This window comes from Microvirga ossetica (assembly GCF_002741015.1).
In the GTDB taxonomy this organism is placed as follows: domain Bacteria; phylum Pseudomonadota; class Alphaproteobacteria; order Rhizobiales; family Beijerinckiaceae; genus Microvirga; species Microvirga ossetica.
This window is the reverse complement of the sequence record NZ_CP016619.1, coordinates 173015-230685: the sequence shown is the minus strand read 5'-3', so window position 1 is coordinate 230685 and position 57671 is coordinate 173015. Positions and strand designations below refer to the sequence as shown.

The 57671-nt window shown below is 61.1% G+C and carries 55 protein-coding genes and 2 pseudogenes (2 of these 57 running past the window's edge); 23 read left to right on the top strand and 34 right to left on the bottom strand.

Going from position 1 to position 57671, the window contains the following annotated elements; translation table 11 throughout:
• Positions 1–397 carry the 5' portion of an IS6 family transposase gene (locus BB934_RS38995; RefSeq protein ID WP_099515062.1) on the bottom strand. Its footprint begins 314 nt before the window's first position, so 397 of the gene's 711 nt are visible here — the first part of the coding sequence; the start codon lies at positions 395–397; the stop codon falls past the left edge of the window.
• A gap of 50 nt (positions 398–447) precedes the next feature.
• Between BB934_RS38995 and BB934_RS38990 the strand changes: the two are divergent.
• Positions 448–1496 (top strand): annotated as a pseudogene (locus BB934_RS38990) (ATP-binding protein); the annotation flags it as partial.
• A gap of 209 nt (positions 1497–1705) precedes the next feature.
• On the opposite strand, the gene BB934_RS38985 reads toward BB934_RS38990, so the two are convergent.
• Positions 1706–1897, bottom strand: coding sequence for a hypothetical protein (locus BB934_RS38985; protein ID WP_099515061.1), 192 nt, complete (start codon positions 1895–1897; stop codon positions 1706–1708).
• Positions 1898–2182: 285 nt separating this feature from the next.
• Positions 2183–2797, bottom strand: coding sequence for a glutathione S-transferase (locus tag BB934_RS38980; protein WP_099515633.1), 615 nt, complete (start codon positions 2795–2797; stop codon positions 2183–2185).
• Between the two features lie 190 nt (positions 2798–2987).
• Here BB934_RS38980 and BB934_RS38975 point away from each other — a divergent pair, with 190 nt between their 5' ends.
• On the top strand, positions 2988–4553 hold the full coding sequence (locus tag BB934_RS38975; protein ID WP_099515060.1) for a hypothetical protein: 1566 nt from the start codon (positions 2988–2990) through the stop codon (positions 4551–4553).
• 138 nt (positions 4554–4691) lie between these two features.
• Here BB934_RS38975 and BB934_RS38970 read toward each other — a convergent pair whose 3' ends face one another.
• The 6 genes from BB934_RS38970 to BB934_RS38945 form a co-directional block, all read right to left on the bottom strand.
• Positions 4692–4943: a hypothetical protein gene (locus BB934_RS38970; RefSeq protein WP_175608900.1), complete on the bottom strand. Its 252-nt coding sequence runs from the start codon at positions 4941–4943 to the stop codon at positions 4692–4694.
• Positions 4944–4953: 10 nt separating this feature from the next.
• On the bottom strand, positions 4954–5652 hold the full coding sequence (locus BB934_RS38965; protein ID WP_099515059.1) for an IS6 family transposase: 699 nt from the start codon (positions 5650–5652) through the stop codon (positions 4954–4956).
• On the bottom strand, positions 5639–6106 hold the full coding sequence (locus tag BB934_RS38960; protein WP_099515058.1) for a hypothetical protein: 468 nt from the start codon (positions 6104–6106) through the stop codon (positions 5639–5641). Before BB934_RS38960 ends, BB934_RS38965 begins: the two co-directional genes overlap by 14 nt.
• Positions 6107–6354: 248 nt before the next feature.
• Positions 6355–7758 (bottom strand): deoxyribodipyrimidine photo-lyase, encoded by a 1404-nt coding sequence (locus tag BB934_RS38955; protein ID WP_099515057.1) that lies wholly within the window; start codon positions 7756–7758, stop codon positions 6355–6357.
• Positions 7759–7798: 40 nt separating this feature from the next.
• Complete coding sequence (locus tag BB934_RS38950) at positions 7799–8182, bottom strand: DUF4174 domain-containing protein (protein WP_237050726.1); 384 nt, start codon at positions 8180–8182, stop codon at positions 7799–7801.
• Between the two features lie 118 nt (positions 8183–8300).
• Positions 8301–8510 (bottom strand): hypervirulence associated TUDOR domain-containing protein, encoded by a 210-nt coding sequence (locus BB934_RS38945; RefSeq protein WP_099515055.1) that lies wholly within the window; start codon positions 8508–8510, stop codon positions 8301–8303.
• Positions 8511–8655: 145 nt separating this feature from the next.
• On the opposite strand from BB934_RS38945, the gene BB934_RS38940 reads away from it, so the two are divergent.
• On the top strand, positions 8656–9135 hold the full coding sequence (locus BB934_RS38940) for a DUF427 domain-containing protein (protein ID WP_099515054.1): 480 nt from the start codon (positions 8656–8658) through the stop codon (positions 9133–9135).
• A gap of 132 nt (positions 9136–9267) precedes the next feature.
• The gene (locus tag BB934_RS38935; RefSeq protein WP_099515053.1) at positions 9268–9654 is read left to right on the top strand and encodes a restriction endonuclease; all 387 of its coding nucleotides are present in this window, start codon (positions 9268–9270) and stop codon (positions 9652–9654) included.
• A gap of 285 nt (positions 9655–9939) precedes the next feature.
• On the opposite strand, the gene BB934_RS38930 is transcribed toward BB934_RS38935, so the two are convergent.
• The 3 genes from BB934_RS38930 to BB934_RS38915 form a co-directional block, all read right to left on the bottom strand.
• Complete coding sequence (locus tag BB934_RS38930) at positions 9940–10452, bottom strand: hypothetical protein (RefSeq protein WP_157934597.1); 513 nt, start codon at positions 10450–10452, stop codon at positions 9940–9942.
• A 239-nt stretch (positions 10453–10691) separates the two neighbouring features.
• Complete coding sequence (locus tag BB934_RS38925) at positions 10692–11018, bottom strand: hypothetical protein (RefSeq protein ID WP_099515051.1); 327 nt, start codon at positions 11016–11018, stop codon at positions 10692–10694.
• A 241-nt stretch (positions 11019–11259) separates the two neighbouring features.
• Entirely contained in the window at positions 11260–11478 is a 219-nt protein-coding gene (locus tag BB934_RS38915; protein ID WP_099515049.1) for a hypothetical protein, read from the bottom strand.
• 90 nt (positions 11479–11568) lie between these two features.
• On the opposite strand from BB934_RS38915, the pseudogene BB934_RS38910 reads away from it, so the two are divergent.
• From BB934_RS38910 to BB934_RS38890, 5 genes and pseudogenes are all read left to right on the top strand, one after another.
• Positions 11569–12278: pseudogene (locus BB934_RS38910) on the top strand (IS6 family transposase); the annotation flags it as partial.
• Positions 12279–12394: 116 nt separating this feature from the next.
• Positions 12395–12709 (top strand): hypothetical protein, encoded by a 315-nt coding sequence (locus tag BB934_RS38905; protein ID WP_162299259.1) that lies wholly within the window; start codon positions 12395–12397, stop codon positions 12707–12709.
• 348 nt (positions 12710–13057) lie between these two features.
• A complete protein-coding gene (locus BB934_RS38900) occupies positions 13058–13471 on the top strand; it encodes a DUF2141 domain-containing protein (RefSeq protein WP_099515632.1) in 414 nt (137 codons plus the stop codon).
• Between the two features lie 2 nt (positions 13472–13473).
• Positions 13474–14463 carry an ABC transporter ATP-binding protein gene (locus BB934_RS38895; protein ID WP_099515047.1) on the top strand — a complete coding sequence of 330 codons (990 nt, stop codon included), beginning with the start codon at positions 13474–13476 and terminating at the stop codon, positions 14461–14463.
• Positions 14460–15665, top strand: coding sequence for an ABC transporter permease (locus tag BB934_RS38890; protein WP_099515046.1), 1206 nt, complete (start codon positions 14460–14462; stop codon positions 15663–15665). The genes BB934_RS38895 and BB934_RS38890 overlap by 4 nt, the downstream gene beginning before the upstream one ends.
• Positions 15666–15856: 191 nt before the next feature.
• Here the strand turns inward: BB934_RS38890 and ispH are convergent, their stop codons facing one another.
• The 8 genes from ispH to crtI all read right to left on the bottom strand — a co-directional run bounded on the left by ispH (position 15857) and on the right by crtI (position 26079).
• Positions 15857–16825, bottom strand: a complete 969-nt coding sequence (ispH, locus tag BB934_RS38885; RefSeq protein ID WP_099515045.1) for a 4-hydroxy-3-methylbut-2-enyl diphosphate reductase — start codon at positions 16823–16825, stop codon at positions 15857–15859.
• On the bottom strand, positions 16822–18108 hold the full coding sequence (locus tag BB934_RS38880) for a hydroxysqualene dehydroxylase (protein ID WP_099515044.1): 1287 nt from the start codon (positions 18106–18108) through the stop codon (positions 16822–16824). The genes ispH and BB934_RS38880 overlap by 4 nt, the downstream gene beginning before the upstream one ends.
• The gene (locus BB934_RS38875) at positions 18105–19763 is read right to left on the bottom strand and encodes a squalene/phytoene synthase family protein (RefSeq protein ID WP_162299269.1); all 1659 of its coding nucleotides are present in this window, start codon (positions 19761–19763) and stop codon (positions 18105–18107) included. The genes BB934_RS38880 and BB934_RS38875 overlap by 4 nt, the downstream gene beginning before the upstream one ends.
• The gene (locus BB934_RS38870) at positions 19760–20872 is read right to left on the bottom strand and encodes a glycosyltransferase family 2 protein (RefSeq protein WP_099515042.1); all 1113 of its coding nucleotides are present in this window, start codon (positions 20870–20872) and stop codon (positions 19760–19762) included. The genes BB934_RS38875 and BB934_RS38870 overlap by 4 nt, the downstream gene beginning before the upstream one ends.
• Positions 20869–21609, bottom strand: a complete 741-nt coding sequence (locus BB934_RS38865; protein ID WP_099515041.1) for a lysophospholipid acyltransferase family protein — start codon at positions 21607–21609, stop codon at positions 20869–20871. The genes BB934_RS38870 and BB934_RS38865 overlap by 4 nt, the downstream gene beginning before the upstream one ends.
• A gap of 95 nt (positions 21610–21704) precedes the next feature.
• A complete protein-coding gene (locus BB934_RS38860) occupies positions 21705–23240 on the bottom strand; it encodes a phytoene desaturase family protein (RefSeq protein ID WP_099515631.1) in 1536 nt (511 codons plus the stop codon).
• 82 nt (positions 23241–23322) lie between these two features.
• Positions 23323–24405 (bottom strand): SAM-dependent methyltransferase, encoded by a 1083-nt coding sequence (locus tag BB934_RS38855; protein ID WP_099515040.1) that lies wholly within the window; start codon positions 24403–24405, stop codon positions 23323–23325.
• Between the two features lie 123 nt (positions 24406–24528).
• Positions 24529–26079, bottom strand: a complete 1551-nt coding sequence (gene crtI, locus BB934_RS38850) for a phytoene desaturase family protein (protein WP_099515039.1) — start codon at positions 26077–26079, stop codon at positions 24529–24531.
• 393 nt (positions 26080–26472) lie between these two features.
• On the opposite strand from crtI, the gene BB934_RS38845 reads away from it, so the two are divergent.
• The gene (locus BB934_RS38845; protein ID WP_099515038.1) at positions 26473–27834 is read left to right on the top strand and encodes an aldehyde dehydrogenase family protein; all 1362 of its coding nucleotides are present in this window, start codon (positions 26473–26475) and stop codon (positions 27832–27834) included.
• A gap of 16 nt (positions 27835–27850) precedes the next feature.
• Here the strand turns inward: BB934_RS38845 and BB934_RS38840 are convergent, their stop codons facing one another.
• The 3 genes from BB934_RS38840 to BB934_RS38830 are packed head-to-tail and all read right to left on the bottom strand — an operon-like array spanning position 27851 to position 30533.
• Entirely contained in the window at positions 27851–28612 is a 762-nt protein-coding gene (locus tag BB934_RS38840; RefSeq protein ID WP_099515037.1) for an SDR family oxidoreductase, read from the bottom strand.
• Positions 28613–28641: 29 nt separating this feature from the next.
• Positions 28642–29289, bottom strand: a complete 648-nt coding sequence (locus BB934_RS38835; protein ID WP_099515036.1) for a response regulator — start codon at positions 29287–29289, stop codon at positions 28642–28644.
• A gap of 50 nt (positions 29290–29339) precedes the next feature.
• On the bottom strand, positions 29340–30533 hold the full coding sequence (locus BB934_RS38830; RefSeq protein ID WP_099515035.1) for a sensor histidine kinase: 1194 nt from the start codon (positions 30531–30533) through the stop codon (positions 29340–29342).
• Positions 30534–30748: 215 nt separating this feature from the next.
• Here BB934_RS38830 and BB934_RS38825 point away from each other — a divergent pair, with 215 nt between their 5' ends.
• Positions 30749–31228, top strand: coding sequence for a fasciclin domain-containing protein (locus BB934_RS38825; RefSeq protein WP_099515034.1), 480 nt, complete (start codon positions 30749–30751; stop codon positions 31226–31228).
• Positions 31229–31420: 192 nt separating this feature from the next.
• A complete protein-coding gene (locus BB934_RS38820; protein ID WP_099515033.1) occupies positions 31421–32191 on the top strand; it encodes a calcium-binding protein in 771 nt (256 codons plus the stop codon).
• Between the two features lie 574 nt (positions 32192–32765).
• Here the strand turns inward: BB934_RS38820 and BB934_RS38810 are convergent.
• Positions 32766–34031, bottom strand: a complete 1266-nt coding sequence (locus tag BB934_RS38810) for an IS256 family transposase (protein WP_099515032.1) — start codon at positions 34029–34031, stop codon at positions 32766–32768.
• 5 nt (positions 34032–34036) lie between these two features.
• Here BB934_RS38810 and BB934_RS38805 point away from each other — a divergent pair, with 5 nt between their 5' ends.
• A complete protein-coding gene (locus BB934_RS38805) occupies positions 34037–34750 on the top strand; it encodes an IS6 family transposase (protein ID WP_418294837.1) in 714 nt (237 codons plus the stop codon).
• Positions 34751–34957: 207 nt separating this feature from the next.
• On the opposite strand, the gene dgoD is transcribed toward BB934_RS38805, so the two are convergent.
• The 7 genes from dgoD to BB934_RS38770 form a co-directional block, all read right to left on the bottom strand.
• The gene (gene dgoD, locus BB934_RS38800) at positions 34958–36058 is read right to left on the bottom strand and encodes a galactonate dehydratase (protein WP_237050724.1); all 1101 of its coding nucleotides are present in this window, start codon (positions 36056–36058) and stop codon (positions 34958–34960) included.
• 65 nt (positions 36059–36123) lie between these two features.
• Entirely contained in the window at positions 36124–37140 is a 1017-nt protein-coding gene (locus BB934_RS38795; RefSeq protein ID WP_099515030.1) for an ADP-ribosylglycohydrolase family protein, read from the bottom strand.
• A 50-nt stretch (positions 37141–37190) separates the two neighbouring features.
• Positions 37191–38015, bottom strand: coding sequence for an NAD(P)-dependent oxidoreductase (locus BB934_RS38790; RefSeq protein ID WP_162299268.1), 825 nt, complete (start codon positions 38013–38015; stop codon positions 37191–37193).
• Between the two features lie 88 nt (positions 38016–38103).
• Positions 38104–39174, bottom strand: coding sequence for an ABC transporter ATP-binding protein (locus tag BB934_RS38785; protein ID WP_099515028.1), 1071 nt, complete (start codon positions 39172–39174; stop codon positions 38104–38106).
• Positions 39175–39215: 41 nt separating this feature from the next.
• Positions 39216–40049 carry a carbohydrate ABC transporter permease gene (locus BB934_RS38780; protein WP_099515027.1) on the bottom strand — a complete coding sequence of 278 codons (834 nt, stop codon included), beginning with the start codon at positions 40047–40049 and terminating at the stop codon, positions 39216–39218.
• Position 40050: 1 nt separating this feature from the next.
• Entirely contained in the window at positions 40051–41004 is a 954-nt protein-coding gene (locus BB934_RS38775; RefSeq protein WP_237050723.1) for a carbohydrate ABC transporter permease, read from the bottom strand.
• An 11-nt stretch (positions 41005–41015) separates the two neighbouring features.
• Entirely contained in the window at positions 41016–42359 is a 1344-nt protein-coding gene (locus tag BB934_RS38770) for an ABC transporter substrate-binding protein (protein WP_099515026.1), read from the bottom strand.
• Between the two features lie 152 nt (positions 42360–42511).
• On the opposite strand from BB934_RS38770, the gene BB934_RS38765 reads away from it, so the two are divergent.
• From BB934_RS38765 to BB934_RS38725, 9 genes are all read left to right on the top strand, one after another.
• Positions 42512–43375: a helix-turn-helix transcriptional regulator gene (locus BB934_RS38765; RefSeq protein ID WP_099515025.1), complete on the top strand. Its 864-nt coding sequence runs from the start codon at positions 42512–42514 to the stop codon at positions 43373–43375.
• Between the two features lie 400 nt (positions 43376–43775).
• The gene (locus BB934_RS38760) at positions 43776–45113 is read left to right on the top strand and encodes an ISNCY family transposase (protein WP_099515024.1); all 1338 of its coding nucleotides are present in this window, start codon (positions 43776–43778) and stop codon (positions 45111–45113) included.
• Positions 45114–45515: 402 nt separating this feature from the next.
• Positions 45516–46895, top strand: coding sequence for an extracellular solute-binding protein (locus tag BB934_RS38755; protein WP_099515023.1), 1380 nt, complete (start codon positions 45516–45518; stop codon positions 46893–46895).
• Positions 46892–47887, top strand: a complete 996-nt coding sequence (locus tag BB934_RS38750; RefSeq protein ID WP_099515022.1) for a carbohydrate ABC transporter permease — start codon at positions 46892–46894, stop codon at positions 47885–47887. The genes BB934_RS38755 and BB934_RS38750 overlap by 4 nt, the downstream gene beginning before the upstream one ends.
• Positions 47888–47913: 26 nt before the next feature.
• Positions 47914–48753 (top strand): carbohydrate ABC transporter permease, encoded by an 840-nt coding sequence (locus tag BB934_RS38745; RefSeq protein ID WP_157934595.1) that lies wholly within the window; start codon positions 47914–47916, stop codon positions 48751–48753.
• A gap of 93 nt (positions 48754–48846) precedes the next feature.
• The gene (locus tag BB934_RS38740; RefSeq protein ID WP_418294829.1) at positions 48847–50058 is read left to right on the top strand and encodes a mandelate racemase/muconate lactonizing enzyme family protein; all 1212 of its coding nucleotides are present in this window, start codon (positions 48847–48849) and stop codon (positions 50056–50058) included.
• A 28-nt stretch (positions 50059–50086) separates the two neighbouring features.
• A complete protein-coding gene (locus BB934_RS38735; RefSeq protein WP_099515019.1) occupies positions 50087–51139 on the top strand; it encodes an ABC transporter ATP-binding protein in 1053 nt (350 codons plus the stop codon).
• 159 nt (positions 51140–51298) lie between these two features.
• Complete coding sequence (locus tag BB934_RS38730) at positions 51299–51958, top strand: ribonuclease activity regulator RraA (RefSeq protein ID WP_237050790.1); 660 nt, start codon at positions 51299–51301, stop codon at positions 51956–51958.
• A 21-nt stretch (positions 51959–51979) separates the two neighbouring features.
• A complete protein-coding gene (locus BB934_RS38725; RefSeq protein ID WP_099515018.1) occupies positions 51980–53455 on the top strand; it encodes an aldehyde dehydrogenase family protein in 1476 nt (491 codons plus the stop codon).
• A 607-nt stretch (positions 53456–54062) separates the two neighbouring features.
• On the opposite strand, the gene uxaC is transcribed toward BB934_RS38725, so the two are convergent.
• The 3 genes from uxaC to BB934_RS38710 are packed head-to-tail and all read right to left on the bottom strand — an operon-like array spanning position 54063 to position 57142.
• A complete protein-coding gene (gene uxaC / locus BB934_RS38720; protein ID WP_418294828.1) occupies positions 54063–55514 on the bottom strand; it encodes a glucuronate isomerase in 1452 nt (483 codons plus the stop codon).
• A complete protein-coding gene (locus tag BB934_RS38715) occupies positions 55511–56224 on the bottom strand; it encodes a ribonuclease activity regulator RraA (RefSeq protein WP_099515016.1) in 714 nt (237 codons plus the stop codon). The genes uxaC and BB934_RS38715 overlap by 4 nt, the downstream gene beginning before the upstream one ends.
• Before the next feature lie 57 nt (positions 56225–56281).
• Positions 56282–57142: an SMP-30/gluconolactonase/LRE family protein gene (locus BB934_RS38710; protein ID WP_157934594.1), complete on the bottom strand. Its 861-nt coding sequence runs from the start codon at positions 57140–57142 to the stop codon at positions 56282–56284.
• 57 nt (positions 57143–57199) lie between these two features.
• Between BB934_RS38710 and BB934_RS38705 the strand changes: the two genes are divergently transcribed.
• On the top strand, positions 57200–57671 hold the 5' portion of the coding sequence (locus tag BB934_RS38705) for a GntR family transcriptional regulator (RefSeq protein ID WP_162299266.1). 197 nt of this gene lie beyond the right edge of the window; 472 of the gene's 669 nt are visible here — the first part of the coding sequence; its start codon is at positions 57200–57202; its stop codon lies off the right edge, out of view.

Here is a 57671-nt window from a genome sequence, read left to right as displayed (position 1 = left end):
GTGCGATGCCTTGCTTCTTGAGCAGCTTGCGCAACAGCCGCTTGGCGGCTTTTGTGTCACGGCGGCTCTGGACCAGAATATCGAGCACGACCCCATGCTGGTCCACCGCTCGCCAGAGCCAGTGCTTTCGGCCTGCAATGCTGATTACCACCTCGTCGAGATGCCACTTGTCACCGGCTGCCGGAAGACGGCGGCGGATCTGGTTGGCAAAACCCTGGCCGAACTTCAGCGCCCACTGCCGCACGGTCTCGTGGCTGACCGGGATGCCGCGGGCAGCCAGCATTTCCTCGACCATCCGCAGGCTGTGCGGGAATCGAAAGTAGAGCCAGACGGCATGGCTGATGACCTCCGCCGGGAAGCGGTGACGAGCATAGCGAGGGTGATGGGTCGAGTTCATCCCTCACGTATGCCTCTATCCGGTCACCCGCTGGTTAACCTGACGGTGCCCTGATGCAGACCCGCATCACCCAAGGCCGGACGGAGGACATCGAGCGCTATGCCAAGGCCGCTATGAGCTCGGCCCAACGCGCCGCCGCCCTGACCCATCGTCTGCTCGCCTTCTCGCGCCGCCAGCCACTCGATCCGAAGCCAGTCAACGCCAACCAACTCGTCGCCTCCATGGAGGACCTGCTCCGCCGCACCATCGGTCCGCTGCATGCGTTGGAGATCGTCACAGCGGGCGGGCTCTGGACGACCCTGTGCGACCCGAACCAGCTCGAGAGTGCAATCCTCAACCTCGCGATCAATGCCCGGGACGCCATGCCCGACGGCGGTAAGCTCACCATCGAGACCTGCAACGCGCACCTGGACAACGCCTATGTGGCAGCACAGCGGGACGTCACGCCAGGGCAGTATGTCTGCATCTGCGTGACGGACAACGGAACGGGCATGCCGCCGGACGTGATCGCGCGGGCCTTCGAGCCGTTCTTTACGACCAAGCCTCTGGGCCAGGGCACCGGGCTTGGCCTGTCGATGGTCTACGGCTTTGCCAAACAAAGCGAGGGCCACCTCAGGATCTATTCGGAGGTCGGCCACGGCACGACGGCCAAGATCTACCTGCCGCGCCATCGGGGAACGGCCGAGGAGGAGGAGTTCAGCGAAACCACGTCCGAAGTCCCGCGCTCCGAGGCGGGGAGACGGTGCTGGTGGTCGAGGATGAGCCGGTGATCCGCGACCTGATCGTCGAGGTGCTCCAGGACCTCGGCTACCGGGCCCTCGAGGCTTCTGACGGGCCATTAGGTCTCAAGGTCCTGCAATCGCGCGAGCGCGTCGACCTTCTGGTCACGGATGTGGGGCTCCCCGGCATCAACGGACGCCAGCTCGCGGACCAGGCGCGCGTCGCGCGGCCGGACCTGAAGGTGCTGTTCATCACAGGCTATGCCGAGAATGCCACGCTCGCGAATGGCTTCCTCGATCCCGGCATGGAGATGATCACCAAACCGTTCGCGGTCGAGGCACTCGCGACCAGGATCCGCAGCATGATCCGCGGGGCGTGACGTCAGGGTGGGACAGATTGGTGTCATGGATACCCTGCCAGCCTCGAGGGTTAGCTGAAGTTGCCATCTCAGCGCGGACGGATAGGTGAGCCATTACCACCTCGCCGCCCGGGTCCGGTCGGCCAGCCTGCATGTCCGCTCGAAGCTACCTGAAACCGATTGACGATCAGCCGCCCCCTTAAAGAGATGGCTAGCGAGGGGAGGGGCTGTCAAACCGTTTGGAACCACTCCCGTTGGGCAGCCTCGCGCGCTGCCTGCTCATCCTCGAACCCCTCGGCGGTCGGCTTCTCGTACCCACAGACATGGCACTGGATGGCGGCGGCGAAGCGTCCGTCATCGGTTCTGAAGCAAAGGACGGATGCTGCATCGCAAGAGCAGTGCGGGCAAAGATGATCGTCCATGATGCTCTCCCGTTTTCCGAGCAATCTCCGCTGGTTGGCATGAGGCTGGTCTATATGTGTCTATCTTTAGCCGGGAAATTGCGCCAAACAAGCTCCGTTTTTGTGCGGCGCAGAAAAACTCCGTTTCAAGCATGCGAGTAGCGCTCAGAAGCTAGTGGCAAAACCAGTTACCTCGGGGCAGGCCCAATGCGTGCCCGGGCAGATCCAGCAACAACGCCGCGATTGCTCCCACAACTCATAGCCCTTGCAGCGTCAATCCGAAAATACCGCTTTGGGCAAGAATGGTCAGAACTCTATATCGAGCTCCTCAATCTCTTCAGGCTCGGCAAGCGCCCCTTCGATCCACTCACCCATCAACCGCCAGTTCATGACGTGATCGCGGTAGGATGCGCTTTCCTCCGGGAGCGCAACACCATAGGTGACAAAGCGCGTGCAGACTGGCGCGTACATCGCGTCCGCGAGGGTCGGACGAGTGCCGAACAGCCACGGGCCACCGTGGCGCACCAGGCATTCCCGCCAGATCGCCGTGATCCGCTCGATGTCGGACTTGGCTCCGCCCCAGACCTTGAAGTCCGCCCGGCGGACCTTGAGGTTCATCGGCAGCGAAGAGCGCAGGTTGATGAAGCCTCCATGCATCTCACCTGAGATCGACCAGCACCATGCCCGGGCCGCCGGCTCCGCGGGAAGAAGGTGAACCTTTGGGGAGATCTCGTTCAGGTAAGCGGCGATGGCCAGTGCGTCCCAGACCCGGATTTCTCCATGGGTCAGGCGTGGCACCAGAAACGACGGTGACAGATGAAGCAGCTCGGCCCTGGCGCTCGGATCTTCCCCGGACAGGACTTCAGTCTCAAAATCCAGACCCGCCAGCGCATCACTCCGGACGGACTTATGCACCACCATCAGCCAGAACGGATTCGCCACCGACAGGTGACAGGCTCGGCAACGAAAGCGTAGAGTGGTTCATGGCGGGCGGGTTCTCCCGAAAATGACGCGGGGTGGATTCGACGCCCAAATCCTAAGTTATCTCACGCACTTGAGTTACACCCGCCAGCCCTCCACGAGTTTTCCGGGCTAGTTTTGGAGAACAGTAGTGGTCGAATTTTCTGCATCAAGCCTGGATGAACTGTATCGACATGAACTGTCATCGATAGAGTTCCAAATCTATTTTGCCGGAGTGAAGCGGGAGCTGCTTACTAATGAGGCCGTTGCCGCCACCATCGTAACGCATGTCATGCAATCCAAGGACAGTCGCCCGGATGCAGTCAATATATTCGGGTTGCTGCTCGATGAGGCGAGGATGGGTATCGAGAATGACAGCCCGTACGGCGAGGTGTTCCTGAAAAATGCCGAGAGAGCCATCGAGGCTCAAATTGCCGCCGGAGCCTGTGGACCGCTTCACCTCATGAATGTCGCCGCTCTGTATCGGCGTGCCGGCCTGCCGGTGCCAGATATACTGATCATTGATCCTGTTGGGGCGGATATGCCTGCCGAAGTTCCGGTGCCCGACCTCGATGATACTCTTGCCACTTTAGCTGCGGAAATTAAGGCAGAAGGCGGTGGCCCGTATGAGTTTTTCAACGGCCTGCACGAGATGACGGCCGGCATGTCGGAGGAGATGCAGGCAGGCTTTGTCAATCATCTTGCATCGTTGGACGATCCTATATTCGAGCGCTGCGCCTTGTACTGGCTGTTGTCGGGGCCGTCGTTGGTACAGGAGGCTGCGGCTGTGGGCCTTCATGCGAAGCTCAAACGCACCAGCCTGCAGGTGGAGATTCTGTTCTATTTGCCAATCATCCGCGGCTGGTTGCCAGCCAGCAACACTCGGGCAATTGTCGATGACATTGGCAAGCTGGCGCGACGAAAAGATCTCTTTGACGCTCTTGGACATGACAAGGTGGAACCCATCGTCGGCGATATTATGGCCAGTGTTACCGATGGTGCCGGGGCGCAAAGCATTTCGATTGTCGGAAAGCGGAACAACCAAACATTCATCGCAATGCTTCTCTTGAAGACAGGGTATGGTATCAAGGATGCTTTTGTCATCCGCTGCCGCTCAAAGCGCGAGGCAAATAGCATTGTCTCGTACACTCGCCAGGAAGCAAATAGCATTCGCATCGATCGGATGACTGCCGAGTTGTTGCTGGAGGCGGCATTGGCGGATGGGATGGACAATGGGTACATGCCGGCGCCGGGCTTTATCGACGTGATGGAAGCCTGCGATTTGAACGGCCTGCGTCCACAGGAAAGAGATTTGCAGGCTCTGTTGGACTATGCTGATCCGCAGCGAGAGGTCCAGAATGCCACACCAGTGAAACTAGACCTGATGCTCAATGATGATAAGGCACTGGATGCGCTTTTGCCACTGATCGACAGTTGGTTTGAAGACACCGGAGAGACGCGCAACATCATGCGACGATCCCGCTCGGCACGGACGCTTGAAACCAAAATCTGGGCCTTTCTTGAAGGTCGGCGCGAAATCTGGGCGAGGCGTTTTCTGCAGACCGCGATTATCCTCAGATCGGCGAAGAAGAAGGATCAGTCGAAAACGTTAACGGCTGCGGCTTTCGCACTGATGCAGAAGCATCCCTTGCAAGACATCCCGCTCATGGAGGATATCGTCTTCACTACTCTGGAGGCTGGAGGCGCACGTTTGTAGTGATGCTTAGGGGAGAGCATGGGCATTGGTGCATGGATCGAGAGATCTGCGGATCATGGTCTTTGATGCCGCTTCCCATGTGTCATCCACCCTGGAGCGGACAGACTTCGGGCGTGCGCATGAACCGGTGACCGCTTGTCATTTCATCCGGCCGCCCGTGTTGATCGTCGCGACATGACGATCTCGTTGACTGGAGGGATCGGTGTCCGGCCTTTCCATGGCGGCGGCGCGCGGCGGAATGACAACCATAGCATTGGCGCTGTGCTTGATGACGGCGTCGTAGGTCGGTTTGCCGTCACAGGCGCCGTTGGCGGTGAGTTGGCCGATCGCGACCTCGATCTGGGGTTCTGTCGCAAATCCGGCACAGGGACGAGAAAGCAGCAGGTGCATCGTGCCGCCCTCATGCGGCGAGCAGGTCAAACTGCTCGGCGAGCGACAGCTGCTGACTGCAGACATATTTCGCCTGCTGTTTGCGCATCATGTGAATCAACTCGATGCCACTTACGATCACCCGGGCACTGTCAGCAGACTTGAAGCCGAGCATCGGACGCACGCGGCGTTTGACGACACGGTGATCCTGCTCGATGCGGTTATTCAGGTAGCGGCTCTGCCTGATCCTGATCGGCTTGAGCCTGCGTCTTGACCGATCCGGCAGACGGCTCTCGGCATCACACGACAGGATGGCTTCCCGGTTGGTCTGGCTGCCGTCGATGACGATCCTCTCGGGCCGGCCGTGCCGCTTGAGCGCCTTGCGCAGGAACCGATCGGCAACCGTGAGGTTACGCCGTTCGCTGAACCAGAACTCAACCGTGTCGCCGTTGCTGTCAATCGCCCGGTAAAGGTACATCCAGCGACTTCTGACCTTGATGTAAGTTTCGTCGATGTGCCACTTGCTGGTGACGACCCTCTTGCGAGCATTAAAGCGCTTCAGCAGTTCGGGCGAGTACCGGATAACCCATCGGTGAATGGTCGCGTGATCGACTGAGATGCCACGCTCAGCCATCATCTCCTCCAAGTTTCGGAGGCTGAGATTGTAAGCCAAATACCACCGGATGCAGAGCAGGATTACCGAACGATCAAAATGCCTACCCTTGAACATCCCTGTCTCCGCTGCTGTGACTGCAGCCACCGTAGCTGCAACTATGAAACAAAACGTTTGCGACGGAACCCTCGCCATCGATCCGATCCGTCTTAGCACGGCGCTTACGTCGGGGCATGGCAATAGAAGCGGGATCAACCACATGGCTCTCCACGCCATTGGCTGTGAGGAGCTGGTGCACTGAAAACCCGTCGAGCCCCGCTTCATGAATGGCGATCATCGGGACAGGTTGGCTTACCCGCTTTACGGCTCTGGCCTGCAACTGCGCAAGAAGCGCGAGTAGCGCCGGCCCGTCTCCACCTTTGAGCGTGTGCTTGGATATCTTGTCACTGCCCAGCACCAGCGAGGTCACCAGCCACTTCGATTGGCTCAACTCGAGTGAGAGCACGAGCGCGACTTGGTCCGAGTGAGCGGCGGTGTCAGTTGTAAGAGGGTGATCAGCCATGACAGACATGAGGTGTCTCCAGCACTGGTTTGCGACAGCCTCATCCTATCAAGGGAGGCCGCCATCACTCTCATAGGATCTTGGTGTGCCAAAGTGGAGGTGTTGATCATCGATCGAGGGATGCGGCCACACATGCAGGACGTTCACAATGCGCCTCGTCCAAAAGCCCCGTCCGATCAGGTAGTGACGTCATTTAGATCGTAGTTAAGCTAAAGCATTCGTGGTCAGGGGAACAACTGAATCGCACCTACAGCCCGCTACTCGCGTCTGAGGTCTCTCCTTTCTCCCGCCTCCTCAAGGGCCAGAGTCTCAACTGTTCGAACATAGGCGTCGGCATCAAACTTTTTGAACGTGTTCTGGCCCATGGAGCGCACATTGCCGAACACGTTGCGGGGTCCCCAGGGCCGGTCATGAAGCCCAAACACCCAGGCTACGTTGGTGAACGAGTTCGCGTCTCGCCCGTCCAGAAAGTAACGGTTGTTGAGCCGCAGCGTCGTCTCAAATGCCTCTTCAGGCGAGGGCGACCACTCCAGGATCTTCTTGCCCCAGTACATGCGCATGTGGTTATGCATGTAACCTGTCGCGCGCATCTCCAGCGTGGCCGCATTCCAGTAGCGGTCGTGGGTTTCGCCCCCCTCAAGCTGCTCGCGCGTGTAGAGATAGGGCCGCTGGTCGGTGCGCCGGCTGTCAAGCGTTTTGCGCGCCCATTCCGGCACAGTCTCGTAAGCGTCGTAGCGCTCGTCATAGAACACGTGGTTCATGGCGAGTTCCCGCCGGACAATCAGCTCTTCGAGGTAAGCCGACCGGCTCTCGTCATCGCCGGTCCTGGCCTCGCGGATCGCGAGTGCGATCTCGACAGGCGAGATCTGCCCAAAGTGCAGGTACGGGCTCATGTGCGACGCCGCCCCGGCCTCTGGCACGCTGCGGTTCTTGGCGTAGCGAGCGAAGGGCTCGTCTAAGAAGTGCCCGAGCCGCGCCCAGGCCTGGTCCGTTCCGCCCTGAAAGCGGTGCACGGGGGCGACGGTCTGGTCGACCTTGAGCGAGCGCACTAGGGCGGGCACGTCTCTGAGATCAAAGTGGCTCGTCGTAGCGAGTTTGAGGGCTGGGCGGCGCACCGGCCGAGGCTCGAGCGGGACGATGTAGGCGTCCCATACGCGATACAGCTTGGGGCGCAGCGTGCGGGCGCCAACCTCGTGCTTGGGCGAGGCGATCTCAACCGGCACAAGCACGTCACCCTCGACCTGAACAACACGGCAGGTTGTCTGCCGGGCGACGCTGGCGCGCCACGCCCTTTGAGGCTTGAGGTAGCCGCGATCACATACGATCAACGCGGCGTCCTGAGCAAAGCCGAGCCCCACCTGATCCGGCGACCCGCGGCTGATCATGAAGGCGATGCCCCGCTCGGCTAGCGCTCGCGCGACCTCGGCCAGTCCTTCCAGCATGAAGGTGTAGTGACGAGCGTTAGCCTCAGGGTAGCAGTCCATGAGGCCAAAGCAGACCAGAACCGGTAGATCGCGCGCATTCGCCTCGTCGACAGCGTATTCCAAGGCCGGGTTAAAGCGGGCGCGCTGGGATTGCTGCATCCAGTACAGCACATAGCGCGCACCGGAGCGCGGCTCGGCGTCCTTCAGAACGCGGATAAGCGTGGGATGAATGCTCATTTAAGGTCCAAGCTGATGAGGGCCATGCCGGGCTCCGCGCCTATGGCGAGCGGGTGCGCCGGCGCATTTCGTCCTGCCGCATCGGCATAGCATCGATGGTAGCCACCAGCTCTGGCGCCATGATTGGCTTGGCAGCGCGCAGCTTCACACCCCCATCTTTACCCACCAGCACCGCCTGGAACGGCTCGCTGCTAAGGCCGAGCCACGTTCGCAACGCCGTCGCCTCCGCCGAACCCGCAGGTGGTTGGACCACTACGAGCTCACGTTCAGCTGCGCCGTCCTTCAGGCTTTCGATTTGACGCTTCTGCTCGGCCAAGTCCGGACTCTCCGGATCAGCCGCAAGCACGACCAACACGCGCGCTGTCCAGCGATAGCGGGCTAGCGGATCGTGTTCAGCCTTGGCAGGGGTTATGGAATCCATCATAATGCTCCCAAGCAGAAACAGCCGAGCGAGGACATGCCTGCTGTGCCGCAGCACCGACAGAGACCGAGTGGTAGAGCTATGTCGACCTTGCTCCGCTAGTATTCTTCTCGTCTGGGGTCTATGCCTTCTTGAGTTCGCGAGGTTTGTGCGCGGCGACTTTGCCGGACTTGTCGCTTTTGACGATGTACTGCGGATTATCTTTGGACGCCGCAACCTTGTGGCCTTTGATCTGTGTCGGGCTAGTTTGCTTTTTCACCACTGTGCCGACGCTGTGCCCACCCGACGAGTCCCAGGATACTTTGTCACCACTCTTCAAGGTTTTTGCCATAGCAGGCTCTTCCTTCACGGGATAGGTCGCGGCACGGAGTGGGAACTTCTTTCCAGGCGGTTCGTTCCCGGCACGACCATAAATCCGCTGCTTAGACCAGAGATAGCGATCCCGGCGTCTCTCACTCGACGAGTAGGAGCATTATGTGCCGCTGACACCGAAACGGGAGTCGATCTGGGACTATCCGCGACCGCCCAAGGTTGAGACGGTGACGGAGCGGATCAGCGTGCGCTTTGCCGGCGTGATGATTGCCGACACGACCCGCGCGCGTCGCGTGCTTGAGACCAGCCATCCGCCAGTCTACTACCTCCCGCCCGACGATGTCCGATTGGATCTGCTTGTGCCAACACCGGACCGCTCTTTTTGCGAGTTCAAGGGCGAGGCTTCGTATGTGACGATCGTCACGAGGAGCCGGCGATCAAAGCGAGCGGGATGGCTCTACGAGAACCCGACATCCGCCTTTCGCTCGATCGCGGGATATCTTGCGTTCTACGCCTCACGCGTTGACGAGGCGAAGGTTGGCGATGAGTTGGTCCTTGGACAACCAGGCGACTTCTATGGCGGCTGGATCACTTCATGGGTCGTCGGACCCTTCAAGGGCGCGCCGGGAACAATGGGATGGTGACTGCGGCGGACACAACGTTGTGGAGTTTCCCGCAGGCGGCCTGGCCATCATTGACTGGGGCAACAGATGACATGAAACTGCATCGGCCCCATTGAAGCTCAGAGCTATTGATCCCCCGCCCAAGGCGCCAACGTGCTCGCCGAAAGGGGCGGGCAACGGGCTGTGATCCGGTACAAGCTTTACCAAAGCGCTGTCGGCAACAAGGCGGTCCAGGAGGCCTACGCGGCCATGACCCACTACTCGGCCGAATACGCCGCGGTGATCACGAGCAGCGGGTTTACGCCATCAGCCCGGCGTCTCTCCGCCACCACGGGTGTAGTCCTAGTGCTGCATTCGGAAGTCGACCGCTTCGACGAGTTGCTGGCGGCGGGCGGCCGGGCCAGGAAACCTGCCCCGGTTGAAGTGAGCGACACGTCGGAACGTGCGACGTTGATCGCTACCCTGTTGATTGGCTGGGAAATCACGAACACACGCACCCGGTCATCGACGATGCGTGGGGTTATGCTCGCCTCCTCGTAACCCTGATGAGCAAGAGAGGCCTAGGATAAGCTCTCTTTTCGGCGATAGCGAGTGATACCGAACGGAGGCGAGAGATCTCTAACGTTTTGGGCCTATGGCCCGCGCGTAACCTCTGATAATCCCCATTTGGTTGCCCCTGAGAACTGTCGTTCTCAGGGCTAATTCCCGTCGGACGCCCCAGACCTAGTGGACACGCCGCCCCTCGTTCAGATCGGCACCGATTTCTCTCAGAGCACGCGCGAGCCGCTCAGGTCGATCAGAGCCTGGGTCTCTCGGGCTGCCCGCTTAGGGCCTCCGACTTGGAGCGACGAACGGATTAGTCTCCGGCCCCTCCCGCGAATTTTTGTCGAAGCACATCTCAAGTCGCTCAAGCGCTAGCGCGCTCTTGTCCAATGGCACGCGAAGTGCCGCGCCCTCTGCCTGCACCTCCAGGGCATCCGCTGTTCGGAGCTTGGCATTAAACGAACTCTCCGCGAGGGCGATTGTGACGCCGGTCGTTTCCGCCAGCGCTTTGGCTTCCACGGATTGACCGGCCGCCGCCAAGCGAACTGGATAGGCACTGCCACGCTCAAGCTTCCACTTGGACGAGTCGAGCAGCAGCAGCAAGCCGCTTTCGGCACGCACAAAGCTTACCGCGAGATCGTCCGCCGTTCTCGACATTGAGCAGCTATCGAACTTTCCAGCCTTGTAGGTTGTCGCGATTTCCCAAGGACCAATCGCAACGGTCTGCTCCGTCGGCTGAGCGAATGCTGATGACGTCACAAGAATAGAGCAAACAAAGACTGCATTCGTATTCACCACCCTGCTCCCGCCCGCTGCGCGCCCCTGCCGACCGGTTGAAACCCGATCGTATCCTATCGCCTGCCGTATCCCTGCCCTGGGTGTAACTCCTATCCAGTATTAGTCGTGTTACACAAGCCCATGGCAGACCACCCGATCTCGGTCGCGCTCGATCAGAGCGAGTAGAATCGACCAATGCCGTCCTCCGATCGATCCGGTGCAGCACGAGATGGTGCTTGATGGGAGACCGGAGATCGTCAGACACGGCGCGGGTACGGCTCCAAACGCGTCGACAGGTAATGCCGGTATGTCTCGATCATGCGCGCGGTTGCCGTGCTCCTGTCCGTCTCGGTCCCGTTAGCCGGCAAGCGATAGGCCGGGCCGGGAAGCGATACCGTCATGGACCATCGCCAACGACCGGAATCGGGTCCGCCCTCGACCAGGGCGACGGTGCCGATGATCTCGTCGCCTCCAGTTGGGTTAAAGCGGGGAAACCGCATGTCCGGATCGAGGGCAATGAAGGCTTGGTCGTGCCATCTGCCATCCGGATACACATCGGCGGTCTTCATCCAGTAGATCGCCATCAACGCCTCATTTTGAATTTGTCGGCTTCTGCGCGTTGTCCCTCGCATGATCTACGGAAGCTGCTAGCCGCAGCCAGTCCTCAGCCATCCTGAGCCAAGTGGCTTTATCGGCCTCATGGTTGGTTTTCGCCGCCTGCTGCCGACATTCCTCCGCCTTGCGGCGGTACTCATCCGCTCGATCCTCAGCCATGGCCCTAGCTCCTTCCTGCTTCCACGAATCTTGTTGCGTTCTGCCCTACCCTCAACCGCCCCGGCTTTGCCGAATGCCCTGCAACAGCCGCCTCCGAGCCTCGTCGATCGTCAGGTGCCAGTGTCGGTCCACATCCCGCTGAATGAGCAGCTCGCGTTCTTCCCTGCGCAGAGTTGGATACCAATCCGAGCGTTCGATTGTTTCGCGCAGCATGGCGCGCGCCTCGGCCTCGATGTCGTCATCAGGGATCGGGGATCGTTCATCAGGCATGGCGATTCATGAGAGTACGTGAAGCCTTGCAAGGAAGACGACCCCGAGCAGGATGACACCGTTGCATTAACCTTGGCAGTGTAGCGAGGGATGGCTAATCGAGGAGCCATCCTGTTGTCTCTGTTCAAGTGCCGCTTTCCGGTCGTGATCATCTTGCTGTGCGTGCGCTGGCACTGCAAGTACGGGATCAGCTATCGCGATCTGGCTGAAATGATGTCCGAGCGCGGTGTCAGCATCAATCCAAGCACGATCTTTCGTTGGGTCCAGCGCTATGCCCCGGAGATCGAGAAGCGGGTGCGACCATACCAGGGACATCGCTCAGGCTCATGGCGCGTGGATGAGACCTATGTCCGAGTGGGCGGACGCAGGCGGTACTTGTTTCGAGCGGTCGATAAACACGGTCAGCTGATCGACTCCATGCTGTTCAATCGGCGTGATACTGGAGCGGCGTATCGCTTCCTGCGCAAAGCCTTGAGGGCGATGAGCGACTATCCCCCTCATCCATCACGACCGACAAATTGGCTTCGTATCCGAACGCAATCCGGCGCTTGCAGAATGAAGGGGTGCTGTCGAAAGATGTCGAGCATCGGACGTCAAAGTACTTGAACAACATTATCAAGGCGGATCACAGCGCGCTCAAGCGGATGATCCGGCCAGCCCGTGGGTTCCAGCGGATGGAGACCACCTCTACGACCCTGAAGGGTTTTGAGGTGATGCGAATGGTCCGTCGGGGTCACTGCATCCTGCAACAGCCAGGAGCGACAGGCGAAATCCGTCTCATCAACCAACTCTTCGGCCTCGCGGCCCGAAGAAGGCTTCCAGGTGGGTTCGTTGTGCCCTGCCCAAGTTACTGCAACGGTGCCCACGACCTGGGCGCGGCGCGGCCTAACCCCGGTGCTGCGGCGCCTGAGCAAGCGTGGGAGGTGCCGAGCATCGCGGCCATCACGCCCGGCAGCTTTATGTTCGCCACTTCTGCACCAGTGTCTCGAGCGCTACCGTGATCTTGGCCCTGCGCAATTTCCGAAGGTTCGGTACGCTGTTGCTGGTGGCCTGGGACCTGCCCAATGCCCATCGGTCACACATCACGATCGCCCTCATCGCGGCCCACCCGCAGGACTATGCGGTCGCCTATCTGCTGGCCTATGCACTGGGGCTCAATCCCAAGGAGCATTGCAATGCACTCGTCAAGCGAGCTATGGTGAATGCGCTACCCGGACCGTCACCGACCTGAATCGCCTGGCCCGTTGCGAGTTTAGCCGCCTGCAGCGCCGCCCTGAACTCATCACCAGCTTCTTTTGGCATGCAGGCCTCTCCGTCACAGGACTTCCGTGAAGATCATTAGTCGGGAGAGGCAAGGGGGGTTGCTTTCCGTCACTATGAGCCCTTTTCAACCCTATCCTGTCATAGCCTGAGTGGGACAAAGTTCTAAAGCCGAAACAGAACCCTTTGTAATCTCACTTGGCTGTGGCACGTTCAGCCAAACTGAAATCATTCCCTTCCATAGCCGTAGCCCTGTAACGATGGCACAGCAAAACACAAGGTTATGATCGAACGGAGCGCTTCTGTGATCAGGCACGTCATGTTCACCGTCGCCTTGTTTTTGTATTCTGATTTCGGCGCTTCAGCTACGACATTGCACGTGGATGCGTTCGGCATCCAGATAGGAGCCGGAACCGTGTTTGCCGGACTCTGTGTTGGCGGGCTGGACGAGCGGTCATGCCAGTTTGGCCAGACGAGCCCGGGGCGGATGGCGGCGATACGCTTCACGTTTCCGGAACTGCTGCCGGGCACATACGCAATTGCTATCTTTCAGGACCTGAATGGCAACGGGCGGCTGGATCGAACACCGCTCGGGCTCCCGCTTGAGCCTTATGGTTTTTCTAACGACGCGGGGCGGCTTCGTCGTCCGACCTTTGCCGGCGCAAGCATTCAGGTTGGCGATCAGGATCTTCGCATTGCCGTGAGACTGACTGTCATCCCGCAAGCGCGCTAGCCATGACAGTGGCTCGAAATACATTGAAAGGCGATGGGCAAGCGCTGCAATCAAGGCTCCCCGATCGTCAGGTCGCGACAATCGACGATGCGGTTCTGTGTCTTGGTGGCCGCCGGGTGCTCAATGGCGCGACTTTGACCCTGTTCCAAGGCGAAATCTATGCTCTTCTAGGACCGAATGGAGTAGGCAAAACGTCTCTTATGCGTGTATTGTGCGGCCAACTGCCATTGGAGCGCGGCCGGGTCGGTCTTGGGGCAGCGTTGGAGGATCCGCGCCAGAACAGAAACGTTCTACGTCTGGTCGGCCATGTGCCTCAAAGCATTGCAATCTTCCTGCGCCTCACGGTTCGGGAGAACCTTGAAGTCTTCTCGCGGTTCCTCGACGTGAAACTGACCCGTGAGGCGATCAGTCACCTTATCGAGGTCACGCGTCTTGGCCCGGTTGCGGACACGGTGGCCGCCACGCTCTCAGGCGGCTTGCGGCGGCGTGTCAACATCGCAGTTGCGTTGATCGGAGGGCCTCGGCTGTTGCTTCTCGACGAGCCAACAGTAGGGATCGATCTTGAGGCGCGAGACGCCATTCACCACGTCCTGGCCGACCTTCGGGATCATGGCGCCACGGTCCTTCTAATCACCCATGATTTCGACCAGGCGGAGCGGCTCGCGGACAGGATTGGCTTTATGCGTGCGGGACAGGTCATCCTCGAGGGTCGCCCGGCCGATTTGTTGCGACAGGCAATCGGCGCCAAGAAGCAGATTGAGGCCGCGCTCAGCTATGACGTGGATGATCCAGCGCAAACCGAGTTGCGCACTCTTGGGCTGGAGCGGGTCAACGACGGGTTGCTCTGGAGGGGTCTAGCAGACGAAGTCCACGGCACTTCGACAATTCTGGAGTTTCTGCAGTCAGACCGGGTGCCTTTGCGGGAAATCCGTATCCGCGAACCCGGCCTCGATGTCCTCTTTCGGCAACTAATGGGACCTTCTGCGCCATGATCGCCGCGGCCCGTGTGATGTATCTTTCTCTCATCCGGGACCGGGCCGCTCTGGCGATGGCATTCGTCCTCCCGCCGCTCGTCTTCATCATTTTTGCGACCATCTTCGTCAGCGCCACCGGTGCGGAGCTTCGATTGCATGTGGGGCTTCTGGACATGGTCCGAACAGGATCGAGTCAACGGCTCGTGGCTGCTCTGGCGGCCGAGCCAGGCATCCGCATGACGCAGACGAACGGTGCTCTCGAGGATCTGCGTAATCTCGTGCGGGGCGGGATGGTGGATGTCGGCATTGCACTCCAGTCGGATTTGGAGACGCAGTCCGGCCAGGGGCCGCCACCGATCCTGGTTGTCGAAGACGCAGCTCGCGCTTTGGCAGTTCCAATCGTGATCGGCCATGTGCAGAAGGCGATCAACGAGCATCTTCCCGATGTGGCTCTGGGGCGCATCCTGGCCGATGTCGAGACGGCGGGCGCCATCACTAAAGAGGAACGAGCGTTTCTGGATCAAGCCTTCAGGGCGCAGTCTGAGGAGCGACGAGGATCGGGTTTCGCATTTGCGGCTTTGTTCAGTCGAGAAGCCGCCACTGGCATTGGAGTGGCTGGAGGTCCCGTAACCTATTATGCCGGTGCAATCGCGGCGGTATTCCTGTTGTTCGCGGCAATGCAGGGAGCTGCAACCATAGTCGAGGAGCGGCAATCAGGCATCATCGAACGTCTGATGATTGCGCCGGGAGGACACGCCAAGCTCATTGCCGGAAAGTTCGTCTTTCTCTTGGTGCAAGGAATAGTCCAGGCAAGCATCATCTTCGGCTTTGCCTGGCTCCTCTATGGGGTTGATGTGGTAGGAAGCTTTCGGGCATGGCTGGCTTCGTGCGTGGTCGTCTCTGCCATGGCGGCCGGCCTGAGCCTGGCTTTGTGTAGTCTGTGCACCTCCACCCATCAAATCCAGATAATGTCAAGCTTTGGTGTCCTCCTCTTGTCCGCAGTTGGAGGTAGCATGGTCCCTCGCTTTCTTATGCCGGAATGGCTTCAGCAAATCGGGTGGTTCACACCGAATGCCTGGGCAATCGAAGCCTTTCAGGATGCGCTGCAGCCCGGACCCGTTGAACCGGACCTGATCACAGCTTGGGCTGTCTTGAGTGCCGTGACGCTAATGTCGCTGCTCATAGCATTGGGCTTGATGTCCCGTGACTCGCAGAAATGACTGAGCCGTTCAAGCTTCTCCGCGTTGGTCTGTCCTGTCGGGTTTGTCACATCAGTCGGTTTGCCCGGGTAACATAGGCGGGGTGCCTGGACCGGGCTTGCCAGCGCCCTCGCGATGGTGGTCTCGCTGATGCTCTGGCGCTGGCTGTGCCGCAACAGGCTGGGGCTGGTCACCGCCGTGCCGCGGGACGTTCAGGGAGCATTCGCTAGCTGAGTGATGAGCCGCGACAGGTCGACGGGCGCAAAATGCGCGTCCTCGTGGGTGACGCATACCTCCTCCACAGTGAGCCGGCGCCAGCGCGCCAGCTGGGCCAACGCCTCCTTCACCAGATCCTCGGGCGCGGAGGCTCCTGCGGTGAGCCCGATCACGGCCGCGCCGTCGATGAAGGAGAGCGTCAGATCCTTCGGATCTTGCATGAGAAGGGCTTGGCGCCCCTCGCTGGCGGCGACCTCGCACAGGCGGTTGGTGTTCGACGAGTTGCGTGCGCCGCAGACGATGATCCGCTCCGCGCGCTTCGCGATCACGCGCACCGCCAACTGCCGGTTCTGCGTGGCATAGCAGATCGTCTTGACGTCCGGCCCCTGGATCGCCGGAAAGCGTGCCTTCAGCGCTGCAATAATCTCGCGGGTGTCGTCGACGGACAATGTAGTCTGTGTGATGTAGGCGATGCGCTCCGGATCCGCGACCGGCACGGTCAGTGCTTCCGCGACGCTATCGATCATGTGGACGATACCGTCAATCTGCCCGGTGGTGCCCTCGATCTCAACATGGCCGCGATGGCCGATGACGATAACCTCGCGCCCTGCCTTCGCATGGCGCTGACCTTCGAGGTGGACGCGGCGCACGAGCGGGCAGGTGGCATCGAGCACCGAGAACCCGCGCTCAGCCGCCTCGCGCTCCACCGCGCGCGAGACCCCATGCGCACTGAAGATCGCGACGGCGCCGTCGGGGATCTGCGCTAGTTCCTCGACGAAGACTGCGCCCTTGCGCCTCAGTTCGTCCACCACGCGGCCGTTATGGACGATCTCGTGGCGCACGTAGACGGGCTTGCCGGTCAGCACCAGCGCATCCTCGACGGCGCGTATGGCGCGCTCGACGCCGGCGCAGAAGCTGCGCGGTGAGGCGAGCAGAACGGTGAGCGGCAGGGGATTGTCGATCATGCCGCATCCTCCCTCTTCAAGGGGCGAGCGCGTGAAACGGGAGGGCCGCCGCCAGGGGCATGCCGCAGGATGGATGCCGCATGCTCGCCTGCCATGACGGCGCTCTCGATGGTGGCCGGCAGGGAGCCGATCCAGTCCCCCGCCAGGGCGAGGTTCGCCAAAGGCCGCACGGGCGGCTGGGGCAGTGGCTCTGCCGCTTGGCGGATCGTCGCACGCTTCTCCTTCACCACCCGCGTTTCCGGCTGCCGATGGGCGTGTGCTTCGAGGCCGAGCAGGCAGAGGGCCGGCGCGATCTCGCGCCAGATCTGCACGGCCACATCGGCCGCAGCGCGGTCGATCACGGCATCGGCGGCGGAGACGGTCACGCTCACATGATCGTCGCGGATCATTGCCCATTGCGCGAGCGTGCCCGTGAGCCCGACGAAGCGCCGTTGGCCCGAACCCTGCATGCGGTAATGCACGTTGAGAATGGGCTCGAATGCCTTGGGCACGGCAAGTGACGGCAGAAGGCGTTCCACCTCGTAGGGCGGCAGCGCCAGGATCACCCGGTCGTCGGCGCCGAGCATCACGGTGCGGTCAGTGAGGGTAAGCCCGATGACGCGCTCGCCGGTGCTCAGAAGCATGCGCAGGCGCTGCCCGGTGAGGATCGAGGCGCCGCGGGCCTGGAGAGTAGCGACAGCGGGTTCGATGAGGTCGCGACCCAGGCCGTTTCGCGCCACCAGGAGCCGTCCCGCGCCCGGACGGATGAGCTGGCGCAGGGCATGGCCGAGCCGCTGCGAGGAGGCCTGCGCGGCAGGTGTGTTGAGCACTGCCACCGTGAGCGGCTCGATCAGGCTGTCCATGATGGGACGCTGCCCGATGATGGCGGCCACAGGGCAGTCCTTCGACGCGAAGACGAGCTGCAGGATGCGTGCCAGATCGCTTAACGTGAGCCCGTGCGGACGGCGCGACGGCAGCAGCCAGGACCAGGGCGAAAGCCCGATCCGGCGCATCGCTCCCGTAGGCCGATCGAAAACGGGCAGCCCTTTGGGCTCCGGCTCGAGCCAGCGCTCACGGGCGCCGATCGTCTTGAGCACATCTAGCGCACGCGTGTTCGCCGTGAACAGCACATGGGTGCCGTTGTCATGGACGAAGCCGTCGGCGGGATGGAGTGTCCGGCAGCGCCCGCCCGCTTGCGGGGCTGCCTCATAGAGAACGGCCTCCCCACCCTCCGCCGTCACGGCAAGTGCCGCGCTCAAGCCCGCGACGCCCGCTCCGACGATATGGGTGCGCCGCGCCGTCATGCGGGCCTCATGGCGCGGGTGAGAAGATGCAGGCGGTCGGCGGTGCTCAGGCGCAGCTTGCCGTGGCGCGTGCCCCAGCCACGCGCCTGCAGCCGATCGAGCACGCAGCGGTAGTTCTCCATCATCAGGATCGCGGGTTTGAGCGCATGGCGGTCGAAATGCATGAGCGCTGCGTCGGCTGCCGCGAAGCCGGCCCGCGCGTCCTCCGCGAGGCCTTCGCAGACGCGGGCAAAGCGCGGATCGGCGACGAGGGTCGCAGCCGGCGCATCCTGAAGGCCGAGCTGGGCGAGGCGGGAGAGCGGGATGTAGACGCGTTCGTGGGCGGCATCCTCGTCCACGTCGCGCAGGATGTTCACCAGCTGCAGGGTGCGCCCGAGATCGAGCGCGAAGTCATGGGCCATGGGCGCGCCGAAGATGCGGATCGACAGGGCGCCGACGGAGCCCGCGACCCGCCGGCCGTAAAGGCCGAGCTCGTCATCGCTGGCGAGGCGCACCCGATCGGAACTGTCCATCTCCATGCCGTCGAGAAGGGCATGGCCTTCCTCAAGCGGCAGCTTGAACAGGCTCGAGGCGCGGGCGAGTTCGCGCCCGATCGGTGTTTCCGGCGCGCGGTGCAGCCGGTCGAGCTCGCGCCGCCACTCGTGCAGGAAAGCCCGCTTCTCCGGGGCAGGGGCCGCGCCGTCGGCGATGTCGTCGACCGCACGGCAGAAGGCATAGACCGCGTGGATGGCGCGGCGGCGCTCTGGCTGGAGGCTGCGCATGCCGAGACGAAACGACGAGCCGGAGCGCCGGACCGCCGCAGCCGTCACACGGCTGTCGCTGGAAGACGGCGTGCGAAGCGTGCTTCCGAGCCCGTGCAGGAAGGCCATGCCGGCATCGGCCCAGCTCACCTGCACGCGCTCATGGACCGGATCGGCGTGGCGCAGGCGTGTGCTCAGGCGCCGGGCGAGCACGATCGTCGCGACGCTCTGCGCGCGCAGGCGGGTGTTGTCGAGATGCTCGGGCAGGGATTGCGCCCGATCGATCAGGGCGTCGACTCGGTCGAGCATGGCATCGAAGACATCGCGGCGAAGCGCAGCGTGCGACGGGTCGAAGAAGGCCCGCTCGGAGCCTGCTCCCATCATCCACCGGATCGGAACATAGATGCGGCCAAGCTCCTCCCGGTCGCGCCCGCAATCCTGCAGATGGTTGAGGATCTGCAGCGCCGTGCAGAGGGCGTCAGCCGGGACCTGCGCGGCGGAATGCTCCTTATGCAGCGCCAGCAGGAAGCGGCCGACCGGATTGGCGGAGAGACGGCAGTAATCGATCAGCTCGGCCCAGTCGGTGTAGCGGGCTTTCACCGCATCCTGGCGGAAGGCGCGCAGCAGGTTGCGCGCATGAACGAGTCCGGCCCTGTGCTGCGCATCGACGGCATGCAGCCGCGCCGCCTGGGGAATGGCAGGATCGCCGCTGGCGAGCGCCTGCTCCAGCGCCTCGAGGCGCTGGAGCTTCTCGGTCGCCTTCAGGTCAGGAGCATCGGCGATGTCGTCGGCTATGCGGGCGAAGGCGTAGAAGGCGAGAACGGCAGTCCGGTATTCGGGCGAGAGCAGGAGGGAAGCGACGGGAAAGTTCTCGTCGCGCGGCCGCTTGGCCGGTTGCGGGCTCTGCGCGCTCACCGCTTCGCCTCCGCGGGATAGAGCCGCCCCTTCCATTCCGCGCGCCGTGCCGTGCCGATCCGCAGCAGCACGCTCCATTGAATGGCGAGGCTGACGAAAACCGTGAGGGGATGAAGCGGGATCGACCGAGGATCCTCGCGCGTCGCGACGGTCACGAGGATGCGGGTGGCAAGCGACAGAAGCGCGGCGAGCGCAATCGAGATCGTCGGAGCGAACGGCAGCAGCGCGTAGGGCAGCACATGACCGCCGAGCAGAAGCGTCGTCCAGACCGGCAGGGCCACGGGTGTCGCCATGGCCTCATGAGCGTTCTTGGCAAAGCCGCTCCAGGCCTCGTCGAACCGCGCATACATGCGGCAGGAGGCAAGGCGCTCTCCCGGCACGAGATCCGTCATGAAGCCCTTACGGCGGAAAAGCCGCGCGAGGTGGATGCCGTCGTGGATGCGCGAGCGGATCGCCGCATGGCCGCCGCTCATGCGATAGGCCTCGCGCTCCGCGAGCATCAGCTGGCCGCAGGCCGCACCGAAACCCGGGCTATGGGATTTCCGCATGAGGGCCATGGGCAGGTAGCCGAGCAGGAGCAGGTTGATCGACGGAACGGTGAGCAACTCGCCGAGCGAGCGCGTGATCTGGCGCGGCACGGCGCTGATGAGACCGGAGCCGGTGGCCTGCGCATGGCCTGCAAGCATCGCGGCGGCCTGAGGCGCCAGACGCACATCGGCATCGACGAACAGGAGATGGCTGCCGCGCGCGGTCTGCGCGAGATGGTAGCAGGCATGGACCTTGCCGGTCCAACCCTCCGCAAGAGGCGGCGCATTGAGGAGCCGCACCCTCCCGTCGCGCGCAGCATGAGCGCGGACGATCCCGGCCGTCGCATCGGTCGAGCCGTCGTCCATCACCAGAATTTCCACCGATACGCCAGTGCTGCCAAGCGCGGCATCAAGTGCGGGGCCGATATTCTGCGCTTCGTTGCGGGCCGGGATCAGGATCGAGACGAGGATGTCCCCCTGTGGCGCACGATGCGGCGTCGCGCGCAGGATGCGCAGGTTCACGAGCACGAGCACGAAAGGAAGAGCCGCCAGCGCCAGGAGGATGAAGCCGAGCGCCGTCATGAGGAATGTCCCTCATGCGATGGATCGAAGCGGCGCCGGCGAAGCATCGCCGCGAGCCGCCGCCAGCCGTCATAGATGCCCCCGATTCCGGCCTGGCCTTCGAGCACAGGCTTGAAGCGCGCGGGGTCGCGGCTTTGCACGTCGGCGCTCAGACGGTCGAGCGTTGCGGTGAGCGCGCCTTCGAGGCGATGCCGGCGGGTCGGGCGCGCGAGCGCAGCGAGATCCTCGCCGCGCATCGGCTCGCCGAAGGCCATGAAGGCCTCCGCACCGCGCTCCTGCCAGAAGCCGTATTCGAGGGCAAGCGGAAGTACGGTGCAGCCGGGGGCGCGTTCGATGAGATGCGCGATGCCGGGCTTGAGCCCGAGCGGACGCTCGCGCACGTCGCCGAAGCGTCCCTGCGCCGTGACCCAGAGTGCGCGATCGGATACGGAGAGGATCTCCGTGCCGATCCGCAGAAAATCGGCTGCGCCGCGCCTGCTTTCGAGATCGACGCCGAAGGCGCCGATGCGGCCGAAGATGCCGTATTGCTTCAGCATCGCGGCGTCGATCGGCGCATAGCTCTCGTACGACGGGAGGAAGAGGTCCGCAGCGAGGATGTAGACCGCCGCGTCCCACCAGGCCGGATGATTGGAATAGATGAGCACCGGGCCCTGCGCCGGAGCATTCGGCAAGCTCCAGGACGCGATGCGCAGCGCATTCATGTGACGCGTGAAATAGCGCCGTAAGACCGAGACCATGAAACGATGCAGCAGAGGCGAACGGCGCGCGACTGGAGAGGATCTCTCATGATCGGGCGGGAGGCGCGCGCTGGCAGGGCTGCTGGTTTCCGGTCTCAAGACACGTTCCGTAGATTGTCCACTTTGCAGTCCGAATCGAGGGCATCGGCAGCGATCCAGCCCGACATCATGACCATCGGCATGCCGGGTCCGGGATGGGCCGCGCCGCCGGCAAGATAGAGGCCGCGCACCTGCCGGCTGCGGTTGCCCGGCTTGAAGGCGCCCATGAACTTGCCATGGCTCGCCAAACCGTAGATCGCGCCGTTGAGGACCTTGTAGCGGTCGTGGATGTCCTGTGGTGTGAGGTGGCGCTCGACCACGATGCGCTCCTCAAGGTCCTCCATACCGGCCGTGCGCTTCAGCTTGTCGAGGATCACCTGCCGATAAGCCGGGAACATCTGCGACCAGTCGTGATGCGGGCGAAGATACGGCGTGTGCACCAGAACGTAGAGCGCTTCGCCGCCCTCCGGCGCGACGCTGGCATCCGTTGCGGCAGGTGCCGCGAGATAGCAGGTTGGATCCGGTGCAGGCTCGCCCTGGCGGTAGATATAGTCGAACTCTACCTCGGGATCACACGAGAACACGAAGTCGTGGTGGAGGAGGTGTTCGTAGCGCTTCTTGAGGCCGAGATAGAGCACGACGCCGGAACAGGCGGGTTCGAAATCCTTACGCGCATAATGCTCGCCCACCTCGCCGCCGACGAGCTCGCGATAAGTGCGGATGGAATCCATGTTGGAGATAACGCTGTCGTAGGCGATGGCATCGCCATTGGCGAGAGTGAGTCCCTTCACGGCACCGTTCTCGACCTTGAGCGAGGCGACATCGCTGTCGGTCCTGATGGTGGCGCCGAGCTCGGCCGCAAGTTTGGCCAGGGCCTCCGCCACGGCGCGCGTCCCGCCCATCGGATACCAGACGCCATCCGCCGCCTGCATATGGGCTATGGCGCAGAGCACGGCGGGAGATCCGTAGGGCGATGAGCCGACATATTGCGTGAAGTGGTCGAGCATCTGCGCCAAGCGCTCGTCCTTGACCTTGGAACGGATGGTGCCGGCGACCGAGGATCCCATGCGCAGGGACAGCACGTCCCGCAAGGTCGCGGGGTTTATGTTGGCGCGGATGTTGATGGTATCGAAGAGATCCTCCACCGGCTTCCAGAAGAAGAACCGATTCGAGATGTCGTGCAGGTGGGCGGAGATTTCCTGGAAGCGCCTGTATCCGTCGCCCGTGCCCTTTCCGGGAGCGAAGCGTTCCATGGCATCGGCCATCGCGCCGATATTTTCCTGCAGGTCGATCTGCGTGCCGTCATCGAAGAAGCAGCGCCACTGCGGATCGAGCCGCACAAGATCGAGATAGTCGGAAAGATTGCGTCCGGATTCAGCGAAGATGCGTTCGAGCACCCGCGGGACCGTCAGGATCGTCGGGCCCATATCGAAGCGGAAGCCCGCTTCGTGGAGAACCGCCGCCTTGCCGCCGATCCAAGAATTCTTGTCGTAAAGCGTGACCGTGTGGCCTCGTGCCGCCGCGACGCAGGCTGCCGCCAATCCGCCCAATCCTCCGCCGACGACTGCAACCGAACTCGCTTGAGCGCTCACGATGTCCTCCCCATGGAGACGAGCCCCTTCGCTTTCGAGCGCGTGTCCGATCGTGTTGGTTCTAGGAATGGCATGATCCACTTCAAGGTGGATCACGACGGTTTGGGCGGCGCGCGCAGATCATACGCAGCGCTTTTCGGCCCGGCGCCCTGATCACGGGATCGAAGCCAGCCAATTCGAGAAGCGGCTTGAGGTGGGGCACGTCACGGGTGTTCCCGCCCCAGAGAAGGTTCTTCAGCTGGTTGACCGCAGAGAGCGTGCTTTGACCGTCGTGGGCCAGCACGGCGACAAGAACCCAGCCGCCTGGCTTCAAAGCGCAAAAGATCCGCTGGAGCGCGCGCTCGATGATCTTATCCGGCAGGAACATCTGCGGCAAGAAGGCGAGATCAAAAGCCATCTGATCGGCGAGATCCTCCACCCGCTCCTGATGGATCGCGATGCGGTCCGTCAGCTCCGCTTGACGCACATGCGCTTCTCCCAGCTTTGCCGGATGCGAGGCGGGTTCGAGCGCCACGGCCGTCAGATGCGGAAAATGTCGGCACAGAGTGATGGAGAGGCCTGCTGCACCGGCTCCCACATCGAGAAGCACTGCCCCAGGCCTCTCCAGGCGCGGCACGAGCCCCGGCAGGAATCTTAGCTTCGATAGGGCCTGGGCTGTCCAATGCTGGGTGAGAGCGCCCTGCGCCTCGATGATGGCGTCATCGGCATGCGACCAGCCTTCAAGAGTTAGAGTGCCGCCGCCAAGCCTGCGCCGGAAATCCTCCGCCTGCAGTAGCGGCGCCCGCAGAGCGGCCCGGAAGGTCTCGGCTCCTGCGGACGACGTGAAGGGCATGAGCGCGGGCGAGGCCACAGCCTTGCCGCTGTCCCATGTGACGAAGCCGAAGCCCGCGAGCATGTCGAGGAGGCATTGCACGAAAGCGGACGGGATGGACAGACCTGCCGCGAGCTCGCCAACGGTGGCAGGCCGTCCGAGGCGTAGAAGCAGGCCACTCTCGGCGCAGGCAGACAGTGCGCTCACCGACCAGACCGCAGTGTCCGCTTCCTCGAGAACTTTCAGGACATCGTTGGCTTTCCGGCGGGTTGGCGCGCTGCTGCGAAAGCGCCACGAGCCGAGGCCGATACGGTCTCTGCCGTGGGACAGGAGGGCGTAGGCACGCCACAGCATAACAGGGCTAACGATTTTGCGCCGAAGGCATTGCTTCGGCAGGATGGGTGAAGATTGCGACTTCGTCGGGCAAGATGGCGATGAGGCTTTCGGGCCATGCAGTTCGTCTCATAATGCGCCCTCCTACGAGGCTGCCTCGCCGATCGGCGCAGTTGCCGGCTTAGGTTCGCGCGCGCCGAATCTGCGGCGCTCCAGGTCCTCCAACAGCAGGCGTGCGGTGATGCGCGCGCCTTCATAGATCACGGGTAATCCGCTGCCGGGATGGGTTCCGCCGCCGACTAGATAGACATTGCGGCCAAAGCGATTGTGCGGCCGGAAATAGAGCATTTGCGTCAAGTTGTGCGCAAGGTTGAAGGTAGCGCCCTCGAACACCGCAAACTCGCTTTCCCAAGCCCGTGGCGTCACGACGCGCTCGAAGCGGATGCGGCTCTCGAGATCGCCGAGACCGAGAATCTTCAGGCGCTCCAACACAAGGCTGCGGTAGCGCGGCGCCTCGCTGGCCCATTCGAGTCCGCAGCGCAGATTGGGCACCGGCACGAGCACGTAAAGGCTGGTGTGGCCCTCCGGCGCCATGGATGGATCGGTAGCGCCGGCATGCTGCACATAGATGGACGGTTCCGCAGGCAGGATCCCGTTGGTGACCTCGTGGATGTTGCGCTCGTAGTCCCGCGACAGGAGGATCGTATGATGCGCGAGATCGCCAACATCGCCTTCAATGCCGAGATAGAGCATGAAGGTCGAGCAGGAGATCTTTGCGCGATCGAGCTTCCTGTTTTTCCAGCGCGGGCGCATGGCTTCCGGGACAAGGCGACCCATGGCATGGCCGAAGTCTCCGTTCACCACGACTGCAGCGGCTGCGAACCGCTTGCCGCCCGCCTCGAGCCCGACTGCCTCGCCGTCGTCGTAGACGATCCGCTCTACCGGAGTGTCCAGGCGGATATCGACGCCCATCTTGCGGGCGACATTCGCCATCGCCTCGGAGACGGCGCCGCAGCCGCCGATCGGGTGAAAAACGCCGTGCTCATATTCGAGAAACGAGAGAATTGTGAACAGGCTCGGGCACTGGAACGGAGACATGCCGAGATATTTCGTCTGGAATGAGAAGGCGAGGCGCACACGCGGATCGGCGAAATAGCGCTTGAGATCGCTGTCGACGCTAGAGAATGGCCGGAGCTTCGGCAGCGCCGCGAGCATTGCCGGTGAAAAAAGATCAGCCGGGCTTGAGAAGGATTGCTCCAGCACCGGCCGGAAAGCTTCGAGCTTCTTGCGATTGTCGTCGAGAAACCGGCGCACGTTGCGCGCATCCGCAGGCGCGAGTCGACCGATCTCCCGTTCGAGCCGGTCCAGATCATAAGTGGCGCGAATGGAACCGCCGCCCTCGAAGATGAGGTGGTATTGCGGGTCGAGACGCCTGAGCTCGATATGATCCTCCAACCGTTCGCCGCAGGCTTCGAAGATATCCTTCAGAACGCGCGGATACAGGAAGAAGGTTGGGCCGATATCGAACTTATAGCCGCCGGGCGCATGGATCGTGCGGGTACGCCCCCCCACAGCGGGGTCTCGTTCGAACACGGTGACGGGCACGCCCTTGCGCGCCAACAGCATGGCGGAGGCAAGCCCTCCCGGGCCAGCGCCGACAACGGCGACCTGTGAGGGTGGGGAGGGATTCAACATTGAGCGGAAGCCCTCAGCGTTCGCAGGACCATCCGCAAGTGAGCTAGAGCAGGCCATCCCGCCTTGTAGGGGTGCACGTGAAGCAAATGCCATCCTTCACGATTGTGCAAAGACGTACAAAGCTTAACAGCTGCCAGAGCTTCGGAGGGGCTCTTCCCCTTACCCCTCTTGCACGTCCTCACGTTGCCATGCTCACATGATCGTGATTTCGGTAGAACCCTTGCTCGACAGGCAATGTATCGCGTCTATCTTCTTGCATCCGGGCGGAGAGAGCAGAAGGCTGATGACGAGCGGGATGCAGGACGGTTCTTTGTTGTGTCAGCCTGTCGTTGTTGAATCCAGTCCCAATAGCGTCGCTGCATTGCTCCTGGCGCCGTCAGGGCCTGCCGGCCCATGAGCGAGAGCGCCACAACGGCCTATGAGGTGCTGCGCGCCGCTGACGACCGCGACGGCGGACTTCCAGTGAAGGCTCGCGAGAAGCTGCTTACGCGCTTGGAGCGTGCGACCATCGACGCTCGTGATGCCATTGCTGCTGCCATCGACGGAGACTTTGGCGGCCGTAGCCGGGAGGAGACGCTCGTCGCCGAGGTGCTCGTGACCGTCAATGCCATTCGGCACATACGGCCGAGGATCGCGCGGTGGGCGAAGCCGCGGCGTGTAGCGGTGGGGCTTCCGTTCTGGCCGAGCCGCGCCTGGGAGGTTCTGCAGCCGCTTGGGGTGGTGGGTGTGCTCTCACCCTGGAATTACCCCTTTCAACTCGCTGTGTTGCCGCTCGTTTCTGCTCTGGCGGCAGGCAATCGCGTGATGCTGAAACCGTCGGAGCTTGCGCCGCGCACGGCAGATCTCCTTGGCGATCTCTTGAATGATGCCCTCGGACCTGAGGTTATACAGGTGGTCACAGGTGGCGCGGACGTGGCCGAGGCTTTCACGCAACTCCCCTTCGACCATCTTTTCTTCACTGGCTCTACACAAACGGGGCGGCGGGTCATGGCGGCTGCCGCTGAGAATCTCACTCCGGTGACCCTCGAGCTTGGAGGCAAATGCCCGGTCGTGGTGATGCCTGATGCAGATCTCCGCGAGACAGCGCGGTCCATCGTCATGGGCAAGGGTCTCAATGCAGGTCAGACCTGCATAGCTCCTGACACTGTACTCCTCGTCGGCGTCAGCCGAGAGGCCTTTGAGACCGCTTTGCGCAAGGCGGCGGCCCGTTATTATCCGAATGGCTTGCCCACCGGGATCGCGTCCTTCCGGCACAAGGCGCGGCTCGATGCAATCTTGGCCGGCGCGGAAGTCAAGCCACTGACACCGGTTGGGCAGGGGGAACGGCCGGGTCAGCTGATCATCACGCCGGTTCATCCCGGATCAGAACGGTCTCGTGAGGAGATCTTCGGACCGATCCTAGCGGTCGAGACGATGACCAGTCTTGACGAGGCGATGAGTTGGATCCGAGCGCGTCCTTCACCACTCGCCATTTATCTCTTCACGCGAAGCCGCAAAGCGGAACGCAGACTGCTCGCTTCCAGCCGGGCTGGGGCGCTCGTGGTCAACGGCACTATAATCCAGGCAGCCATCGACGGACTCTCCTTTGGCGGAGTTGGGGCCTCGGGGATTGGCCGCTATCATGGCCGCGCCGGCTTCGAGACCTTCTCGAATCGAAAGTCCTATCTACGCGCAAGTCGTTTCTCGCTCGCACGCCTGCTCGACCCGCCGTACACGGAACGGACCAGAGCCCTGCTCGCTCGGCTTTTCCGGTGAAGCGAATCAGGGGTTGTCAAAAGGGGACAGGTTGCCCGTCCCAGGCAAGGAAGCAACCCGTGTACGCCGCGGTTAGATCATCCACGACAGCAAGAAGCCTTTCGGCAGAATAGGCCGGTGAGAACGCCTTCTGGATCTTGCTGCCACTCTGAAAGGGCTGGCTCAGAGCCGTATCGACCGTTCCAGGGTGAAGGGCGACACACACGGCTTCCGGCTTTTGGCGACCGAGCTCGATCGCAATGGTTCGTACAAACTGGTTCAGGGCTGCCTTCGACGCCCGGTAGCCGTACCAGCCCCCGAGGCGGTTGTCCTCGATGCTGCCGACTCGCGCGGAGAGAATAGCAAAGACGCTTTTGCCCGCTTTCGGCACAAGCGGAAGCACATGCTTGGCCACGAGGGCCGGACCAATCGCATTAATGCGGAAGCTCCGGGCGAGATGCTCCGAATCAAGGCTGCGATAGGTCTTCTCGGGCTGAAGAGTGGTATCGTGGAGCAGTCCTGTGGACACCAGGATGAAGCGCAGAGGAGCGCCGTCAACAAGCTGCGCCGCTGCGGCGGCAATGCTCGCTTCATTCTCAAGGTCGATCCGTCCCACCCGCACACCAGCCCAGCCTTGGTCGGATCCCGAGCGTGAAAACGCATGAACGGTATCAAACCCCTCGGACGCAAGAAGGGCTGTGACAGCGGAACCGATGCCGCCGGATGCGCCGATGATAAGGGCCCGGGCCGGGCGTTCGAGACTGTTCAAGAGGAATGAGGTTGAGGAGGATGGAGGCATCGCAATCACCCGTCCCTTGCGGCATGAGTTCAGGCTTGGATGATCTGCATTCTGACGGCGTAGCGAACCAGGTCGGGCAGGGAGTTGAGCTCCAGCTTCCGCATCGCGGCAGTGCGATGCGTCTCCACCGTCTTGACGCTGAGGTCCAAGAGGCGCGCGATCTGCTTGTTGCTCTTGCCCTCGGCGAGGAGTTGCACGACCTCGCGTTCGCGTGAGGTCAATCGCTCAGCCGTCGGACCCTCGAGCATGACCTGTCCCCCTTTGAGAAAGCCGTCCAGGACAACTGCCGACACACGCCCGGCGAAGTAGGGGTTTTTCTGCGATAGGCTTTCGACCGCGGGGATGAGCTGACGCACCGCATCGGACTTGAGCAGGTAGCCCCGGGCGCCAGCACCCAGCACCTCCCTGATCAGCTCCTCGCTCTCGTGCATCGTGAAGATCAGGACTTCGGTGTCCGGCAGGGCCTGCCGGATCCGGCGCGTCGCTTCGAGGCCGTTGAGCTCGGGCATGGACAGATCGATGACCGCCACCTGGGGCCGATGCTGGAGGGCGAGTTCCACGGCTTCCCTGCCATTCGAGGCTTCCGCACAAACCTGCCAGCCTACATGTTGCTCCAGGAGATCCTTGAGGCCACGCCGGACGATATCGTGATCATCGGCGAGAAGTATGCGAAGCATGATGGATCCTAACCGGCCGGTGGGTCTGCATCTTGGGACATCGGGGCTGCTCAAAGCGGTTGATCTGAATCCGCGAGCGTGATCGGCACCTTGGCGCTCACGTGGGTACCCGAAGGGCTCGAGCGGATATCGAGCCGGCCGCCGAGTTGCTCGAGGCGCAGCCTCATGCCTGAGATACCGACACCGATCTGTCGGGCTTCCTCGCGGCCGGCTTCCACGAGGCTCCCGAGCCCTGTGCCACCATCCACGACGTCGAGCTGAACCATATCCTTGGTTCGGTACAGAGCAAGCCGTGCCCGCTTGCTGCCCGAGTGGCGGTGGACGTTCGACAGCGCCTCCTGGGCGACCCGGTAGAGGGCGGTTGCAGTGGGCCGGGGCAATGGCTCACCGCTGTTCTCGATGCTGATGGCGACCTGAATGCCGCTACGCTCTGAAAATCCTCTGGCGAGCCAGCTCAAAGCGGCCGTGAGTCCGACATCATCGAGGAGCGGCGGGTGGAGCAGATAGGACAGCGTGCGGACTTCTTGAAGGCTCTGCTCCGCCAGTTCGAGGGTCTCCACGAGGACGCGGCGGGCGGGTTCCCCCGCATCGCGCAGCCCCTCGTGCAGACGCGTCGCGTTCAACGTGATGGCCAGGAGGTTTTGAGCCGTGGTGTCATGGAGCTCTCGTGCAATGGCGCGCCGCTCCTCGTCTTGCAGATGCATGAGGCGCCCGCTCAGCCGGGTCAATTCCTCCTGCGTCCGTTTCACCTCGGTAATGTCTTCATGCGCGATGACGATCCGGCGTGTCTGCGCCTGGTCCGGCCGGGTTACCCGAAGCTGGAACCAGCGTGGCCCCTGCGGGCTGCGGCAGGGATACTCCATCCGGAACTCGGAGCGGTCGCCGGCCATGATGTCCCGCAATGCCCCTGCGGTTCGCGAAGCATCCTTCGACACAGCGGCGGCCGCTTCGCAGACGGCCAAATAATTCATCCCGACTCCGTGGTTCGCGTCGGCATAGCCGGAGGCGTGGGCGAAGGCGCGCCAGGCCTGGTTGACCGCGATGATCGTCCCGGCTTCGTCAAGCACCGCGATATGGGCCGACAGGGCATCCAGGGTGGAGCGCAGCAAGGTCTCCGCCTCCACGTCGGGTGCGATCAGGGTCGGCAGGCTGTGGGCCTGCGGCGCCTTTGTGGCCGCGCGACGCCGCTTTCGGGATCCCGGCTGCTCGACGGATGGGGCATCGTTGGGGGTGAGATGGTCCATTCTGGCCTCAAACTCGGCTGTGCGCCGCTGTCGCTTGAGGACATAGGGCGGATGCGCGTGGCCTTCCCATGGCAACAAGAGTGAAAGCGCGCCTCTACAGTGATTTTCCGGCTCCACTCAGGAAACTCCCGATGCAAGACGGGCCGGGCTCCGGACATATCCATCGAAGCTGGCGCCGGTGAACCGACAGGGCGCAGCGATCAGAGGATAGAACAATGAACGCGAAGTATAGTGCTTACGCCGTAGCTGCCATGCTCGTCGCGGCAAGTCCGGCCGCAGCGGCGGACATCGTTGAAACCGCTGTCAGCAACGGCAGCTTCAAGACGCTGACGGCCGCCCTTCAGGCCGCCGGACTTGTCGAAACCCTCAAAGGCAAGGGTCCCTACACGGTCTTCGCGCCCACCGACGAGGCGTTCAAGAAGCTTCCGGCCGGAACGGTCGAGACCCTCCTGAAGCCTGAGAACAAGGCCCAGCTCCAGAAGGTGCTGACCTATCACGTCGTGTCGGGGAACGTCATGTCCGGCGACCTCAAGGGTAAGACGACGAACGCCAAGACCGTCGAGGGCAGCACTGTGCGGATCAATGCGAGCGGCAACATCGTCAAGGTGGACGATGCGGTTGTCACACAGGCTGACGTCAACACATCGAACGGCGTCATCCATGTGATCGACAGCGTGATCATGCCGAAGTCGTAAGGATCCTCAAAGCTTGGGGATGGCGCCGCGCCGCCATCCGTTTTCACGCGACCCAATGATCCCGCGATCGTGATCGATCTGGTGCACCCATGGCGTGCAGCGCTTGCGCCTAGCCTCCTATAGCGCCGTCGCGCCAGACCAGAGGACTCTCCATCTGCGGGGATCGCCACTTTCTGCTTGAGGAGTTCAGCTATGTCTTATCATTATGACTTCGGATTGGACTATTGGCCCTTCGGGTCCTTCGGAAACGACAGAGTCACCGTCGATGAGGACGGCAGCGTGGTGTTCACTGGGTTCGGCCGCGACACCGTTCGGGTGCGCGCTGACGATGCCACCGTCGATCTTGGCTTCGGCAGAGACGTCGGCCGAACTTATGGCGACGATGCTGTCGTGAATGGCGGCTTCGGCCATGACCGCCTCCTGGGGGGCGACGGCACCGACTCCCTGTGGGGGAATTTTGGCGATGACGTGATCCGCACCGGCAAGGGCGCGGACTACGCGCTCGGCAATCAGGGCAACGACCTGACCGACACAGGGGAGGGGCTTGGCCTTCACTTCGGTGGCGCCGGAGCCGACACCTTCTTCATCGGCCAGGAGATCGTCGGCAACAATGCGCAGGATACCGTGATCGCGCTCGATTTCGGGAATGGTCACGACAGGCTCGATATCGCCCCGGAGATCCTCGCCAATATCGCAAGCATCGCGGAAGGGAAGGTTGACCTCGTGCCTGTGCTCGCCACCTTTGAGGCGGAGGGGCTCGGCGTCTCCGAGGTGGGGCAGCGCCTGTCCCAGACGTTCCTGGGCGATTTGGCGTTCCGCGAGGTCGCCCGATTCCTTGAGCAATTCCCGCCGAATCAGCAGGGCCAAGTCCTGGTTGACGCCACCACCGTCACGACAAATGAAGGCGATACCATCATTGCCCTGGGTGTGACGGAAGATCAGCTCCTCGCCGCGGTTGCCTGATGTTGATGCATTCCGCCGGACGCGGGTCCTTCACCCGCGTCCGGGTATTACCTTCGGTTCGCGCTCAGCGACTGAGATGGGGAGAACTCCTGGTCGAGCGGGGCACGACATCTCATACTGGACAATCCGACGATGGGTGCACAAATTCAGACCCATTTTTGCCCGCAATCTGCGCCAGCTGCGGCCTCGCCGATCAGTACTTAGCACCTGGATAAGCGAGGCGCGACACGGCTGAGCGCGAGATGCCGGGCACGCTAGCCGAGACGATTGTGGTCAATGATCCTGCCGCCATGCGCGAGGCGGCCCTGCTCGGACTTGGTGTCGTCCTTGCTGGCGGTCCCGGATGTGTTGCCTCAGGTCGACAGTGGCCACCTCGTGCGGCTTGTGCCGTGCTGGTACTCTGATGCCGGGTCAATCTCGCTCTACTATACCAGCCGCGCTTTCGTCGACTTCATCGCCGAGGGGCTGTGTTGCACGGATCGGTTGGTGGACGTACTGAGCCCACCCCAAGCCTTTGCTTAAGCGATGCGGACGGACTTCGGGAGTTAAACCGGAATTTAGGTGATGGGGTCGATCAGGCGACGTTGTGTGTTGGCGTCGGAAGGATCTCGGCGCCGTCCTTAAACCTGACACCGGCAATCACCTTCGGCAACTGGTTTTCGCCCATCAGTCGCCGCCAGCTTTTCGAAGCCGCCATGATGAGCTTGAACACCATCAGCCGGGCCGTTGTCGGCGACAACGCGCCCTTGGTGCGCACGGTCCGATGCCGGACCGTGGCGAACACACTCTCAATTGGGTTCGTGGTCCGCAGGTGGATCCAGTGTTCGGCCGGCCAGTCGAAGAAGGCCAGCAGCGCTCGCTGATCCTTGCGCACGCACTCTACCGCCTTGGGATAGCGCGCCTGATAGGCCTCGGCAAACAAATCGACAGCCACCTCGGCCTGGGCTCGTGTCGGCGCGAGATAGATCTCCCGCAGGGCCGCCTTCATGCCGGGCTGCACCGATTTCGGCACCTTGTTGAGGACATTGGCCGTCTTGTGCAACCAGCACCTCTGATGGTGCGTGCCCGGAAAGAGCTCGTCGAGTGCCTTCCAGAAGCCGAGCGCCCCATCCCCGACGGCAATCCGGGGCGCAATGGACAGGCCCCGCCGCTTGATCTCGACCAGAACCTCACGCCAGCTCTGGGCGCTCTCGCGCACGCCGGCCTGGAAGCCGACCAGCTCCTTCCTGCCTTCCGGCGTGGCGCCGATCAGCACCAGGATGCACTCCGCCTGATCTTCCATCCGGGCCTGCAAGTAGACGCCATCGGCCCAAACATAGACGTAGCGGCGGGCCGACAGGTCCCTGGTCTGCCAACGCTCGTACTCGGCCTGCCATTCGCCCGTGAGCCGGGTAATCACCGAGGGCGAGAGGTTGGGCGCGTCCTTGCCGAGCAAGGCTGAAAGCGCCTCCTGGAAGTCGCCGGTGGAGAGCCCACGCAGATAGAGGATCGGCAGCAAGGCATCCAGGCTCTTCGTCCGACGGGCCCATTTCGGCAGGATCGCCGAGGTAAAGCGGATGCGGTCCTCTCCCGCAGCGCCGCGATCGCGGATCTTAACCCGGCTGACTTCCACCGGGCCGATGCCGGTCTGGATCGTGCGCTCGGGGCCATGGCCGTGCCGGACCAGGCGCTCGCGGCCGTCCGGCAACTTCAGATCGCGCATGCTGGCGAGAAAGGCTTCGGCTTCGATCTCGATGGCCTGGGCCAGCAGCTTGCGGGCGCCGGTCTGCAGAATATCCGTCAGGGGATCGTCAATCGTATCGGGCTGACGAAGGCGGACAAGGTTGGTAGTCTCGGTCATGACGTATCGCTCTCTCGAAGAGGTTCTGGCAGGCTGGACACCCGCCTCGATACGTCGCCGTTCTCAAACCGTCATCACCCACATTCCGTCATAGCTCTCCTCTGAGCCTGCGCTTGGTCGAGGAGATGCTGCTCGAACGCGGTATCGTGGTATCCTACGAGACGATCCGTCGGTGGGGCAAAAAGTTCGGATCCGCTTATGCCCGGCACCTCCGTCGCAAGCCGCCGCGCCCGAATGATATTTGGCATCTGGACGAGGTGGTCATCAGCATCGCTGGTAAGAAGCACTGGCTGTGGCGGGCTGTCGATCAGGACGGGTACGTGCTCGATGAAATTGTCCAGTGCCGCCGCAACACCAAGGCAGCCAAGCACCTGCTGACCCGACTGATGAAGAAGCAAGGCATGGCCCCCAACCGCATCATCACCGATAAGCTGGCTTCCTATGGTGCCGCTAGGAGGCAGGTCATGCCAGGCGTTGAGCACCGGTCCCACAAGGGTCTAACCAATAGGGCTGAGAACTCGCATCTCCCACTGAGAAAGCGGGAGCGGATGTTGCAGGGCTTCCGGTCTGCGGGAGGCCTGCAGCGGTTCACGTCAGTCTTTTCAGCCGTCAGAAATCTGTTCGTTCCACCCCGTTCGCGCCGGTCTGCCCTCGTCACCCACCTTTGTCGCCTCCAGGCCATGACAGCATGGAAAGCTGCGGCAGGCGTTCTCGCCTGAAATCAACGAGGGCGGGCATATTGCCGCCTTCCCAGGTTAACGTGACATCCCCTCAGAATGCGCATGATGCGAGAAGTTGGAGCTCGAATGACAAACCGCTCCGGGTTTTTCGACCTTGGGTTGGGGGCCGCCCCGCGGGAGGGTAGGACGGGCCGCAAGGGTAGATGCGTAGTCTTCGGAGTTGCCAGAGTTCGCCGCTTTCGTCGCTCACCAGTCGCCCAAAGATCCGTCCCTACGATAACTCTCAGCGATCCAATCGCCAGTAGCAGATGGCATTCTCGACAGTGCATCTTCTTCCAATTCTATCCCGAGACCCGGCGACGACGGAATCTCTGCCCATCCGTCACCCCTATTTTTCAGCGATACTGACGCGAAGGCGGTGAACGCGTCGTTCACGTCATGACGATGTTCGAGGATCACGAAATTCTGTGCTGCAGCTGCAAGATGCAAACTTGCTTGAGCCTGGACCGGACCATTCGGATTGTGAGGCGCGTAAGCTACTCCATAGGTTTCGGCCATTGCTGCGATACGATGCATCTCCGAAATGCCGTAGCAATTGGAGGCATCGGGTTGGACGACATCAGCAAGTCGCCGCTCGAAGATCTCGCGGAACTGCCATCGGCTGTTGTAGCGCTCACCGGTGGCGACCGCGATCTGAAACTTTTCCTGTACCCTTTGCAACGCGCCGACATCCTCCGGCGCGGTTGGCTCTTCGATCCACAATGGTGCGGTGTGACGAACCGCTGCTTCCATCTGGACGGCTACAGATGGTGAGCACCGTCCATGGAAATCAAGGCAGAATACGCCGTCTTCCCCCAATTCGTCACGGACCGCTTCACAGCAGGCTGCGACAGCTCGATAGGCTGAAGGGCCTTCCAACGAATTAACAGCAGGCAATGGGTAAAATTTTACCGCGTTGTATCCCATAGACATCGCAGCTCTGGTACGATCTCGGAGTTCGTACGGGTCGTCGCACAACCCGATATTTGCATAGAGCCAGACGCGGTCGCGCACCGATCCCCCGAGTAGGTTGTGAACAGGCGCGCCGTAGAACTTTCCCTTGATGTCCCACAAGGCCATATCGATTGCCGAGACAGCGGATGACAAGATCGGCCCCGCTTTCCAGTAGGAGTGGCGCACCATCCTCTGCCACACGCGGGCGATCTCCAAAGCATCCATTCCGTGCACCAAGGTGCCGAGTTCACGTATAGCTGCCGCTACCGACTCCGCCTTGCCGGGAAGGGATCCCTCTCCCCAGCCCCACACGCCGTCTTCCGTCTCGACTTTGGCGAAACACAGATCGGACATCGGTCCCCTCACGGGGAACGATTTGATTGATCTAATCTTCATTCGTCAGCGTCCTTGATATCGCGTCATGCCTGGGCGAGCGACGCCCAGTTACTAACTTCCAGGCGCGCTTTTCGCTGGCCTACGTCGACAAGGGCGTGCGCAAGCTTCCGGCTTTCCTCGATGACGTGATCATTGATAGCAATTTTGGATAAATCGGGCGGCGTCAGCCCGCGCCAGGCCCCGCAGATGTATCCTGCCATGCATGCGATGGTGTCGGTATCGCGTCCGAAATTTGCGCCAAAGATAATGGCTTGCTCGGGATCGCCCTCTGCAAAAAGAGAAAGCGCCAGGGCGGCGGGTACGGTCTCACGCGAGTCGCAGGAAATCTGCTGCCGGAACGAGGCATGATATCGTGAACGAAAATCCTCGAAACTGGATGCCGCCTGCGCAAGCGCACAAGCATCCTTGATCAACCTGATCATTTCACTACCGCTCCATGGCTTCAGATAAACCGTGGACGTTTCGACAACCTCCTCAATCGTCGAAGCACCACCAAGCGCGGCAGCTATCGCACTCGCCATAGCCGCAGCCCCGTCCTGACAAAACGCCACTTCATCAACATGCAAGAAAGAGGCGATTTCTGATGCTTGCTGAGCCGCCATCTGCGGGTTACCGGCATTGACGATCCCCACGGGTACGATCGCCATCGCAGAGCTGGAACTCGGCATGTTGCCAATAGCCACCCGCCGTGGAAGGGAGCCGCGTTCGACCTTTGTCAATGCGTGAATGACTGACGCAAAGAACTTTTCGATCTTGTCGCCGAATATGAGCTCACGATGGTCCAGGCATTCCTTTGCCCAGTCATCTGACGTCGCGAACCCATCGGTTCGGATGAGCGCCTTGGCGATCATAAGCGCCATGATCGTGTCGTCGGTGCCATCGCCTTCGTAAGTGGTCACCCAACCGAACTTTGCGGTGATCTCATCCGGCTCGAGGTTTTCCGTTGGCGTCCCCATGGAGTCGCCGAGACGACCATAAGCCATGGCCGCTGTTGCGCGCTCAACTAGCTGCTCCTTGTGCAGCTCGACTTTCGTTAACATCTGCTGTCCTATCGTATTGTCTGCTGTTGGTATAAAGGGAGGTGTCGGGACTAAACCGAAGGCGGATCGCCAAGTAGGTCGACTATCTGCGGCATAAAGAGTTCGCCGTGGCCCTGGGCGACAAACGAGGCCAAGGTATTTTTCAGCGCCCCTTGGATCGGGCGGGGTGCTCCGGTCATGTCTTCGAAGTAGTCGAGGTCCTTTTGGGCGTTTCGGATCGCGAACTTGAAGTTCATTTGTCCTTCGTTCACCCAAGGCATGATCTGCTGGAGCGCGCCGCTGTTCGCGCCGCCCTGGCTTGCAAGGCGATGAAGCAGTTCGGTGTCGATCCCGGTCGCTCGCGCCGCTGCGATCGCCTCGCTGACCACCAAAGCGCAACCAATTGACAGAAAATTGTTGATAAGTTTCAGCCGGTGGGCTGAGCCGACTGGGCCGCTTAGAAACACATTCTCGGCGAAACGGTCGACTAAGGGACGAGCCCGCGCGATCGACTTCTCATCGCCGCCCAAAATCACGTTCAGCGTCCCGGCTTCGGCTTCTTTGGAACTGCGTGTCAAAGGCGCATCGATGAAGGCGATTCCACGTCTTTCCAAAAGCTTGGCGAGGTACTGTGTCGACTTCGGGTTGGAGGTGCTCGTGTCGACAACGAGCTGCCCCTTACGCATATGCTCGGAAAGGCCACCCTGCCCAAGCATGGTCTCTTCGACCTCGACAGACGATGGCAAGCACAGGAAAATCACGTCGGCTCGTTCCGCGAGGTCACGCAAGGATTCAACCTCGATTGCGCCTAACGAGGCAAGGCTATCCACGGGCTGACGGTTTCTATGCCCCTTGATGAGGACTGGAACGCCCTTTTGGACAAGGTTCTTGGCCATGCCATGACCCATCGGTCCCAGACCGACAAAACCCACTACGTCACTAGAATGATCCACGTCCATGTTTCCGCCTTTGCAAGTTGGATGCTTACTTGAGCTTCAGACGAAGCTCGGTGCTTGCATCAAAGAGATGTGTTCGGTCGTCCGATATAGAGAGCGCGACCATATCCCCGCGGCCAACGCTCACCCGGTCTCTAACGACCAAGGTGACACTTGCACCCCCGACCTCAAGGAGCAGGGTGGTCTCGGAGCCGGTCGGCTCGACAATGAGAACACGGGCCCTGATGTCTCCGCCCAGGGACATATGCTCTGGCCTCACGCCATAGATGACCTGCTCGCCGGGCCTGCAGGCAAACCTGGGATCTATTGGAAAGGCGCAGCCGCCGGGTCCGACGAACGCCAGGCCGGATGCATTCTCCACTATGGTGCCTTTCAGAAGATTCATCGCCGGAGAGCCGATAAAACTCGCGACAAAGGCATTTGCGGGAGTATCATAAAGATCAAGCGGCTTTCCGACCTGGGAGACCAGTCCATCCTTCATGACTACGATCCGATCAGCCATCGTCATGGCCTCAATTTGATCGTGTGTCACGTAGAGAGTGGTGGTTTTCAGTGTTTGATGTAGGGTCTTTATCTCCGCCCGCATTGCGACACGCAGCTTCGCATCGAGATTGGAAAGAGGCTCGTCGAACAGGAAGACTTGAGGGTCGCGCACAATTGCCCTGCCCATGGCGACACGCTGTCTCTGGCCGCCAGAAAGCTGACGGGGATAGCGATCGAGATACGGCTGGAGGCCTAGGATCTGCGCGGCTTGATCGACCTTCTGCCTGATAACCGCCTTGGAAGCGCCTTTGAGGCTGAGCGAGAAACTCATGTTCTCTGAAACGTTGAGATGCGGATAGAGCGCGTAGTTTTGAAACACCATCGCGATGTCTCGTTCTTTCGGGGCTTTCCGGTTGACCACGTCGTTCCCGATCATGATTTCGCCGCCTGTGATCGTCTCCAGACCCGCGATCATTCTTAACAAGGTAGACTTCCCGCATCCGGACGGCCCGACCAAGGCGGTGAAGGTTCCGTCGTCGACTTCGATGTTGACACCGCGCAACACTTCAAGTGCGCCGAACGATTTCCGAGCATTGACGGCTTGTACTGACGCCATGTTTATCCCCTTAGATTGTGCTGACGGGCTGAGACGTATGGCTAGCCTTTGACTGCTCCGCTCGACACGCCCTCGATAAAGCGACGCTGGAGGATGACGAAGAATACAACGACCGGGACTGCGATTATTGCTGCAATCGCCATCTGTTCAGGCCAGTTGCTCGAGAACCGCCCTATCAGCTGGTAGAACCTTGCTGTTGCCGTAGCGGCTTCACCTGTCTGCAGAAATGTCACGGCAATGAGGAATTCGTTCCAGGCGCTCAACCCGGTGATTAATGCTACGGTGATCAAACCCGGCTTGATCAGCGGAAGAATGACACGAAAGAAGATCTGCGACTCCGATGCACCATCAATACGGGCCGCTTCTTCCAGCTCCACCGGGATTTCAACGATGTAAGTCCGCAGGAGAAACAGAGCAAAGGGTGTGAAGATAGCAGTGTAAATGTAGATGACGGCAAGCGGTTGGTTGATCAGCCCCAGCCAACCCATAACGAAGTACAAGGGGAAAATGTACATCTGTATGGGGATTGTCGTTGTCACCAGAAAATACAGGCTGATCAAGAACCACCCCGGAACGCTGCGTCGAGCGACCACCCAAGCGGCCATTGAGGTAACGGTACAGACTGAAAGGACCGTGCCCAACGAGATCAACAGCGAATTGAAGATTGCTCTGCCCAGATTGGCCGCGGCCCATACCTTCGCAAAAACGCCCCAGTTCGGATTTTCTGGCAGACCGATTGGGTTAAGGAATATCTCAAAGTTCGTCTTGAGGCTGTTGAGCAGCATCAAAACGAGGGGGTAAAGGATGAAGAAGGCCGCGAAACCAAGGATTACGTAAACCAGGATCTTCGCACGGCTCTGGCTCTGGAATTCCATCTTAGCGCCTCTCCGTCCTGACTTGAATGCGCAAGTAGACTATGATCGCGCCAAGCCCCACCAAACTCATCATCACCGAATAGCTGGAGGCATAGCCAACTGCGAACTGCTGGAAAGCTGTTTTGTAAGCCAAGGTCCCGAGCACCTCGCTGGCAAATCCCGGACCGCCTTCCGTCATGATGTAGATCCAATCAAAAACCCGGAACGACCAGATTATCGTCATCAGCATCATGAAAAGGACCGTCGTCCGGATGGAGGGCAACAAGACCTTGGTGAAGACCTGAAACCGAGTTGCTCCGTCGATGAATGCGGCCTCCACCAAAGATTTGTCGACTTGGCGAAGGGCACCGAGATAGATAACGGTCAGGTATCCCCACCAATGCCACATGTCGACGAACAGGACACCCATGAGCGCCGTTTCCGGGGCGGCGAGTGGATTGCTGACCGGAACTCCAATCCTCTGCAGGTAGCCGAACATCCCGGTCGTCGGCGAGTACACCATACCTTTCCAGATTTGGGCGAGAACGACCGTTGCAATCGTTGACGGGAGAAAGAAGACGACTTGAAAAAGCGTTCGTCCGACCCTCACCATCAGCAGAAGCATCGCGATCAGGAGGCCGAGTATCATTGGAAGCGTAACGTACAGCGACGTGTAGAGGAGGTTGTTTCGAAGTGCGGCCCAGAACTTGGCTTCTGAAAAGAGTCGGGCGAAGTTCGCAAAGCCGATAAATTGCGGTGACTCGAAACCGTCCCAGTTGGTAAAGGACAACGTTACCGTCACTATCAGGGGCACCAGCACGACCGAGAGACTGATCAGCAGAGCGGGGGCCACAAATAGCATTCGAATGAAAGCGGCCCGATCAAGAGGCTCGCGCGGCGTGACAACGCGAACCTCTGCGATGCGATGAAACCTTGCCGCGTCCACCATGGCCGCTTGGGTTGTTTCAGATGCCATCTTCCGTCGCCTCAGCTACGGGCTGGCGGGAAGGTGACCACACGAGCCGCCAACTCTTCCTGAAAGACCTTGTCGACGTTCTCACAGAACTGTCGTGGCGTGATGGATCCTAACCACACCTCTTCTATGCCGCCCTTCATGTAGTCATCCGTCTTGGGGGGCCAGAACGACCAGGGCGTGTAACCGTATGTACCTTCAGCGAGAGCTTTGGCGGTTGCCGTCCGAATATCGTGCGCCAGCTTGGCAATTGGATCCGTCGGTTCAGGACCCGTCTTCAACAAGGGAATGTCCCATTCGCCTTGCCAGCCGTTCGAGATGGTTGAGACAAAGCTCGGATCCACCATAAGATCCATTACGCCCGCCGCAGCGTCTTTGTTTTTTGAAGTATTGTTGATTGCGATATGAGAACCGATTCCGTAGGGGAAAACCGGGTAGGGCGCGTTTTCACTAAATTGAGGCAGTGGCGTATAGCCGAGTTCCGCTCCGGTTTTCGCGAATGATTCCGGAACCCAAGCGAACGCCCAGGTGCCCTGCATCGCCATGCCGTACGCACCTGCAGCCATAAATGTGAAGGCCTGTTGGCTGTCTAAGGAAAAGTATCGTGGCCCGCCGAAATAACCCTTGTCCCACCATGCCTTCAGCATCGAGATACCGTCTACAAAGACGTCATCGGTCCAACGTCGCTTTCCGATCAGCGCCTCGTAGACGGCTTCGGGGCCAGAATAGCAGTTCCAGATGACGCTGACATAATGGCGGTTAGTGTAGCGTGCGCCGGAGTTTCCTGAAGCAATGGGGATGATCTTCTTCGACAGCATGTCATCCGCGATTTTCGTGAATTCCGCATTTGTTTTAGGAGGCACGTAACCGTTTTTGTCAAAAAGGGTCTTGTTGAAGTATAGGACTTGGACTTCCTGGGTCTTGGGCAAGGCATAGAGTTTGCCATCCACTTTTCCGAGAGAAAGGGCGAAGGGATCGATCTTGGCCTCCCAGCCGAACTTCGCCGCGTATTTGTCAAGTGGCGCAAGGCGCTTGCCTCCGACGAAACGACCGGTCCAAGCCGGACCGTTTGTCAGAACCAAGTCAGGACCGCTGTTGGCTGCGAGAGAAACAAGTAGTTGGTCGGCAAGACCTGCGCCCCTGAATTCAATGTTCAGAGCTGTGCCCGGATTTGCCTCCTCGAATTTCTTCGCAAGAATGGAGATAAGAGCGGCCTGTTGTTCCGGCGTCGCCCCTTCATACCAGAAGCTTAAGGCTTTTGCGTCTTGCGCGCTGACGGTGCGTGCAAGGAGCGCCGCGATGCTCATTCCGACGGTGCCCTGCAAAACGGCACGCCTGGTGAAATCCAGTTTGCTCATTCAAGTCCTCCCGTTGTTTACCTCCGCCGGCACGAGACCTCCTCGTCTCCGGGTTCCCCCGCCATGGTGCTGGGAGATAGCGGTACTATCCGCCTTGCGTTGAACGTAGCCGATCGATATTGTTTGTTTCCAGCGAATTTTGGGTAAAAACTATGCAAAATCGATCAGAATTATTCGGGCTGGATTTCTTCGAGCATATCCTCGATGAGGACTTCCCGATGCTGATCGTGGCTGATTTCATCAAGTCCGATGAGCCAATAAGATCGCTTCATTTTCACAACTGCAGCGAAATCGGCTTTTGTCAGCATGGTTCCGGCGTGATGATCGTCGGTGAGAAAGTCATGACCTACCACGCGGGTGACATAACGTTCATCGCAGAAGGCGAGCCCCATTTCTCGCGCAGCGCCGAGGGGACAAACAGCCAGTGGACATGGCTTATGTTCGATCCACTTCGGCTGCTGCCAGGGGTCGCGACCGCGATTTGTGACCCATGGCGTTACTCGGGGAGGGAGTTCCACAATATATTTACACCTCAAGACAACGAGTTTTTGCAAACGACAATCAAGCGGGTCATCCAGGAGTGCGGTTCGAAGAGGGAACACTGGAAAAGTGCCGTGCGGTCGCTCATTTGGGACGCCATGATCGCGGTCAACCGGTCAGCAAGAACCGCTGCGGAGCCGCGAGCGCCTAAGCCTCTTAATCGGATCGCGCCCGCGTTGGAGGCATTGGCTAAAGACTACGGTGATAGGTGGACAGTCGGAAAGCTTGCAGACACTTGCTGCATGAGCGAGTCTAACTTCCGGCGTGTTTGGAAAGACGCGATCGGGCAATCCCCCCAGGAGTACATCATCTCGATGAGAATGCAGATGGCAGCCGCGCTCTTGAGGTCGCCGGGACGTTCGGTGCTGGAAGTCAGTCTTAGCGTGGGGTTCGATTCGCTTTCGAGTTTCAATAGGCTTTTTCGAAGGTATTTCGATTGCACCCCCTTACAATGGAGAAAACTTCGCCCGGATTAATCCTAATCCTACCTCGTGAGGGAACTGCCAGATAAGTGCCGACCTCGCGCGGAACGAAGTTTTCTCGTAGCAGGTTTGTCAGGTAGCGTCCAAGGACGTGGTGTAGGAGCGAGCCGCTTGTGAGGTGGTCATCGCCAGTCTTCGGTTAGAGTTCGGGTTGCGACACCAGCCTGTCCAGCCGACGCGCTTTGCAGAACTTGACGCACATAATCGCTCCGGCCCGCGCAGAAGCCTAAGGGTCTAACTTCCAGTCCGACGCTCTAGCCTAGTTTCCGCCCACAAACGCCAAACTGTTGATTTGATTGGATGAATCGCGGGTTTGTACAAGCAAGGCCCGGCGGTTTCAGGTATCTTGGATCATGCCACTGAGTCCAAAGCCCTGCCACCGCCGGAGCCGACAATGCGCCAAGAACGCACCGTCCAAGCCAGCATATTCGATCTTTTCGCCACGCACGAGATCGGCTGCGAGTTGAAGGCGATGTCGCAATGGCTGGATGAGCATTGCGATCTGCTTAGCGTGGTCGCGCGAGACCTGTGTCGGGGCGGCATCAAAGCGACCGGACGGCAAGGTCTGCCCGCTGAAGCGGTGCTGCGCTGTGCGATCCTCAAGCAGTACCGGCAGCTGAGCTATCAGGAGTTGGCATTCCACCTTGAGGACTCCGCTTCGTTACGCGCCTTTGCCCGCCTGCCGTGGTCGTGGAGCCCGCAGAAGTCGGTGCTGCAGAAGACGATCAGCGCGATCCGGCCCGAGACCTGGGAGCAGATCAATCGGGCCCTGCTGTCGGGCGCGCGGCAGGCCAAGCTCGAAGACGGCGCGGTCGTGCGGCTGGACAGCACGGTGACCTCGGCCCTCATGCACGAGCCGAGCGACAGCAGCCTGCTGTGGGATGCCGTGCGGATCATGGTGCGCCTTCTGAAGCGCGCTGACGCCTTGATCGGCGGCGCCGGTTCATGGCGCGATCATGGCCGCGCCGCCAAGAAGCGCGCCCGCAAGATCCAGTTCACGCGCGGTCGACCCAATCGGGTCCAACTCTATCGCGAGCTGATCGCAATCACGCGCACGACCTTGGCCTATCTGACGCAGGCGAGCGAGCGATTGGCCGTGGCGAGCACGCCGCCCATCGCCGTGTGGCAGGTCCAGGTTCGTCACGATCGGCCGCTGGTCGAACGCATCATCAGACAGAGCGAGCGGCGGGTGTTGGCCGGCGAGCCGGTGGCGGCCGGCGAGAAGTTAGTCAGTCTCTTCGAAGCACATGCCGATATCATCGTCAAAGGCAGCCGCGACACTGAGTATGGTCACAAACTCAACCTCCCCACCGGCAGGAGTGGCATGATCCTCGATCTGGTGATCGAAGCCGGCAACCCGGCCGACAGCGACCGCTTGCTGCCGATGCTGGCGCGCCACGTCGCCTTCTATGGCCAAGCGCCGCGGCAGGCGGCGGCCGAGGGCGGCTTCGCCACGCGCGACAACCTGGCCGCAGCGAAGGCGTGGGGCGTCTGCGACATGGCCTTCCACAAGAAAGCCGGCCTCCGGATCGAGGACATGGTCAGAAGCAAATGGGTTTATCGCAAGCTGCGCAACTTCCGTGCCGGCATCGAAGCCGGTATCTCATGCCTGAAGTGCGCTTATGGCTTAGCGCGGTGCACCTGGCGCGGCCTCGATCATTTCAAGGCTTATGTCTGGCCCTCGGTCGTGGCCTACAACCTCATCCTCTTCACACGCCTCAACTCAAGCTGACGCCGGTCCGCCGTTTGGAATCCCCGGCACCGGTCCAAGGTCGGTCTCGCGGCGTGCGCTTCATCGCGCCCGTGATGCCGGTTTCGCCAAAAACGGCGCGGTCCTCGCTGTCAATGCCCCTACAATCGCATCTCGACGAGCGTAAGTGCCTGCAAACGCCCCAAAATATGTGCGTTTGTGGACGGAATCTAGCCTAGCGCGGCTGGAGACCTTGTGCAGCCAACCCCTTAGGAAGCTGCCCCCACAATCCATGCCCTCCTTGATGTAACCCCGTGCAGGCACATTCCAGACGAGGGAAGCCCTGAAACTCTGTAACCAACTGTCCAGATACGAACATCTTGCTTGATTTTATATAATCCATAATCCATAAAATGCGCAGAGTTTAAGAAACGCTGTAACTATATGTCAAAAGGGAGTGCCAGGATGAAATCGCTGAGATCCGCTTTTACAGGCATGCCACCGGGCCGTGCTTCATGGCACCGCTCCGGGAGATTGTTGCTCCTGGCCGGCATCGCCGCTTGCGCCAGTTACGGACCCGCAAGTGCGCAGAATGCTCTTGTCACCCCGCAGCTCATCGGCCGGCCCGACGCCCCAGTCTCGATCTCGATCTCGCCGCGCTTCGCTTACTCACATCAGACTAACATGGCGGCCCGGCGTGATGTGCTCGTCGAAGCCTTCGAAGGGTGGGTCCGCCGCAATCCCGACGTAAAGATCCAGGTTGTCGTCCAGCAGGGGGACGATGCGGTCGGCAGAACGAAGCTCGTGCAGGACGCGACGGCTGGTCGCGCGCCCGATGCCGTGATGATCGAGCAAATCGCTTATCCAGTGTTCTATAGCCTCGCTCAATCCTTCGACCCCTATCTCACACAGAAGGAGATCGCGGACTTCTTCCCTGGTGTGCTGCAAGGGATGAAGGATCCGAAGTCGGGCGAGGTTAAGTTTCTGCAATTTACGTCTTACACAAGCGGTCTTTGGTATCGCCGCGATCTCGTTTCCGCCGCCCCGACCACGCTGGAGGAACTTAGGACGGAGGCCAAACGGCTCAAGGACGAAAAGCAGTTCCGATATGGGCTCTTTGCTCTCGGCGGGACAGAGATCCTGCAGAATCATCTGCTGCCGCATGTGACCGCAGCGGGCGGCGAAATCTTCAACAACGGGCAGCCGGTCTTTGGGGAACCAAAGAACAAAGAGGCTTTAGTAAAGGTCCTGAGCTACTGGAAAGACGTGGTCAAGTCCGGTACCGCGCCCGCCCAGATTACGAGTGCATCGGGTACGGGAGACGTCACCTCCCGCGTTGCCGCCGATGAGATGCCATTCATTCTCGGTGGAAGCTTCTTCTCGTCGGGAATCATCGGTACGGGAAAAGCGGAAAATTGGGCTTTCGCGCCCATGCCGCAATTCGCAGGCGCGCCCCGCGTCCAATACCAGGGGGGGTGGTCTTGGGCTATGTTCACCAAGGACAAGGCCAAGCAGGCCCTCGTGGCAGACCTCCTGATGGAGGTCTATGTCGGTCGCGACGGCATGGCGCGATGGGGCAAGGCTGGCGGCTACACACCGACGCGACTTTCCGTGATGGAGGAGCACACAGCCTTTGTGAATGATCGGCTCGCGAATTCGTTTGCCCAAGCTGTGGCTTCCGCAACGGCTCTGCCGAACAACCGCTATGTCGCCAGTGTGGATGCCGCACTGACGAATGCTTTTCAGCAAGTGGTGATCGGAAGCGCAACTCCGGAGAAAGCCGTCGACGAGGCGTGGGCCACTGTTCAGGGGCAGATGAGATGACGCCCAGGCACCAGAAGGAGGCGGCGGTTTCCGCCGCCGCTTTGCTCGCGGCCCACCCCGGAGCGACGCAATCTGCGGTCAAGAGACGCGCCATTCGCATGCTGAGGAGCCCAGGAAACCTGCAGGACAGTCCCTTTATCTGGCTCGCTCCCGCGTTCGCCTTCCTGGTCCTCTTCTACACCTATCCGCTGTTGGACGTGATCCGGCTCAGCTTTACGAACGCTAGCCTGATCGAGCCGGACTATGTCTATACCTTCAACTCCTATCGACGACTCTTTGACGATCCCAACACGCTGCGAAGCCTGAAAACGACGGCTCTGTTTGCAGCGGGCAGCGTCACCCTGCAACTCGCCGTCGGCATGGCCCTGGCGCTGGCGATCAATGCTGGCGTAAAAAGGCACCTCGCAGGAACTGTCGCAGTCCGCACCGCGATCCTGGCGGCCTGGGTTGTCCCCGGCGTGATCGTCGGCGTGCTGTGGAAGATCCTGCTCTCCAGCTCAAGTTATGGCGTTTTGAACTACTGGATCGAGACCCTGAGCGGACAGTCAATCGGCTTCCTCAGCGATGTCGACTTGGTTCTTGCTACGACGATCCTTGCGAATGTGTGGCGCGGCGTCGCTTTCACCATGATCATCCTCTACGCAGGAATGCAGAAGATCCCTGCAGAGCTCTATGAAGCAGCAGTCGTGGATGGGGCCGGAGCCATCGCCCAGTTCCGGTTCGTGACACTCCCAATGCTGAAACCGATCATCTTTATTGCTCTCGTCCTCACCACGATCAACAGCGTGAATACATTCGATCTCATCCTCGCGCTGACCGGTGGCGGTCCCGCCCGAGCCTCAGAGGTTGTCGGCCTTACCGCCTATCAGCAGATCTTCAAGTTCATGAACCTGGGCCGCGGCGCAGCGATCGCGGTCCTGCTTCTGATGGTAAATCTCGCAATGACCCTCGTCTATCTCAAGCTCATGCGTGCCGACCGCGTGACCGAGTAGGTATGAGACTGTCAGGAGCGCAACCGATGCAAGCTATTCGCCTGTCCACCTTTGCCTTGTATGCCGTGTTCATCCTCGCGGCGGGGATCTTCCTCTTCCCGCTCTTCTCGGTTGTGTCGCTGTCGATGAAGACGGCTGACGAGGTGTTTGCATGGCCGCCAGCGCTCCTCCCCGAGAGCCTTAACTTCGCCACCTACCGGTACGTGCTTCAGGAGACCCTTGTCGGGCGAATGCTATGGAACTCGGCGCAGATGACGTTCTTCTCGGTTATCGGTGCCATCGTCATCTCGGCCCCCGCGGCTTATGCCTTCTCGCGGTTCCAATTTCGCATGCACAAGCCGCTGTTGCTGCTGCTGCTGGTCTACCAGATGATCTCAACCCTGGTTGTGGCCATCCCGCTCTACCGCTACTTTGAAAGCTTGAACCTTCTGGACAGTCATCTCGGCGTCATCCTCGTTTATATCACGGTCGAGATCCCGTTCACAATCTGGCTGCTCAAGGGGTTCTTTGACTCGATCCCACAATCGATCGATGAGGCGGCAACGCTTGATGGCGCGAACCGCTTCCAGATTCTCACGCGGATTCTGCTGCCGCTCGCAAAGCCGGGTCTCGCGGCTGCCGTCATCTTCAATGCCATCGCAGCCTGGTCACAGTTCATCGTGCCATATCTGCTCCTGAGCAAGCCCGAAATCCTGCCGATTTCCATCGGAATTCTGAACTTCGCACCCGGCCAGAGTGAAGGCGAGGTCACCATTCCCTATCTCGCCGCCGCGTCCATCCTGGCTTTGCTGCCAGCGGTTCTCGTTCTGGTCGTGCTGCAGCGCTTCATCGTGCAAGCGCTGACGGGAGGAGCGGTCAAGGGGTGACACCGTGCCCACGGGGGCCGCACCCCTTCACCGAGACCAGGTTGGAAGTGCCGTGCCGCCGCAAGCTGCCACAGCGGCCAAGGGAGCATTCGTTTGAAAATTCGGGAAATTCAGACATTCTTGATGCAGGCAGGGCCACCGCTCGAGAGCGGCTGGGCAGCCGCAGGCAAAGGCGGCATGAGCACGGCACAGAGCCGGCAATGGCTCTTCGTCAAGGTCGTGACTGACGAGGGCATCACAGGGGTCGGCGAATGCAGCGGATGGCCGCGCGTCGTCGAGACAGCCATCAAAGACCTCACGCCGCTGCTCCTCGGTCAGGATCCGACCCATATCCAACGCCTTTGGAACCGGATGAAGGTCGCAATGATGGGACATGGCATGACCGGCACGGTCGGCTATGGGGCCATGGCCGGGATCGAGATGGCCTTGTGGGATATCAAGGGCAAGGCTCTCGAAACACCGGTCTGGAATCTCCTTGGCGGGAAAGTGCGAGACCGCATCCGAGCCTATGCTCATGCGAGCCGTCCGGAGTACGCCCGCGACCTCGTTCAGCGGGGTTACACCGCCATTAAAACGACGGGCGTGTCTGGCATCGTCGATAAGGTCGGAGCCTTGCGCGATGCGGTCGGCCAGAGCGTCGACCTGATCGTTGATCTCCATGGCCCACCTTGGTTGGCTGCCGCCGACGCCGTTGCAACCGGAAGAGAACTCGAGCAGTTCAAGCTGCTGTTCCTTGAAGACCCAGTCGCTCCGGAAGATCTTCGCGGGTTCCGCCGTATCAGAGACGCTGTTCAGCTTCCTCTCGCGGCGGGAGAGCGCCATGGGGGCCTCTGGGGCGTCCGAAACCTTCTGGTTGATGGGCTCGTTGACGTTATCCAACCTGACACGGGACGGTCTGGCGGGATCGGCCAGATGATGCGCATGGCGCATCTCGCTGAAACCTTCTTCGCGTTCCTTGCACCGCACTCAGGCTCGTTGGGTCCAGTGGCCGAGTATGCCGCTGTGCATGTGCTCGCAGCGATCCCTAACACCCTCATTCTCGAGCGGTTCGGAGACGACTGGGAGGGGCGGCAGAGAGTCGTCACGCCAATGCTCGACATACGAGACGGTTATGTCATCGTGCCAGACAGGCCGGGTCTTGGGGTCGACATTGTGGAGGGTGAGATCGTGAAGCATCCCCCGAGCGGCAACGTGAGCATTCCGGGCTCACCAACCCAGCAGGCTTATGAGGCTGGGACCTTCGACGAGCATACCTACTTCCAGGCACGGTGGCGCAGACCCTCCTTGTCCGGACACATCGATTGACCAGGCCCAGAAGCGAAGTGGACATATTATGGCTTCCGTGACGATCCAAGACATCAAGAAGGCCTTCGGCAGCGTCCCCATTCTCCACGGTGTTTCGATCGACATCCAGGATGGCGAGTTTGTGATCCTGGTCGGGCCGTCAGGCTGTGGCAAGTCGACCCTGCTGCGGATGGTGGCTGGCCTGGAGAACATCACCGGCGGCGAGATCCGCATCGGGCCGCGGGTGGTCAACAACGTCCCACCCAAGGAGCGGGACATCGCCATGGTGTTCCAGAACTACGCGCTCTACCCGCACATGACGGTCGCCGACAATATGGCCTTCTCGCTCAGGCTCAAAGGCACAGCCAAGGAGGAGATCGCCACCAAGGTCAAGCGGGCGGCTGAGATCCTCAACCTGACCCCGCTCCTCGCCCGGTATCCGCGCCAGCTCTCCGGCGGCCAGCGCCAGCGCGTCGCCATGGGCCGCGCCATCGTGCGTGATCCGCAGGTCTTCCTGTTCGACGAGCCGCTGTCCAACCTCGATGCCAAGCTGCGGGTGTCGATGCGGGCCGAGATCAAGGCGCTGCACCAGCGGCTCAAGACCACGACTGTCTATGTCACCCACGATCAGATCGAAGCCATGACCATGGCCGACAAGATCGTGGTGATGCATGATGGCGTCATCGAGCAGGTCGGAGCGCCGCTCGAGCTCTACGACCGCCCGGCCAACCTGTTCGTGGCCGGCTTCATCGGCTCGCCGGCCATGAACTTGCTCGATGGCTACATCGAGGGCACGGACTTTGCGTTTGGCGACCATAAACTGCCGCTAGGCCCTAAACCGTCAGCCTTGCCCGGCCGTCCGGTGATTTACGGCATCCGGCCTGAGCATATTCAAATTGCACAGGATGGCGCTCCCGCGGAAATCATCGTCATCGAGCCCACGGGCGCCGAGACGCAGGTTGTCGCGAAGCTCGGGTCGACGCAAATCACCTGCGTTTTCCGCGAGCGCCTTCAGCTGCGGCCGGGCGAGATCATCCACGTGAAACCGGACCCTGCGCACGTCCACCTTTTCGACAAGATAACGGAACGTCGACTCGCTTGAGACACCGCGACGAGGTTGCTGCACCGCCAGCCTCTGGATACGGCTCGATCTCGCTCCACCAGCACGTTGCTCCCTGCAACCACCACCATAGAGGATTCCACCGTGGCTCTCAGTGCACAGACCCGTGAAAAACTAAAAGGAGTTGCAACACCGACTCTCATGACAGCGCTGTACAAGCGGGGTCTGCGCAACCAGTGGATCCAGGACGTCCACCGCATCAACCGTGATGCCGGGCCGATGGTCGGAGAAGCCTTCACCCTGCGCTACATGCCGGCCCGCGAAGACTTGAACCAGCTCACCGTCTTCCGAGACCGCGAGCATCCACAGCGCAAGGCGGTTGAGACTTGCCCTGAGGGAGCAGTCCTCGTCATGGATAGCCGCAAGGATCCCCGGGCTGCCTCGGCGGGCTCGATCCTGATCTCCCGTCTCATGGTCCGCGGTGTCGCCGGCGTTGTCACCGATGGTGGCTTCCGCGACACGCCCGAGATTGAGAATCTCCGCATTCCAGCCTATCACAACCGCCCCTCGGCGCCGACCAACCTCACTCTACACCAAGCCATCGACATTAATGTGCCGATCGGCTGCGGCGATGCTCCGGTGTTTCCGGGTGATGTGATCGTCGGTGATGCCGAGGGCGTCGTGGTGATCCCCGCGCATCTGGCGGACGAAATCGCGGATGAGACAGTCGAGATGACCGCGTTCGAGGACTTCGTTGCCGAGGAGGTCCTGAAGGGACGTTCCATCCTCGGCTTGTATCCGGCCACCGACGAGCAAACCAACATCGACTTTGCAGCCTGGCGCAGGGCCAACGGCCGCTAGGCCGACGGGGAGGTCGCTAGGATGACGAAGAATTATATTGCGGGCGAGTGGCTCACCGCGACGGAAGCATCGGCGAACGTCAATCCGTCCAACACCAACGACGTTGTCGGCGAATATGCCCGCGCCTCCGCCGCGGAAGCCGAGCGCGCCATTGCCGCCGCCTACGACGCCTTCCCGGCCTGGTCGCGCTCCTCGATCCAGCAGCGCCATGACATTCTCAAGGCCGTGGGCGACGAGATCCTCGCCCGCAAGGAGGAACTCGGCCGCCTGCTGTCGCGCGAGGAAGGCAAGACCCTGCCCGAGGGCATCGGCGAGGTCACCCGCGCCGGCCAGATCTTCCTGTTCTTCTCCGGCGAATGCCTGCGCATGGCCGGCGAGAAGGTGCCCTCCGTACGGCCCTTCATCGACGTGGAGATCACCCGCGAGCCGGTCGGCGTCGTCGGCCTGATCACGCCGTGGAACTTCCCGATCGCCATTCCGGCCTGGAAGATCGCTCCGGCGCTCGCCTATGGCAACACTGTGGTGTTCAAGCCCGCCGATCTGGTGCCGGGCTCGGCCCACGCACTGTCCGAGATCATCATCCGCGCCGGTGTGCCGGCGGGCGTGTTCAACCTCGTCATGGGCCGCGGCTCCGTGGTCGGCGAGGCGATGCTGAAGAGCCCGAAGGTGTCCGCCATCTCCTTCACCGGCTCTGTGCCGACGGGCCGCAAGGTCGCCCAGACTGCCGTCACGGCCGACCCGATGAAGAAGGTCCAGCTCGAAATGGGCGGCAAGAACCCGATGGTGGTGCTCGATGATGCCGACCTGAAGGTGGCGGTGGAATGCGCCGTCAACAGCGCCTTCTTCTCGACCGGGCAGCGCTGCACGGCCTCCTCGCGCCTGATCGTCACCGAGGGCATTCACGACAAGTTCGTGGCGGCCATGCAGGAGCGGATGCAGGGCCTGGTCATCGACGATGCCTTGAAGGCCGGCACGCATATCGGCCCGGTCGTCGACCAGAGCCAGCTCGACCAGGACTTGAAGTACATCCAGATCGGTCAGGAGGAGGGCGCCAAGCTCGTCGCCGGCGGCGAGTTGCTGAAGCGCGAAGCGCCCGGCTTCTATCTGGCGCCGGCCCTGTTCACCGAGGTGAGCAACGAGATGCGCGTGGCCCGCGAGGAGATTTTTGGGCCGGTGGCGACGGTCACGCTGGCGAAGGATTACGATGATGCGCTGGAGCTTGCCAACGACACGCCGTTCGGCCTGTCCTCCGGCATCTGCACCACAAGCCTGAAACATGCCTCGCATTTCAAGCGCAATGCGGAGGCCGGGATGGTGATGGTGAACCTGCCCACCGCAGGCGTGGATTATCACGTGCCGTTCGGCGGCCGGAAGGGCTCGAGCTACGGTCCGCGCGAGCAGGGCCGCTACGCGCAGGAGTTCTACACCACGGTGAAGACCGCCTACACCTTCGACGGCAACGGGCCTTACGTGCCGAAGACCAAAGGAAGCGAGTAGGACGCCATCGACGTTCTATTCCGCTGAGCGCTGGACTTTCTCCCGCTTGTCAAGCGTCCCATTAGGATTGGGAGGCTGTGTCGCTGGCTGATGCGGAGTGCACGGCGCTGAGCTTGGGATCGGTCTCAACGGTCGATCGGGCCTAGCGGGAAAGACAGCTTTGCGCAGCCGCTGATGTGCGGCATACCGCAAGGTCGTGAGAGCGGCATAATCTCGGCCGAAGGGCCCGGATGCCTTGAAGAGCCGGATGGCCAGCGTGACCTTGTCAGTGACAGGCCTACCTGAAGACAGTGCCGTTGCGCAACAGCCCGCTACCCGGGCCAACGCCGTTGTGCTCACCTTCTTCCAGCGTTCGTCAAGCTTCTGCTCAGCGAGACGAAGTTCACGATGCGAGAGCCGCAGCAATGCATGCATCCCGGCGGTCGTCCATTGCGCCGGCGACGCTGAAGCAGTCACGCAAACGCCAGCAGCATCAGGACAATGGCGAGCCTCACATCCGGCGCAGAATGCGCAGACCCGGACAGGAATTGCGATTGATTGGGGTTATCCATTCTTGCTTGTATGAGAACTGAGAGCGACCAGCAACACAGTCGAGATATGCTTGCCGTCACCTGGCATTCAAGCGGTAGGCTGTCTGTGGCAGTGTCGAAGCGAACTGCTGCATCAGGTCAAAGGCAGCGTTTCTTGTGAGACGGTGCAGCGTGACCAGATGGGCGAGAAACGCGGCATCCATCCTGCGTGCAACATCATGCCGGGCTGGGATGGAGAAGAACGCGCGCGTGTCGTCGACGAACCCGGCATACTTGTAAAAGCCGGCGGTCTCGCTGGCTTCGTGGCGGAAACGCAGCATGCCCTCTGGGCTATCGTGAAACCACCACGGTGATCCGAGCCACACGGAGGGAAACACGCCGGCGAGCGGTGCAAGCTCCCGAGCATAGACGCTTTCATCAAGGGTAAATAGAACGATCCTAAAATTAGGCTCGTGGCCAAAGCGGTCGAGCAGCGGCTTCAGACCGCCGACGAAATCCACGCGCTGGGGAACCGTTTCGCCGCGCGCGCTGCCATAACGCTTGACCAGTTCCGTATTGTAACCTCGGCGCGCGCCAGCATGGAGTTGCATTACCAATCCGTCATCAAGGCTCATGCGTGCCATTTCAGTGAGCATCTGTGCACGAAAAAGCTCCGCCCCGCTCGGCGGCAGCGTGCCATGCAGTGCCTGGTCAAACAGGCGGGAGAACTCCGCAGCGGATAGATCGGCTGTTGCAGCGGTGGGGTGGCCGTGATCGCTCGCCGTCGCTCCGAGGGCAGCGAAGGCCCTCCGACGCTCCTGCAGAGCGCGTAGATAGCCCGAGAGGCTCGTGGTGTTCTCGCCAGTCATACTCGCGAGGCTGGCGAGTTCCGTGCGGAAGTCAAGATGCTCGGGGTCAAGCGCCGTATCTGGTCGGAATGTCGGCACGACGCGCCCGGCCCAGCCTGATCGCCTGATGGCAGTATGGTGCTCCAGCGAATCGCAGGCTGAATCGGTGGTGGCGAGCACGCTGATGTCGAAGCGCTCGAACAACGCGCGCGGACGAAATTCCGGTTTTGCGAGCGCTTCGCCGATCCGCTCGAAGAAGGTGTCCGCTGTGGCGGACGTCAGCTCGTCTTCGAGGTCAAAGATCTCGGCGAAGACCGCATCAAGCCAGAGCCGCGAGGGCGTACCCTGGAAGAGGTGGTAATGCGCGGCGAAGCAGGCCCAGCCCTGGCGCGCATCTGCGGCGGGAATGGATGCATCATCCTGCCGCGCCACACCCAGCCGTTCCAGGGGTACTCCATGACCATGGAGAAGGCGCAGAACGTAAGGATCCGAAGTCACGAATACGCTGGTCGCGTCACTAAAGGCAGCGTCGTCTGCAAACCAGCGCGGATCGGTGTGGCCGTGCGGGCAGATCAACGGTGCGTCGCGCACAGACGCGTGCAGATCACGTGCGAGCGCCCGGATTTCCGGGTCTGCGGGAAAGAGTCGGTCTGAATGAGAGAGCATAAGTGTCATTCTTTCCCCGGCGCGATGCGGGCTCATGGATTGGCCTCTGACCATTCCTCGTAGCGCGCCAGCGTCTCGGTATTGGGCGGATAGATGCCAACAATGGAGCGTCCCGATTCGATCTCGGTAATGAGGAAGCGCTCACGCCGCTCCATGGCCGCACCCTCGGCAGCAACCTCCTCGGCCATGTGGTGTGGCACGACGATGACCGCCTCACTGTCGCCAAAAATAATGTCGCCGGGATAGACCGCGACACCACCACAGGAAATCGGAATGTTGATATCAGCGGCATGATGACCGACATAATTGGGAGGCACCGCCGCGCCGGCACAATAGACCGGGATATCGAATTTGGCGATGCCACTGGTGTCGCGCACCCCGCCATCGAGAACAATACCCTTTAGTCCGCGACCGTGCAGCCGCCGCGCCAGGATGGAGCCGATGCCAGCAACATGTGGGTCATTGCGGCAATCGACGACGAAGACATGACCCTCCGGCGCGATCTCAATCGCTTGGCGCTGGAGATTAACTGGATCGCCGCCGGAGCCATAAGCGTCGATATCCTCGCGCGCCGGTATGTAGCGCAGCGTGAACGCAGGACCGACCATAGGCGGAAGGCCCGGCTGGAGCGGCCGAACGCCCCGAACCGCGGTGTTACGCAACCCTCGCTTAACCAGAAGCGTGCTCAGCGTCGCCGAAGAGCATAGCGAGAAGGTGTGGCGAAGATCAGGACTGATATCGTGCATGAGGCTTTCTCCGGGTGGTATAAACGACAATGCGGTGATGAAGGGAGGCGAAACTCACTAGCGTTGAAGCTGGAATCGCCGTTGCGGCAGGCCCCTTTGTCCGACATTCAGGACGACGATCGATCCATCCATTGCTGTCGGTTCTTCAATGCGGCGATGGGAAGTCACGAACATCAGCCCACTTCCGGCTGGGCCGAAGGCGGGCATGGTCGGAGCCTGAACGGGCAGGTCGATGGTCTCGGTGATGTTTCCATCCGGCGCGAACCGGTTGAGGCGACCGGCCGAAACGCCGGCCGACCAGTAATGCCCCTCCTCGTCCATCGCTGCGCCATCGGGCCGTCCCTGCTCCGCCGTTGGGGAGGCGAAGATGCGGCGGTTGGCGATGGTGCCGGTGGTGGAATCCCAGTCTGAAACCCAAATGGTGGAAGCGCGGCTGTCGGAGAAGTAGAGCGTGCCGCCATCCAGGCTCCAAGCTATACCATTCGCAACCACTAGACCCGTCGCCAGGACCTTGATCGAGCGGTCAGCCGATAAGCAGTACAACGCCCCCGTCGCCTCCTTGGCATCGCGATCGTCCATGGAACCAAAAACAAAATGCCGCCCACACGGTGAGACTTTGCCCTCGTTGAGCCGGTTGTGATGCTGACCCGGCTCCGGATCGACTAAGTTCTTGACTTGCCCTGAAGGGAGATCGAGTAGAGCCAAGCCCGAGGCGAGCGCCACCAGTGCCTTCGCGCGATCCTCCAGCAGCGCAAAGGCTCCGACCGGCTCAGGGAGGACCCAAGAACAGAGCTTTACGCCCTCCCCACTATACTGGTGAAGGCTAGGCTTGCGGACATCGATCCAGAACAGGCTCCCAGTCACCTCGTCCCAGAAGGGGCCTTCACCCACTTCGGCTTCGACAGCCCAGATTTTCACGTCTGCACTCTTGATTTTATATAATCCATAATCCAAACTACAGACATGAACACGCAGATGTCCAGCAACTTTTCCGCCCCAACCTATGCCAGGCTGCGCGAGCAGATTCGATCCGATGTCGTCTCAGGCATCTGGAAGCTCGGCCAACACATGACGTTGGCCGAACTCTGTGCCCATTACGGCGTCAGCGCCAATCCGGTGCGCGAGGCGCTGCACCAACTCCAGGGAGAGGGTGTCGTCGAGATGCGCCTGAACCGAGGCGCCGTGGTGCGCCAGGTCGACGCCGCTTTCGTGAAGAATGTTTATGACGTCCGTGGCGCAATCGAAGGCATGCTTGCTGCCGAGGCAGCACGACGGGCGACCAAGGACGACATCGTGCGCATCACAGGTTTCGTCGAGGCTTATGAGCAAGCGGTCGCGACCGGGGACATCGATCGGATCGTCCAGGCCAATCGCGCGCTCCATCGGGCCATTACCCGCATCGCCGACAACCCGCTGGCGCTCGAGATCTTCGACGGGCGGTCGAGCC

Coding starts and splice junctions, on each gene's coding strand:
- BB934_RS38985 (WP_099515061.1), bottom strand. CDS start 1,897: ATGGACGATCATCTTTGCCCGCACTGCTCTTGCGATGCAGCATCCGTC.
- BB934_RS38980 (WP_099515633.1), bottom strand. CDS start 2,797: ATGGTGGTGCATAAGTCCGTCCGGAGTGATGCGCTGGCGGGTCTGGAT.
- BB934_RS38970 (WP_175608900.1), bottom strand. CDS start 4,943: ATGCACCTGCTGCTTTCTCGTCCCTGTGCCGGATTTGCGACAGAACCC.
- BB934_RS38965 (WP_099515059.1), bottom strand. CDS start 5,652: ATGTTCAAGGGTAGGCATTTTGATCGTTCGGTAATCCTGCTCTGCATC.
- BB934_RS38960 (WP_099515058.1), bottom strand. CDS start 6,106: ATGTCTGTCATGGCTGATCACCCTCTTACAACTGACACCGCCGCTCAC.
- BB934_RS38955 (WP_099515057.1), bottom strand. CDS start 7,758: ATGAGCATTCATCCCACGCTTATCCGCGTTCTGAAGGACGCCGAGCCG.
- BB934_RS38950 (WP_237050726.1), bottom strand. CDS start 8,182: ATGATGGATTCCATAACCCCTGCCAAGGCTGAACACGATCCGCTAGCC.
- BB934_RS38945 (WP_099515055.1), bottom strand. CDS start 8,510: ATGGCAAAAACCTTGAAGAGTGGTGACAAAGTATCCTGGGACTCGTCG.
- BB934_RS38925 (WP_099515051.1), bottom strand. CDS start 11,018: ATGGCGATCTACTGGATGAAGACCGCCGATGTGTATCCGGATGGCAGA.
- BB934_RS38915 (WP_099515049.1), bottom strand. CDS start 11,478: ATGCCTGATGAACGATCCCCGATCCCTGATGACGACATCGAGGCCGAG.
- BB934_RS38900 (WP_099515632.1), top strand. CDS start 13,058: ATGTTCACCGTCGCCTTGTTTTTGTATTCTGATTTCGGCGCTTCAGCT.
- BB934_RS38895 (WP_099515047.1), top strand. CDS start 13,474: ATGACAGTGGCTCGAAATACATTGAAAGGCGATGGGCAAGCGCTGCAA.
- BB934_RS38890 (WP_099515046.1), top strand. CDS start 14,460: ATGATCGCCGCGGCCCGTGTGATGTATCTTTCTCTCATCCGGGACCGG.
- ispH (WP_099515045.1), bottom strand. CDS start 16,825: ATGATCGACAATCCCCTGCCGCTCACCGTTCTGCTCGCCTCACCGCGC.
- BB934_RS38880 (WP_099515044.1), bottom strand. CDS start 18,108: ATGACGGCGCGGCGCACCCATATCGTCGGAGCGGGCGTCGCGGGCTTG.
- BB934_RS38870 (WP_099515042.1), bottom strand. CDS start 20,872: ATGACGGCGCTCGGCTTCATCCTCCTGGCGCTGGCGGCTCTTCCTTTC.
- BB934_RS38865 (WP_099515041.1), bottom strand. CDS start 21,609: ATGGTCTCGGTCTTACGGCGCTATTTCACGCGTCACATGAATGCGCTG.
- BB934_RS38855 (WP_099515040.1), bottom strand. CDS start 24,405: ATGCTGTGGCGTGCCTACGCCCTCCTGTCCCACGGCAGAGACCGTATC.
- crtI (WP_099515039.1), bottom strand. CDS start 26,079: ATGTTGAATCCCTCCCCACCCTCACAGGTCGCCGTTGTCGGCGCTGGC.
- BB934_RS38845 (WP_099515038.1), top strand. CDS start 26,473: ATGAGCGAGAGCGCCACAACGGCCTATGAGGTGCTGCGCGCCGCTGAC.
- BB934_RS38840 (WP_099515037.1), bottom strand. CDS start 28,612: ATGCCTCCATCCTCCTCAACCTCATTCCTCTTGAACAGTCTCGAACGC.
- BB934_RS38835 (WP_099515036.1), bottom strand. CDS start 29,289: ATGCTTCGCATACTTCTCGCCGATGATCACGATATCGTCCGGCGTGGC.
- BB934_RS38830 (WP_099515035.1), bottom strand. CDS start 30,533: ATGGACCATCTCACCCCCAACGATGCCCCATCCGTCGAGCAGCCGGGA.
- BB934_RS38825 (WP_099515034.1), top strand. CDS start 30,749: ATGAACGCGAAGTATAGTGCTTACGCCGTAGCTGCCATGCTCGTCGCG.
- BB934_RS38820 (WP_099515033.1), top strand. CDS start 31,421: ATGTCTTATCATTATGACTTCGGATTGGACTATTGGCCCTTCGGGTCC.
- BB934_RS38810 (WP_099515032.1), bottom strand. CDS start 34,031: ATGACCGAGACTACCAACCTTGTCCGCCTTCGTCAGCCCGATACGATT.
- dgoD (WP_237050724.1), bottom strand. CDS start 36,058: ATGTCCGATCTGTGTTTCGCCAAAGTCGAGACGGAAGACGGCGTGTGG.
- BB934_RS38795 (WP_099515030.1), bottom strand. CDS start 37,140: ATGTTAACGAAAGTCGAGCTGCACAAGGAGCAGCTAGTTGAGCGCGCA.
- BB934_RS38790 (WP_162299268.1), bottom strand. CDS start 38,015: ATGGCCAAGAACCTTGTCCAAAAGGGCGTTCCAGTCCTCATCAAGGGG.
- BB934_RS38785 (WP_099515028.1), bottom strand. CDS start 39,174: ATGGCGTCAGTACAAGCCGTCAATGCTCGGAAATCGTTCGGCGCACTT.
- BB934_RS38780 (WP_099515027.1), bottom strand. CDS start 40,049: ATGGAATTCCAGAGCCAGAGCCGTGCGAAGATCCTGGTTTACGTAATC.
- BB934_RS38775 (WP_237050723.1), bottom strand. CDS start 41,004: ATGGCATCTGAAACAACCCAAGCGGCCATGGTGGACGCGGCAAGGTTT.
- BB934_RS38770 (WP_099515026.1), bottom strand. CDS start 42,359: ATGAGCAAACTGGATTTCACCAGGCGTGCCGTTTTGCAGGGCACCGTC.
- BB934_RS38765 (WP_099515025.1), top strand. CDS start 42,512: ATGCAAAATCGATCAGAATTATTCGGGCTGGATTTCTTCGAGCATATC.
- BB934_RS38760 (WP_099515024.1), top strand. CDS start 43,776: ATGCGCCAAGAACGCACCGTCCAAGCCAGCATATTCGATCTTTTCGCC.
- BB934_RS38755 (WP_099515023.1), top strand. CDS start 45,516: ATGTCAAAAGGGAGTGCCAGGATGAAATCGCTGAGATCCGCTTTTACA.
- BB934_RS38750 (WP_099515022.1), top strand. CDS start 46,892: ATGACGCCCAGGCACCAGAAGGAGGCGGCGGTTTCCGCCGCCGCTTTG.
- BB934_RS38745 (WP_157934595.1), top strand. CDS start 47,914: ATGCAAGCTATTCGCCTGTCCACCTTTGCCTTGTATGCCGTGTTCATC.
- BB934_RS38735 (WP_099515019.1), top strand. CDS start 50,087: ATGGCTTCCGTGACGATCCAAGACATCAAGAAGGCCTTCGGCAGCGTC.
- BB934_RS38730 (WP_237050790.1), top strand. CDS start 51,299: ATGACAGCGCTGTACAAGCGGGGTCTGCGCAACCAGTGGATCCAGGAC.
- BB934_RS38725 (WP_099515018.1), top strand. CDS start 51,980: ATGACGAAGAATTATATTGCGGGCGAGTGGCTCACCGCGACGGAAGCA.
- uxaC (WP_418294828.1), bottom strand. CDS start 55,514: ATGAGCCCGCATCGCGCCGGGGAAAGAATGACACTTATGCTCTCTCAT.
- BB934_RS38715 (WP_099515016.1), bottom strand. CDS start 56,224: ATGCACGATATCAGTCCTGATCTTCGCCACACCTTCTCGCTATGCTCT.